Annotated in this window: 57 protein-coding genes (1 of these 57 only partly in view); 32 read left to right on the top strand and 25 right to left on the bottom strand. The window is 52.8% G+C overall.

Annotation, left to right across the window (positions count from 1 at the left end; translation table 11 throughout):
- Positions 1-22 carry the 5' end (the start) of an AGE family epimerase/isomerase gene (locus ABD931_RS19705; protein ID WP_345269618.1) on the bottom strand. The gene continues 1,805 nt to the left of window position 1, outside the view, so 22 of the gene's 1,827 nt are visible here — the first part of the coding sequence; its start codon is at positions 20-22; its stop codon lies off the left edge, out of view.
- A gap of 1,045 nt (positions 23-1,067) precedes the next feature.
- Here ABD931_RS19705 and ABD931_RS19700 point away from each other — a divergent pair.
- The 14 genes from ABD931_RS19700 to bioA all read left to right on the top strand — a co-directional run bounded on the left by ABD931_RS19700 (position 1,068) and on the right by bioA (position 15,138).
- The gene (locus ABD931_RS19700; protein ID WP_345269617.1) at positions 1,068-1,895 is read left to right on the top strand and encodes a type 1 glutamine amidotransferase domain-containing protein; all 828 of its coding nucleotides are present in this window, start codon (positions 1,068-1,070) and stop codon (positions 1,893-1,895) included.
- A gap of 19 nt (positions 1,896-1,914) precedes the next feature.
- Positions 1,915-3,663: a thiamine pyrophosphate-binding protein gene (locus ABD931_RS19695; protein ID WP_345269616.1), complete on the top strand. Its 1,749-nt coding sequence runs from the start codon at positions 1,915-1,917 to the stop codon at positions 3,661-3,663.
- A gap of 75 nt (positions 3,664-3,738) precedes the next feature.
- Entirely contained in the window at positions 3,739-5,268 is a 1,530-nt protein-coding gene (locus tag ABD931_RS19690) for a GMC family oxidoreductase (RefSeq protein WP_345269615.1), read from the top strand.
- A gap of 35 nt (positions 5,269-5,303) precedes the next feature.
- Positions 5,304-6,179, top strand: coding sequence for an ester cyclase (locus ABD931_RS19685; protein ID WP_345269614.1), 876 nt, complete (start codon positions 5,304-5,306; stop codon positions 6,177-6,179).
- 243 nt (positions 6,180-6,422) lie between these two features.
- Positions 6,423-7,196 carry a DUF2182 domain-containing protein gene (locus tag ABD931_RS19680; protein ID WP_345269613.1) on the top strand — a complete coding sequence of 258 codons (774 nt, stop codon included), beginning with the start codon at positions 6,423-6,425 and terminating at the stop codon, positions 7,194-7,196.
- Positions 7,197-7,238: 42 nt separating this feature from the next.
- The gene (locus ABD931_RS19675) at positions 7,239-7,865 is read left to right on the top strand and encodes a DUF1326 domain-containing protein (protein WP_345269612.1); all 627 of its coding nucleotides are present in this window, start codon (positions 7,239-7,241) and stop codon (positions 7,863-7,865) included.
- Between the two features lie 19 nt (positions 7,866-7,884).
- A complete protein-coding gene (locus ABD931_RS19670; RefSeq protein WP_345269611.1) occupies positions 7,885-8,667 on the top strand; it encodes a nuclear transport factor 2 family protein in 783 nt (260 codons plus the stop codon).
- 21 nt (positions 8,668-8,688) lie between these two features.
- The gene (locus tag ABD931_RS19665) at positions 8,689-10,362 is read left to right on the top strand and encodes a nuclear transport factor 2 family protein (RefSeq protein ID WP_345269610.1); all 1,674 of its coding nucleotides are present in this window, start codon (positions 8,689-8,691) and stop codon (positions 10,360-10,362) included.
- A 94-nt stretch (positions 10,363-10,456) separates the two neighbouring features.
- A complete protein-coding gene (locus ABD931_RS19660) occupies positions 10,457-10,849 on the top strand; it encodes a nuclear transport factor 2 family protein (RefSeq protein WP_345269609.1) in 393 nt (130 codons plus the stop codon).
- Positions 10,850-10,879: 30 nt separating this feature from the next.
- The gene (locus ABD931_RS19655; protein ID WP_345269608.1) at positions 10,880-11,323 is read left to right on the top strand and encodes a globin family protein; all 444 of its coding nucleotides are present in this window, start codon (positions 10,880-10,882) and stop codon (positions 11,321-11,323) included.
- 12 nt (positions 11,324-11,335) lie between these two features.
- A complete protein-coding gene (locus ABD931_RS19650; protein ID WP_345269607.1) occupies positions 11,336-11,935 on the top strand; it encodes a DJ-1/PfpI family protein in 600 nt (199 codons plus the stop codon).
- A gap of 137 nt (positions 11,936-12,072) precedes the next feature.
- Positions 12,073-13,251 (top strand): aminotransferase class I/II-fold pyridoxal phosphate-dependent enzyme, encoded by a 1,179-nt coding sequence (locus ABD931_RS19645; RefSeq protein WP_345269605.1) that lies wholly within the window; start codon positions 12,073-12,075, stop codon positions 13,249-13,251.
- The gene (gene bioD / locus ABD931_RS19640; protein WP_345269604.1) at positions 13,248-13,889 is read left to right on the top strand and encodes a dethiobiotin synthase; all 642 of its coding nucleotides are present in this window, start codon (positions 13,248-13,250) and stop codon (positions 13,887-13,889) included. Before ABD931_RS19645 ends, bioD begins: the two co-directional genes overlap by 4 nt.
- Complete coding sequence (gene bioA / locus ABD931_RS19635; protein ID WP_345269603.1) at positions 13,846-15,138, top strand: adenosylmethionine--8-amino-7-oxononanoate transaminase; 1,293 nt, start codon at positions 13,846-13,848, stop codon at positions 15,136-15,138. Before bioD ends, bioA begins: the two co-directional genes overlap by 44 nt.
- A gap of 52 nt (positions 15,139-15,190) precedes the next feature.
- On the opposite strand, the gene ABD931_RS19630 is transcribed toward bioA, so the two are convergent.
- Positions 15,191-15,859, bottom strand: a complete 669-nt coding sequence (locus ABD931_RS19630) for an AlbA family DNA-binding domain-containing protein (RefSeq protein ID WP_345269602.1) — start codon at positions 15,857-15,859, stop codon at positions 15,191-15,193.
- A gap of 193 nt (positions 15,860-16,052) precedes the next feature.
- Here ABD931_RS19630 and ABD931_RS19625 point away from each other — a divergent pair, with 193 nt between their 5' ends.
- Positions 16,053-16,526 carry a sterol desaturase family protein gene (locus ABD931_RS19625; RefSeq protein ID WP_345269601.1) on the top strand — a complete coding sequence of 158 codons (474 nt, stop codon included), beginning with the start codon at positions 16,053-16,055 and terminating at the stop codon, positions 16,524-16,526.
- A gap of 6 nt (positions 16,527-16,532) precedes the next feature.
- A complete protein-coding gene (locus ABD931_RS19620) occupies positions 16,533-18,212 on the top strand; it encodes a glycerol-3-phosphate dehydrogenase/oxidase (protein ID WP_345269600.1) in 1,680 nt (559 codons plus the stop codon).
- Positions 18,213-18,254: 42 nt separating this feature from the next.
- Here ABD931_RS19620 and ABD931_RS19615 read toward each other — a convergent pair whose 3' ends face one another.
- Positions 18,255-18,476, bottom strand: coding sequence for a DUF2795 domain-containing protein (locus tag ABD931_RS19615; RefSeq protein ID WP_009284883.1), 222 nt, complete (start codon positions 18,474-18,476; stop codon positions 18,255-18,257).
- Positions 18,477-18,745: 269 nt separating this feature from the next.
- Between ABD931_RS19615 and ABD931_RS19610 the strand changes: the two genes are divergently transcribed.
- Positions 18,746-19,495, top strand: a complete 750-nt coding sequence (locus tag ABD931_RS19610; protein ID WP_345269599.1) for a copper homeostasis protein CutC — start codon at positions 18,746-18,748, stop codon at positions 19,493-19,495.
- Between the two features lie 31 nt (positions 19,496-19,526).
- Here the strand turns inward: ABD931_RS19610 and ABD931_RS19605 are convergent, their stop codons facing one another.
- Entirely contained in the window at positions 19,527-21,122 is a 1,596-nt protein-coding gene (locus ABD931_RS19605) for a sodium/sugar symporter (protein WP_345269598.1), read from the bottom strand.
- A gap of 91 nt (positions 21,123-21,213) precedes the next feature.
- A complete protein-coding gene (gene purU / locus ABD931_RS19600) occupies positions 21,214-22,053 on the bottom strand; it encodes a formyltetrahydrofolate deformylase (RefSeq protein ID WP_345269597.1) in 840 nt (279 codons plus the stop codon).
- Between the two features lie 89 nt (positions 22,054-22,142).
- On the opposite strand from purU, the gene ABD931_RS19595 reads away from it, so the two are divergent.
- The 6 genes from ABD931_RS19595 (at position 22,143) to ABD931_RS19570 (ending at position 27,909) form a co-directional block, all read left to right on the top strand.
- Positions 22,143-23,111, top strand: a complete 969-nt coding sequence (locus ABD931_RS19595; RefSeq protein WP_345269596.1) for an isoaspartyl peptidase/L-asparaginase family protein — start codon at positions 22,143-22,145, stop codon at positions 23,109-23,111.
- A gap of 55 nt (positions 23,112-23,166) precedes the next feature.
- Positions 23,167-24,981: a glycosyltransferase gene (locus ABD931_RS19590; RefSeq protein WP_345269595.1), complete on the top strand. Its 1,815-nt coding sequence runs from the start codon at positions 23,167-23,169 to the stop codon at positions 24,979-24,981.
- A gap of 151 nt (positions 24,982-25,132) precedes the next feature.
- Entirely contained in the window at positions 25,133-25,639 is a 507-nt protein-coding gene (locus ABD931_RS19585) for a Panacea domain-containing protein (RefSeq protein ID WP_345269593.1), read from the top strand.
- On the top strand, positions 25,626-25,985 hold the full coding sequence (locus tag ABD931_RS19580; protein ID WP_345269592.1) for a hypothetical protein: 360 nt from the start codon (positions 25,626-25,628) through the stop codon (positions 25,983-25,985). The genes ABD931_RS19585 and ABD931_RS19580 overlap by 14 nt, the downstream gene beginning before the upstream one ends.
- Before the next feature lie 193 nt (positions 25,986-26,178).
- A complete protein-coding gene (locus tag ABD931_RS19575; RefSeq protein WP_345269591.1) occupies positions 26,179-27,291 on the top strand; it encodes a M48 family metallopeptidase in 1,113 nt (370 codons plus the stop codon).
- 33 nt (positions 27,292-27,324) lie between these two features.
- Entirely contained in the window at positions 27,325-27,909 is a 585-nt protein-coding gene (locus tag ABD931_RS19570; protein WP_345269590.1) for a hypothetical protein, read from the top strand.
- 101 nt (positions 27,910-28,010) lie between these two features.
- Here the strand turns inward: ABD931_RS19570 and ABD931_RS19565 are convergent, their stop codons facing one another.
- Complete coding sequence (locus ABD931_RS19565) at positions 28,011-28,391, bottom strand: MerC domain-containing protein (RefSeq protein WP_345269589.1); 381 nt, start codon at positions 28,389-28,391, stop codon at positions 28,011-28,013.
- Positions 28,392-28,600: 209 nt separating this feature from the next.
- Between ABD931_RS19565 and ABD931_RS19560 the strand changes: the two genes are divergently transcribed.
- Positions 28,601-29,173: a hypothetical protein gene (locus ABD931_RS19560; protein WP_345269588.1), complete on the top strand. Its 573-nt coding sequence runs from the start codon at positions 28,601-28,603 to the stop codon at positions 29,171-29,173.
- 59 nt (positions 29,174-29,232) lie between these two features.
- On the opposite strand, the gene ABD931_RS19555 is transcribed toward ABD931_RS19560, so the two are convergent.
- Positions 29,233-30,120 carry a geranylgeranylglycerol-phosphate geranylgeranyltransferase gene (locus ABD931_RS19555; RefSeq protein WP_345269586.1) on the bottom strand — a complete coding sequence of 296 codons (888 nt, stop codon included), beginning with the start codon at positions 30,118-30,120 and terminating at the stop codon, positions 29,233-29,235.
- A 155-nt stretch (positions 30,121-30,275) separates the two neighbouring features.
- On the opposite strand from ABD931_RS19555, the gene bshA reads away from it, so the two are divergent.
- The 4 genes from bshA to ABD931_RS19535 all read left to right on the top strand — a co-directional run bounded on the left by bshA (position 30,276) and on the right by ABD931_RS19535 (position 33,380).
- Positions 30,276-31,430: an N-acetyl-alpha-D-glucosaminyl L-malate synthase BshA gene (bshA, locus tag ABD931_RS19550; RefSeq protein WP_345269585.1), complete on the top strand. Its 1,155-nt coding sequence runs from the start codon at positions 30,276-30,278 to the stop codon at positions 31,428-31,430.
- A gap of 29 nt (positions 31,431-31,459) precedes the next feature.
- On the top strand, positions 31,460-31,831 hold the full coding sequence (locus ABD931_RS19545) for an NAD(P)/FAD-dependent oxidoreductase (protein ID WP_345269584.1): 372 nt from the start codon (positions 31,460-31,462) through the stop codon (positions 31,829-31,831).
- Positions 31,832-32,007: 176 nt separating this feature from the next.
- Entirely contained in the window at positions 32,008-32,658 is a 651-nt protein-coding gene (locus ABD931_RS19540) for a sterol desaturase family protein (protein WP_345269583.1), read from the top strand.
- Between the two features lie 236 nt (positions 32,659-32,894).
- Positions 32,895-33,380 (top strand): hypothetical protein, encoded by a 486-nt coding sequence (locus tag ABD931_RS19535; RefSeq protein WP_345269582.1) that lies wholly within the window; start codon positions 32,895-32,897, stop codon positions 33,378-33,380.
- Positions 33,381-33,415: 35 nt separating this feature from the next.
- Here ABD931_RS19535 and ABD931_RS19530 read toward each other — a convergent pair whose 3' ends face one another.
- From ABD931_RS19530 to hemA, 8 genes are all read right to left on the bottom strand, one after another.
- Positions 33,416-35,065 (bottom strand): hypothetical protein, encoded by a 1,650-nt coding sequence (locus tag ABD931_RS19530; RefSeq protein WP_345269581.1) that lies wholly within the window; start codon positions 35,063-35,065, stop codon positions 33,416-33,418.
- A 73-nt stretch (positions 35,066-35,138) separates the two neighbouring features.
- Entirely contained in the window at positions 35,139-35,690 is a 552-nt protein-coding gene (locus ABD931_RS19525; protein WP_345269777.1) for an NADH-quinone oxidoreductase subunit C, read from the bottom strand.
- Entirely contained in the window at positions 35,690-36,313 is a 624-nt protein-coding gene (locus ABD931_RS19520; protein ID WP_345269580.1) for an NADH-quinone oxidoreductase subunit B, read from the bottom strand. The genes ABD931_RS19525 and ABD931_RS19520 overlap by 1 nt, the downstream gene beginning before the upstream one ends.
- 8 nt (positions 36,314-36,321) lie before the next feature.
- Complete coding sequence (locus ABD931_RS19515) at positions 36,322-36,786, bottom strand: NADH-quinone oxidoreductase subunit A (RefSeq protein ID WP_345269579.1); 465 nt, start codon at positions 36,784-36,786, stop codon at positions 36,322-36,324.
- Between the two features lie 5 nt (positions 36,787-36,791).
- Positions 36,792-37,397 (bottom strand): porin family protein, encoded by a 606-nt coding sequence (locus ABD931_RS19510; protein WP_345269577.1) that lies wholly within the window; start codon positions 37,395-37,397, stop codon positions 36,792-36,794.
- Positions 37,398-37,526: 129 nt separating this feature from the next.
- Positions 37,527-38,081, bottom strand: a complete 555-nt coding sequence (locus ABD931_RS19505; protein WP_345269576.1) for a YqgE/AlgH family protein — start codon at positions 38,079-38,081, stop codon at positions 37,527-37,529.
- Positions 38,082-38,170: 89 nt separating this feature from the next.
- The gene (locus ABD931_RS19500; protein WP_345269575.1) at positions 38,171-38,791 is read right to left on the bottom strand and encodes a DUF4230 domain-containing protein; all 621 of its coding nucleotides are present in this window, start codon (positions 38,789-38,791) and stop codon (positions 38,171-38,173) included.
- Positions 38,792-38,906: 115 nt separating this feature from the next.
- Positions 38,907-40,190 (bottom strand): glutamyl-tRNA reductase, encoded by a 1,284-nt coding sequence (gene hemA, locus ABD931_RS19495; RefSeq protein ID WP_345269574.1) that lies wholly within the window; start codon positions 40,188-40,190, stop codon positions 38,907-38,909.
- A gap of 208 nt (positions 40,191-40,398) precedes the next feature.
- On the opposite strand from hemA, the gene ABD931_RS19490 reads away from it, so the two are divergent.
- Entirely contained in the window at positions 40,399-41,592 is a 1,194-nt protein-coding gene (locus ABD931_RS19490; RefSeq protein WP_345269573.1) for a sensor histidine kinase, read from the top strand.
- Positions 41,593-41,644: 52 nt separating this feature from the next.
- On the opposite strand, the gene ABD931_RS19485 is transcribed toward ABD931_RS19490, so the two are convergent.
- Positions 41,645-42,187 carry a hypothetical protein gene (locus tag ABD931_RS19485; protein WP_345269572.1) on the bottom strand — a complete coding sequence of 181 codons (543 nt, stop codon included), beginning with the start codon at positions 42,185-42,187 and terminating at the stop codon, positions 41,645-41,647.
- Positions 42,188-42,230: 43 nt separating this feature from the next.
- Here ABD931_RS19485 and ABD931_RS19480 point away from each other — a divergent pair, with 43 nt between their 5' ends.
- Positions 42,231-43,328 (top strand): LuxE/PaaK family acyltransferase, encoded by a 1,098-nt coding sequence (locus ABD931_RS19480; protein ID WP_370469336.1) that lies wholly within the window; start codon positions 42,231-42,233, stop codon positions 43,326-43,328.
- Here the strand turns inward: ABD931_RS19480 and ABD931_RS19475 are convergent.
- Positions 43,325-44,488 (bottom strand): sigma-54-dependent transcriptional regulator, encoded by a 1,164-nt coding sequence (locus ABD931_RS19475; protein ID WP_345269571.1) that lies wholly within the window; start codon positions 44,486-44,488, stop codon positions 43,325-43,327. The two genes, ABD931_RS19480 and ABD931_RS19475, sit on opposite strands and share 4 nt — an antisense overlap.
- Positions 44,489-44,840: 352 nt before the next feature.
- On the opposite strand from ABD931_RS19475, the gene ABD931_RS19470 reads away from it, so the two are divergent.
- Both ABD931_RS19470 and ABD931_RS19465 read left to right on the top strand, forming a co-directional pair.
- Positions 44,841-48,020, top strand: a complete 3,180-nt coding sequence (locus ABD931_RS19470) for a SusC/RagA family TonB-linked outer membrane protein (protein ID WP_345269570.1) — start codon at positions 44,841-44,843, stop codon at positions 48,018-48,020.
- Positions 48,021-48,044: 24 nt separating this feature from the next.
- Complete coding sequence (locus tag ABD931_RS19465) at positions 48,045-49,580, top strand: SusD/RagB family nutrient-binding outer membrane lipoprotein (RefSeq protein ID WP_345269569.1); 1,536 nt, start codon at positions 48,045-48,047, stop codon at positions 49,578-49,580.
- A gap of 77 nt (positions 49,581-49,657) precedes the next feature.
- Here ABD931_RS19465 and ABD931_RS19460 read toward each other — a convergent pair whose 3' ends face one another.
- From ABD931_RS19460 to ABD931_RS19425, 8 genes are all read right to left on the bottom strand, one after another.
- Positions 49,658-50,035, bottom strand: a complete 378-nt coding sequence (locus ABD931_RS19460) for a hypothetical protein (RefSeq protein WP_345269568.1) — start codon at positions 50,033-50,035, stop codon at positions 49,658-49,660.
- A gap of 28 nt (positions 50,036-50,063) precedes the next feature.
- Positions 50,064-50,378: a hypothetical protein gene (locus ABD931_RS19455; RefSeq protein WP_345269567.1), complete on the bottom strand. Its 315-nt coding sequence runs from the start codon at positions 50,376-50,378 to the stop codon at positions 50,064-50,066.
- Between the two features lie 116 nt (positions 50,379-50,494).
- Positions 50,495-51,097: an RNA polymerase sigma factor gene (locus ABD931_RS19450; RefSeq protein ID WP_345269566.1), complete on the bottom strand. Its 603-nt coding sequence runs from the start codon at positions 51,095-51,097 to the stop codon at positions 50,495-50,497.
- Between the two features lie 167 nt (positions 51,098-51,264).
- Positions 51,265-52,326 carry an L-histidine N(alpha)-methyltransferase gene (gene egtD, locus ABD931_RS19445; RefSeq protein ID WP_345269565.1) on the bottom strand — a complete coding sequence of 354 codons (1,062 nt, stop codon included), beginning with the start codon at positions 52,324-52,326 and terminating at the stop codon, positions 51,265-51,267.
- On the bottom strand, positions 52,290-53,477 hold the full coding sequence (gene egtB, locus ABD931_RS19440) for an ergothioneine biosynthesis protein EgtB (protein ID WP_345269564.1): 1,188 nt from the start codon (positions 53,475-53,477) through the stop codon (positions 52,290-52,292). Before egtB ends, egtD begins: the two co-directional genes overlap by 37 nt.
- A 5-nt stretch (positions 53,478-53,482) precedes the next feature.
- On the bottom strand, positions 53,483-53,755 hold the full coding sequence (locus ABD931_RS19435) for a UBP-type zinc finger domain-containing protein (RefSeq protein ID WP_345269563.1): 273 nt from the start codon (positions 53,753-53,755) through the stop codon (positions 53,483-53,485).
- Between the two features lie 18 nt (positions 53,756-53,773).
- The gene (locus tag ABD931_RS19430) at positions 53,774-55,435 is read right to left on the bottom strand and encodes an NAD(P)/FAD-dependent oxidoreductase (RefSeq protein ID WP_345269562.1); all 1,662 of its coding nucleotides are present in this window, start codon (positions 55,433-55,435) and stop codon (positions 53,774-53,776) included.
- A gap of 96 nt (positions 55,436-55,531) precedes the next feature.
- Positions 55,532-56,911 (bottom strand): ATP-binding protein, encoded by a 1,380-nt coding sequence (locus ABD931_RS19425; protein WP_345269561.1) that lies wholly within the window; start codon positions 56,909-56,911, stop codon positions 55,532-55,534.
- Between the last annotated feature and the right edge of the window lie 425 nt (positions 56,912-57,336).

The following is a 57,336-nucleotide window of genomic DNA, read 5'->3' as shown; positions in this document are numbered from 1 at the left end:
AAAAGGTGAAATCAACATTCATAAGAAAATAAATTGTTTTGTTTACATTGGTTGAAAGGTTTACTAAACACTATATGCACCACAGGCAGCGCTCAACTGCCCGAAGATGAGAAATCGGTAAAGAGTGCTGTCTTTACCGATGCCACCGTAATCAAAATCTATAAAGTGTTTTGCTGGAAGATACCTGTCTGGTCAGGAACCAGATAGGTTACGGTTGGTACTTACTCATACTGGTTTGTATAACTCTCGCCAGATAAGTAAGCTGTTGTAAGCATAAAGTAATCATCAGAGCCGGCGAAGTGCCCGTAAAGGTCTTCAGATCGACGTATTGATCAATTGGAGAAGGTTTGTTTCCGAGTCAACACTTGACCAAAGGGACACCGGAAAAACACTTCATTCATTGCAACTCTGTGGTCGGCAACAGGTTGGGCTGCTAAAAAATTTGGTTGATGCTGCATATCAGCAACTCAATGTGCTGCAAATGTGCTAATCCTGCGGAAATATACAAGCTTTATTTTCTGCTTTTTATTTGCCGGTGACAACACCGTATAACAGGCGTAAACATATAGAAAGCCCCCTTACAAGTCAAATAAAAAAATGTTTAAGAAAAAAGAGTTTGTAATCGGTCAGAATCCTGGTGTATGCAGGGCTGAAGGCGGAGTCCTGACCGGCATAGCCTGCCCATCAGGGATTACAGGCTCCCAGGGCCTAAGTAAGTAATTGTCGTTTAGAATTAGGTTACCGTTCACTCAAAAGGTTGGTTGCCGGGCCATGGTTAATGCTTACAATTGCAGCAGTTTTACCGGCTATTAGCCTATACCCAATGAGACTCAGGTATATGAAGCGCCGTTAATTTTTTAGCACGATTAATAAAAACATGAATTGGGTCTTGCGTTTGGTCATGTTCTTTGCAACATTTGGGGCAGCTTTCTTTCAGAAGCTTCCGCCGACGCTTCGGTTTAACTACCACGGTGCTGCTCGTAGTTAAATTCGGCTCTATCTTTAGGAAGTTTTCATCTTGTCATTTTACAGTAAAATCCTTTTACATTCACTAAATCTTCGACGCTATGTCAAAGAAAGTTTTAGCTATCTTATCTGAGTTTGGTTATTGGGGCATTGAACTGGTTGGGCCTCTCGAAAAGCTGGAAGAGGCCGGCTATACCGTAGAGTTTATGACCCCTAAAGGCAAAAAGGCCGAAGCCCTGCCGCCTAGTTATGACACTACCTACGTCGACCCTCCACTCGGTATGTGTGTAACAACGTCTGAAGCGGCCGAAAAAGTTAAGGCGTTTGAGGCTACCAACCGGCTCGAACAACGCCGGAACATGTCGGAAGAAATCCCGGAGCGACCTTATTTCTCAACGCCCGATTTCCTGAGAAAATTTGAACAGTATTTCAGCGATGTTAAGGTTGCTCAGGACAAACTGACCGAAGAATATGCTGCCCTGCTGCTGGTAGGTGGTAGCGGACCAATCATTGATATGGTGAACAACCAGCGGGTGCACGACATTATTCTGGCTTTTTACAAGAAGAATATGCCGATTGGGGCCATCTGCTACGGCGTGGCTCCGCTGATCTTTGCCCGCGACTTCAACGAGCGCAAGTCGATAATCCGCGGCAAGCACGTGACAGGCCACTGTATCGAGTATGATTACCACGATAACACCGGTTTTCTGCACACCGACCTGAACATGGGGCCTCCGCCATATACGCTGGAGTATATGCTTTCAGATGCCGTAGGCCCGGAAGGGCAGTATCATGGTAATTTCGGCAAGCAGACCTCTGTTATTGTTGATTATCCGTTTATCACCGCCCGCTCACTTCAGTGCGCATTTGAATTCGGTGAGCAGTTTGTTAATGTCCTCGATAACGGCCTGAAACGCTATGGCTGGTAATAATTAGATCCTGATCCTTATGCAAACGCTTATTCAGGGTAATGAGTCGACTCAACGGACCAATGGGCAGGTAACACGAACGGGGAACCATGCCATTATTGAGCAATTCCTGGCCGACGGCATGGATCATATGTTCGGAAACCCGGGCACGGTGGAACAGGGTTTCCTGGATGCCGTGGCCGATTTCCCGGCAATGAAGTACATCCTGACGCTGCAGGAAAGTGTCGCCGTTCTGATGGCCGACGGCTACGCCAGAGCCACGCAGAAGCCGACACTGGTGCAGTTGCATAGCTCGCCGGGTATTGGTAACGCCGTAGGGGCGTTGTACCAGGCCAAGCGCGGTCATGCACCTTTGGTGGTCATTGGATCGGATGCGGGCTTGCAGTACATGAACATGGACGCCCAGATGGCCAACGATCTGGTGTCTATGATGGCTCCGGTAACCAAATACTCGACTATGGTGCTGACGCCGAAGTCGTTACTGCGGACCCTGCGCCGGGCTATCAAGATAGCGGCTACTCCGCCTATGGGACCGGTATATGTCTGTTTGCCGATGGATGTGCTGGATGCGGTTAACGATGAGCCGGTTGTGCCGACAAGTTTGCCCTCTACACGGGTACTGCCGTCACCTGATCAGATCGAGGAAGCGGCCCGAATGCTGGCGGCTGCCGAAAAACCCATGATTTTCGCCGGCGACGGCGTGGCCTATTCCGGTGCCAACAGCGAACTGACCCGCGTGGCCGAATTGCTGGGTGCCGAAGTATACGGCGTGGATTTTGGCGATGTGTTCATGGACAATACCCATCCGCTCTACATGGGAACCACCGGCCATATGTTTGGCGAGTACAGCCATCCAATCACCAGCAAGGGTGATGTCAACCTGATTGCCGGTACCTATATGGTGCCGGAGGTATTCCCGCGTCTGGAAGATATTTACAAGCCCGGTGCCAAAGTAATTCACTTTGACCTGAACGCGTACGAAATTGCGAAGAATCACCATGTCGATCTTGGGGTGGTAAGTGATCCGAAGCTGTCGCTGCAGGCGCTGGCCGAGGCTCTGGCGCGTATCATGACCGACGCCCAGAAACAGGCCGGTGCCGATCGCCTTCGCCAGTTTACCGAAGCTCGGGAGAAGCAAAAAGCCGAAATAACCCCAACGACGCCGTCAGAATCCGGCCGGCTGAAGATGGGGCAGTTTGCAGAAGTGCTGGCAACGCATGTTCCGGACGATGTTGTCATTGTTGACGAAGCGCTGACCAACTCACCTGACGTTCAGAAACAGATACCTCCCAAAGCACCCGGCAGCTATTTCATAACCCGTGGCGGCTCACTCGGTATCGGTTTCCCCGGTGCGTTGGGCGCTAAACTGGCCCACCCAAACAAAACAGTTATTGGCTTCTCCGGCGACGGCGGCAGTATGTACACCATCCAGGCCTTGTGGTCGGCAGCCCGCCATAATACCGGCGCTAAGTTTGTGGTCTGTAACAACGGATCCTATAAACTGCTACAGCTCAACATTGATGTGTACTGGAAGGAGCGCAGCATAGAAGACCGGAAACATCCGCTCTCGTTCGATCTGTCGTATCCGCCTATCCGCTTCGACCTGCTGGCGCAGTCGATGGGGGTTAACGCCGTACGGGTAGAAAAAGCCGAAGACATTCAGCCGGCTATTGAACGTATGCTGGCCGATGATAAGCCGTTCCTGATCGACCTGGTGCTGGAGGGTGATTTTCATCCCGACTGGATCAAGTCAAACTGCTCGCAGTAACAAACGAGACGTAATACGCTGGAAACTATCTGGAAGGGCTCTGCCCTTAACCAACTGTAAACCTTTGGCCTTGCCATGAATGTTCCATCTACTTACCACTACGCGATCATCGGATCGGGGGCGTCTGGAAGTGTGCTCGCCAACCGGCTGAGCACTGACCCCGGTACAAGCGTGGTAGTGATTGAAGCAGGAGCCTGGTCTGAAGACCCCAATACACAGGACCCCGGCGGTTTTGTGAAATTATGGGGGTCTGATCTCGACTGGGCACTGCCCACAACTCCGCAGCCGGGCATGGCTGACCGCGAGCTTACCATCAACCAGGGTAAAGTGGTTGGTGGCAGTACCACGATCAATGCCATGATGTATGTTCGGGGAAATCCCGAAAATTTCAACGAGTGGAGCGCCCGGGGTGCTACCGGCTGGAGCTTCAGGGAAGTTCTGCCGTATTTCAAAAAGTCGGAAGACTATGCCGGCGGAGCATCCGACTATCACGGCACCGGCGGTGAGCTGAGTGTCTGCGACTGCCCCGACGAAGTGATGCGCTCCGAAGAATTTCTGAAGGGTGCCGTAGAGGCCGGTTACGACGGCCCTTACTGGGATTACAACGGCGAACGCCAGGAAAACGGCGCCGGGCTGCTGCAGTTTCATATCTCGCCCGACGGAAAGCGGGCTAGTGGCGCTACGGCCTTTATCTGCCCGGTGCTTACCCGCCCCAACCTGACCGTTATTTCCGAAGCGCAGGTCACCCGCGTAATCATCAGAGATGGCCGCGCAGTGGGAGTCGAGTTTGTTCGCAACGGGGCTACCGAGCAGATTATGGTTGAGAAAGAGGTCATTGTTAGCGCCGGTGCTTTGCAAAGCCCTAAAATCTTGATGCTGTCGGGTGTTGGTCCTGCCGATCACCTGACGAGCATGGGTATTCCGGTAGCCGCCGACCTGCCGGGCGTTGGTCAGAACCTGCAGGACCATATTCAGCTACCGGTTATTTTCCGGGCGAAGAGCGAACGCCCCATGACCACGCTGCTCACGGGGAACGTGCTGTTTGTAAAAACCGCAGAGGAGGCTACGGTGCCCGATCTGCAACTGAACTTTACACCCAGCATTCCGTCACCCTTGGCTCCGCTACTGCCCGACTTTGGTGGCAACGTCGCTATTTTTCTGCCGATTCTGGTGCAGCCGAAGAGTATCGGCAGTGTACAGCTCCGCTCTGCCGACCCGATGGATAAGCCGCTGATTAACCCGAATTATTTCGGGCATCCGGCCGACCTGGAGGTATTCCATAAAGCGCTGGAGATTATCCGGAAAATTGCAGATACGGAGGCTTTCTCCAGCCTGAACGGTGGCGAACTTGCCCCTGGCCCCGGCGATCCGGACGGCTTTATCCGGACGCAGAGTTCAACACTCTGGCACCCGGCCGGTACCTGTAAAATCGGCAGTGATACCGACCCAATGGCTGTGGTTGACCCGCAACTGCGCGTACGTGGTGTGCAGGGCCTGCGCGTAGCCGATGCCTCTGTGATGCCGACGGTAACCAGCGGCAATACAGTGGCGGCTAGTTTCATGATCGGTGAAAAAGCCGCTGATATGATTCTCAGTGACAATTAATCTCTTCCTGAATCGATTTTTAAACCTACACTACCATGACAAAAGGTAATCCGAACAAGGCTATTGCCCGGCGCTATTTTCATGAAATCATGACGCAGGCCAATAAAGATACGGCCTACGAACTTCTTACCCCTGATTTCATCTTTACCCTGCCCACTCACCCCGAACCGTTTAAAGGACCCGATGGGTTCATTGGTCTCGTAGAAATGCTGCACACTGCATTTCCAGACTTTTATATCGACCCGCAGGATATGGTTGCCAATGGCGACTGGGTAGCTACCCGCTGGAGAGGGGGCGGAACGCATACCGGTGGACCGCTGCTGACGGTGAAAGGCAATATCGAAGCCACCGGTAATTTCTTCGAAATTGATGGAATGACCTGGCATACCATTAAGGATGGTAAAATTACGGAGTCCATCGGGCATGAAGATACCCTCGGTCTGATGCTGCAATTGGGCGTTCTGCCATCAACCAACGGTCAGGATCCCAATGCGCAGTTAGCCGAAAACGAAGCCCTGGTACAGCGGTATTTCCAGGACATCATGAGCGAAGGCAAACTGGAGGTAATTGAAGAAATTCTGGACCCGCAGTTTGCTTTTATCATTCCAACCCAGCCTGCACCTATCAGCGGCTACGACAATTTCCGCGGCTTTGTACAATACCTGCGCAACGCATTCCCGGATATTAAGTTTACGGTCCTGCGGCAGATGGCTGAAGGCAACAAGGTAGCCAGCCGCTGGCAGATTGAAGGTACCCACAACGGTGAGTTTCTGGGTGCTGCGCCAACCGGCAACCACATCAAGGATTTCGGTATTGACATCTTCACCATTCAGCAAGGTAAGATCGTTTCGGTACACGTAAACGAAAATGACTTCGGGCTGATGCAGCAACTAGGTGTTATACCTGCCTGATTTTGACAAAGATTGCGTAATGTCTAGTATAGAGCCGGCTGGGCTTTTCTCGCAATAAGCCCAGCCGATTCCATACCGCTTTTTGTAGAGCGGTACTGGCCTCTGTTTTCTCAGGGGCGTCTCTCACGACCTTTTAACCTCGCTGAGTGTATGTTCATGATCAGTGAAGTGCCGGTTCAAACATCAATACGTTTAAACCGGACCTTTTTCTGCCTTCTTTTACTAATCACTTTATTAGCCTGGATGGCTACCTTATCTCCGCAGATGGGGATGGCCATGATGGTTGATATTAATTCTGTTTCAGTCAGTCAGGCTGTTTCCTATATCATAGCCTGGGGCATCATGATGGCCGCCATGATGCTGCCCAGCGCCCTGCCTATGATTATGCTATATGGCACTTTGCGCGTAAAGCAGCTACAGGTAGGGCAAAAGGGAGTACCGACGTATTTGTTTATGTTGGTTTATCTGTTTGTCTGGCTGCTGACCGGTCTTCCCATCTATCTCATCAACCTGGGGCTGGGGCTGCTGGAGCAGACGTATGCGTCATTTGATGCGGCTATGCCGTATGTCTTGGGCGTTTCGTTTGTCGGGGCCGGATTATTTCAGTTTTCGGAGCTGAAGCGTAGATGCCTTAAAGTCTGCCAAAGTCCCTTTACGTTTCTGATGGGGCACTGGTATACGGGGTATAAAGGAACCCTGCGCCTGTCGTTCGAACATGCTTTTTATTGCGTTGGATGTTGCTGGGCCTTAATGGGCATTATGGCCCTGATTGGCTCTATGTCACTGCGTTGGGTACTGCTGATTACCGTAGCAGTATTTATCGAGAAAATTCTGCCGCGTGGCGAATGGTATGCCAATTTGATAGGCGTTGTGCTGATTGTGCTGGGATTGGTTGTGGCTTTCCGCCCCGACCTGCTTGTGGCCATTCAGGGACCGCCTATGTATATGGGTGAAGCTCAAATCTCCGGCAGTGGTATACCCGTTTGTTCACCTGAATTTGTCAATACCCTAAAATGAAATTTTGATTTGAACATTTACTAACCCCCATCCAGTATTACTATGGAATCTGCTGTAAAGTGGCATATTAAAGGAGATTTTTTCGGTAACTGTAGCTGCGATTATTTGCGCTGCCCCTGTCCCATCAGTAACTTCACCGAAATACCCACCCAGGGCTTTTGTAAAATCTGTATTGTTTTTGACGTAGAAGAAGGCCATTTCGGCGATGTTTCGCTCGACGGTGTTGCTATTGCCCTGGTCGTTGATGTGCCGGGTGCTATGGCCGACGGCAACTGGGCGCTGGGCCTTATTGCCAATGAAAAAAATACGCCGGAGCAGCAGGGTGCCCTGGCAACCATTCTCGGCGGTCAGGCTGGTGGGCCGATGGAGCTGGCGGCCGGTTGGGTGACTAAGTTCCTGGGTATGGAGTCCCGCCCAATGACTATTGAGAAGACAGGTAAGACCTTTTCTATTCATGTACCAGGTATGGTTGACTACCTGGTGGAAGCGACCGAGGGACTAAACCCGGATGAGCCCATTTACATCGAAAACACGGTACACCCGGCTGCTCCCCGTTTTGCGCTGGGCCGTGGCAAGCGCAGCTACCTGCACGCCTTTGGTGTAGACTGGGAAGGCGTAGATGATCGGCAGAACGGGGTATTTACCAAATTTGACTGGTCGTCAAACTAATAACTGACACCTTGTACCCATGGGAGAAGATTATCTGAAGCTGGCCCATGATTTCCAGGCTAAGCAAATAAGCTTTCTGGTAAAAGGCGACGTTGACGGTTTGGTCGATGCCTGCTATACCGACGATGCCCGTCTGCACAGCTTTCAGTTTAGGGCACAGGGGCATGATGCTATCAAAGAGATTCTGCATCTGTACCTGCAGCGGCTCAGTACCATGGGTGCCCGTACGATTGATAAGTTTGAAGCCGGCAGGAACTTTATCTGGCTGGAGCTTACCATCGACAATCCCCAGGGTGATGCCGTAAAGGTGTATGAGGTGAAATTTCTGCGCGATGAAAAAATTTACCTTCAGCTCTATGGCTTGCGACAGGGTACGGTTTGGCAGGACGGTGATTTTGCCGGCTTTACGCCCCCTGATAATCAGGAAGCACGGGCATTTCACCAGTGGTATCTCGATTTTCATATCCGGGGGGATGCCGATGCGCTGGCGGATGACTTTTTTACCGACGATGCCCGCCTTGTTACGGCTCGTATCGACGTAACCGGGCGTGAGTCTATCCGCAGCATGTTCCGCGACCTGTTTGCCAAAGAATCGGGATTTACCCCCCTTTCGGTGGAGAATATTACCAGCGATGTCGATTATGTATGGTTTGAGGCTACGGTCATGAGCAATCTGGGACCCCGGAGTGTGTATGATGTCATGCTGTTGCAGGATGGTAAAGTATGCCTGCAACTGGTAGGGCAGCTCGCCGGTGTATTGCCGACCGAAGCTGCTTTTGGACAACAGGTAGGAGTAAAGTAATCACAGTAACCAAAATGACCAATGACTACTGCTAATGCACAGCAATACTGGGTGATGAATGGCCAGGTTCCGGAGCAACCGCTGACCATTTCTGAATTTCATGCTGATGATGATGTGCTGATTATTGCCCAGCCCGGTTTAACGAGAGACGACCTGCAATTCGCTCAGGAAGGGGCCGATGCCGTGATTCGGGTGTCAGGTTCGGTGGTCAACTCGTCCCAAGAGGTCGTTGATCTGGCCGTTCTGACGAACACCAGCGTATATGACCTGAATCCGGTACCCTTGCTGGAGCAATTCTACGCGGCTGTTGCCGGTGGGCGTATCGACGAAGCACTTACCTGCCTGGCCGATGATGTGGTATGGGAGGCTCCCGGCCCCACAGACATTTTACCCTGGGCAGGCGAGTGGAACGGCCCTGAACGTGTGGCCGAATTCTTCCGCCTTTACGATCAGAGCATTGAGAACCCGTATTGGAATCCGCAACAGTATGTAGCGCAGGGCAATACGGTAGCGGTGATTATCAGCGCCGGCGGAACGGCCCGGCAGAGTGGGGTTGCCTTCACCGGCGATATTGTACACTGGATAACAGTACGCGGGGGCAAAATCAGCCTGTTGCAGATTTACCTTGATACCTATCCCATTGTCGAAGCGGTTATGGGCGGCCGGCCGTTTACCGTGAATCCGGCCGAAAACGCCAGCTACTATGTGGCCAAACCCCTTGCTTCGGACCGTAAAACCGACAGTATTCTGTTCGACCCGGCGCTGCTGGAGACCCCTCCGCTGACGGTTAAGACCGTGATGGCCATGTATGCGGCCCTGCAGGGCCTGAATGTGCCTGAAGTGCGCAAAGTGTTTGCCGAGGATGTGGTGTGGGATATTTTTGGACCGGCAGACCTGCTGTCGTGGGCCAGCGAACGACGCGGACCCGATGCAGCCGCCGAATCGGCCAACCAGATTCTGGAGACCATGCACTTCGACCATTTCAAACCAACCCGGATGCTTTACCAGGGCAATACGGCGGCCATTGTTATCGACGAAGGCGGTACCTCTCTGGCAACGGGTGTGCCGTTCAAGACCAGCGTTGTTCATATTGTAGTTACCAACGAACAGGGTAAGGTCGTCCTGTTCCGAAACTACATTAATACGATCTGGATAGTAGAAGCTTTCCTGGGAGGCCGGCCGTTTACCGTACCGGCACTTCCCGCTACTGATTCGCAAAATCAAGTTCAAACCAATAAACAAGTAAATGTTATGCCCCTTACCGCAGAACAAAACAACGAGGTATGTGTCGAATTTTTCGATTCGGCCTGGAACAAAGGAGTTGTGCGTGAAGACCTGTTATCAGAAGATGCGGTCGACCATTCACAAGTAGGCGGAAAAACCAAGACAGAACCCGGTGCCGGTAGCTTTAAGCATATCGTCGGTATGTTCCGCAACGCTATGCCTGACATCCGCCTGACCATTCTGGATCAGATTTACACCGACGACAAGGTTGTACACCGCTGGATACTGAACGGAACCGACAGTGGTGGTGTAATGGGAATGCCGCCAAGTGGCAAAGCGCTTCAGTTTACCGGAACCACGGTAGTCCGGATGAAAGACGGCAAGATTGCCGAGCGCTGGGCTAACGTTGATGAACTAGGTCTGCTGCAGCAACTTGGGGTAGTGCCTCCTCCGCCGGGTGGTGGTGAGTAATTAAATGACCAGAATCTGTATGTCATGGGGTACAGCTAACAAAACGGCCTGTACCCCATGATTTTCCCCTCTGCTTCTATCAACTGTTTGCACTATGACCAACGTACCCGATACCAAACTGGGCCAGATGTACCGCGAGCACATCCAGCACATTTTAGACAAGAATATAGACGCTTTACTGGATCAGTACACCGATGATGCCCTACTGATCAGCAGCTTCTCAAAAAAACCCATTATCTACAAAGGGCGCGACCAGATTAACCAACACATGCAGGGTATTCTGGGCATCGACGGGCTGGAAACGGATATCGTATTCTGGGCCGAGACCGAAGACCCCGAAACGCTCATGATTACGGAGCAGATTACCATGAAAACCAAAGACGGCGACGCCAACATGCGCTTTGCCGATAGCTGGGTACTCCGCGACGGAAAAATTGCTATTCACTTTGCCGGTATGGTGCAGCACCCCGATGGGTCGCTGGCCTGACCAACATCAACTTTTACTCATCCCAAGACAATGATTGCTCAAGAGACACAGTTAACCGAAGAAGCTATCCAACGGTTTGTGGCCGACTGGTACCGTAAACTGGATGTTCACGCGCCGATGGTAGAGATATTGCCGCTGCTGGCTGATGCCGAACTGGAATGTGTTTTTCCGGAGGTAACGGTTTATGGCTATGCTGGCTTTGAAAGCTGGTACCAGCGCGTTATCCGTACTTTCTTCGATGAGGTGCATACGGTTACCAAAGCAGAGCCTACTATTCACGGCGATACAGCTACGGTCGATGTCGTGGTTCAGTGGGAAGCCAGCGTCTGGACGGCCCCTGAGGCTACCAGCAAACGCATCAATGCCGATGCGTATCAAACCTGGACCTTAAAAGCCGGACCGAATGGTTCGCCTATCCTCACCAAGTACGTGGTCGATGATTTTGTCCCCCGCGAAGGTTCTGCTACGCTGTAAGATCAATTGACTATGAAACTGAAAGGCAAAAAAATTGGTGTTCTGCTGGAAAGCGATTATTTCGAGAACGAGATATTCTATTACAAATACCGCTTTCCCGAAGAAGGTGCCGACCTGCACTTCCTGACCCGGCTTTGGGGACAGGAACGAATTACCTTCCACGGCCATGAGTACAAAGTTCCAATGGACTGCTGGGAAAGTTTCGAGAATATGAGCGATGAGGAACTGCGGAGTTACTCCGCCATTATTGTTCCGTCCGGAATGGTATCCGACCGGCTGCGCTATACCGAAGATGTAGAAAAAATTCCGCCGGCCACGGAGTTTTTGAAGCGGGTATTTGCCGAAAAGTCCATTTTGAAAGGGATCATCTGTCACGGTCTCTGGCTGGTGGCACCGGCTACGGAGCTGGTTAAGGGCCGGCCGCTGGTGTGCCATAACAACCTCATTGGCGATGCTAAAGCTTACGGGGCTATTTATACCAACGAAGATGTGGTGGTAGATGGTGACCTGGTAACCGGCCGGTCAGGTGGGCATGCTCACTTGTTTGCGAAGAAGATTATTGAAATTCTGTCTGAACAGGCCGAATCGGTAGCCACCCGGGAAGCGGCTTGATGATAGCCATTTAGCCCCCTGGGTCGCTATAGTTATGTACACAAAGGGATAGTTATCCACATTCGAATGTGGATAACTATCCCTTTGTGTTTCTCATCCGGAGCCGTGGTAGCCTAAAACCTAATATCCGTGTACCTTTGCAGCCGAATCATCTGAATACATTGGTGAAAAGGGCTATTGAAAGGCTGGAGCATAAAGTACACGCTCACCGGGCGGCCGGGTTGCTGCGTACACTTAAACAGACAGATAGTTTGCTCGACTTTTGCTCCAATGATTACCTCGGCTTTGCACGCTCTGCAAACCTGAAACGGACTATTCAGGCGGCTGATGAAGCTTTTTCAACTGCGTATACCGGGGCCACCGGTTCGCGCTTATTAGCGGGCAATACCCTGCTGGCTGAGGAGGTAGAAGTGGAGCTTGCCGCTTTTCATCAGGCCGAATCCGCCCGGATTTTCAATTCGGGGTACGATGCTAACCTGGGCTTGCTGGCCTGCATTGCCAGGCGGGAGGATACCCTGATTACCGACGAACTCATCCACGCCAGCATGATCGATGGTGCCCGGCTTAGCTACGCTGCCCGCTACCGCTTTCGCCATAACGATATTGAGGATTTGGTGCGTTTGCTGGCAAAAACGCAGGGACAGGCCTATGTAGCCGTTGAGTCGGTATACTCGATGGATGGCGATGTAGCCCCTCTGGTCGAACTGGCGGATGTATGCGACCAATACGGAGCCGCGCTGCTCGTCGACGAAGCGCACGCAACGGGTATTTACGGGCCCAATGGCGAGGGTTTGGTGGTCGCCCTGGGCCTGCAGGACCGCGTTTTGGCCCGCGTTCATACCTTTGGCAAGGCAATGGGTGTACACGGAGCTGCCATTGTCGGGCCGGCAATCCTGTCGGAATACCTCACTAACTTCGCCCGCTCTTTTATTTACACCACGGCCCTGCCTCCTCATAGCTACCTCAGTATTCGGGCTGCTTACGCGTATCTCAAGCAGCACCCACACGCGCAGCAACAACTGCACAACCGGGTTGCCTACTTCCGGCAAAAAGCTTCCGAATACCTGCCTGACGCTATCTGGACCGACAGCCGTAGCCCGATTCAATGCCTGATTGTACCCGGCAACGAGGCTGCCCGGCAGGTTGCCGAAGCCGCACAACTGGCTGGCTTTGACGTCCGGGCAATTCTGTCACCCACCGTTCCGGCCGGGCAGGAGCGCCTGCGCATCTGTATTCACACCTTTAACACGTATGAAGAAATTGACCGGTTACTGTCAGTTTTACAAACGGCATTAATCGGTATTCCCACCCTATGAAACAGCAAAAACAACACATTATTGTTGCCGGCATCAGCACTGAAATCGGCAAAACCGTAGTCTCGGCGGTGCTGGTTGAGGCTTTACAGGCTGATTACTGGAAACCGGTGCAGTCTGGCAGCCTGGAAGATTCCGACACGCGCACGGTTCAGCAACTCATCACCAATCCGGTATCGCGCTTTCACCCGGAAGCCTACCGGCTCACCCAGCCCCTGTCGCCCCACGCGGCCGCGGCCATCGACGGCGTAGTGGTTTCGCTGGACCAGATTACCTTACCCGACACCGACAACCACCTGATTATTGAACTGGCCGGTGGGCTCATGGTCCCATTGAACAACCACGACCTGAATATTGACCTGGTGCAGCGGTGGAATCTGCCCGTTGTGCTGGTGTCCCGTAACTACCTCGGGAGTATCAATCATACCCTGCTATCAGTAGAAGCCTGCCGGAACCGGCAAATTCCCGTGCTGGGCATCATCTTCAACGGACCAGCCACGCCGGCTTCTGAAGAGTTCATTCTCAACTACACAGGTCTGCCCTGCCTGGGCCGCATTGGTCAGGAGGAAACACTTACCAAAGACATCATTTCTCAGTATGCAAAACAGTTTATTGGCCTTGCAGACGCTGTCGGAGCGTGACCAGGCTGTTATCTGGCATCCATTCACGCAAATGCAGACCGCTCCGCTCCCGATATCCATCACCCGGGGTGAGGGCGCGGTGTTATACGACGAAGCCGGGAACCAGTACATCGATGCCATTTCGTCGTGGTGGGTCAACCTGCACGGCCACGCGCATCCGTATATAGCGGAGCGGGTATCCGCCCAACTCCGCACGCTGGAACACGTTATTTTTGCGGGCTTTACCCACCAGCCTGCCGTAGAACTGGCCGAGCGGCTGCTGCCCATTCTGCCCAACCATCAGGCTAAGGTTTTCTACTCCGACAACGGTTCTACGGCAGTAGAGGTGGCGCTGAAAATGGCTTTTCAGTACTGGCACAACATCGGGCAGCCGCGCACAAAGGTTATTGCGTTAGATGATGCCTACCACGGCGATACCTTCGGGGCGATGGCCGTAGGAGGCCGGAGCGCGTTCACGGCTCCGTTTACGCCTTTTCTATTTGAGGTAGACTATATACCGGCACCCGTTCCCGGCCGGGAGGAAGAGGCACTGGCAAAGCTGGAGGCACTGCTGGATGATAACGTGGCTGCCTTTATTTTTGAACCGCTGGTCCAGGGCGCGGGCGGTATGGTGATGTACCAGCCGGAAATCCTGAACAAATTGATGCAATTGGCCCGAAGCGCCGGCGCTTTACTCATCGCCGATGAGGTAATGACCGGTTTTGGCCGCACCGGCCGGTTGTTTGCTTCCCATCATCTGACTGAGCAGCCCGACCTGATGTGCCTGTCGAAAGGCCTCACCGGGGGTACAATGGCGCTGGGAGTAACCACCTGCGCACAGGCCATTTATGACGCTTTTCTGTCGGACGATAAGTTCAAGACGCTCTTTCACGGTCACTCCTTCACGGCCAATCCACTCGCCTGTACGGCCGCGCTGGCCAGCCTGGATTTGACGTTGTCGGATGAGACGCAGCGCAACATCCAGCGCATTGCCAGTCGGCATGAGCATTTTACACAGGTACTTCAGCGCTACGGCTGCGTCAGGAACATCCGTCAGCAGGGCACCATTCTGGCGTTTGATCTGGCTACCAGCGGGCAGACTTCTTATTTTAACAACATTCGGGATATAGCCTATAACTTTCTGCTGGAACGGAGCGTATTGATGCGGCCGCTGGGCAATGTACTCTATATACTGCCGCCCTATTGCATGACCGATGAGCAGCTGACATATGTCTATGCGCAAATAGAGGATTTATTGAAAACGTTATAATAAAGCAGGGCCGCTCATCATGAGCGGCCCTGCTATTTTTGCGTGTATACAATTAATATGCCGCCCGCGATGTATACCGGTCTGTCATTTCGTTCGGGTGAACCTGTAATACATTAGCCAGCACCAGTAGTACCAGCGTGCGCGACGCTATTTTGCGGGAAATACCAGCAACAGAAGCAAACAGGTCTACCGTAATGCTGTCGTGTTCGCCCAAATGCTGCATCAGTTTTTGCTCCTTTTCACCATAGCTGAACCGGATGTTGCGCGACGCTTTTTCGCCCTTCAGAATTTCCCGCACTTCCTTACTGGCCTGAATGGACTTATCATCGACCCGCACGTAGGCTTTTTTCAATTCCTGATTCGTAGGGTCGGGGATAACGTAGTGCGGGCGGTTTTCGCTGCGGGGCACATAAATCACCAGCACATCGCGGTCGCAGGCCAGTGTAACCCGGTCGATGGAGTAATCAATAGCCGGGTAGCAGTACTTCTCAATCGCCCGCGTCAGCAGATACTCGTCTTCGTCGGCGTATTTAAGGCCCTGAATCGTCTTATCGTCACCAATGCCGATCAGGAGTGTACCACCGTCTGTATTAGCGAAAGCGACCACCTCCCGTATAATGCGTTCGGGATGATTGGATTTCAATTTAAATTCGAGGTTGCTGCCCTCGCCCTGGCGTACCAGGTCCTTGAGCGCCCTATAGTCCATGTTTGACCTACCCACAGCTTGAGTATTGATCACGTTTAAATATACGGGTCTCCGGGTAATAAACAAACGTGGGATGAATCTATTTCTTTAACAAATTGTAAAATGTTATCTTTCGTACCCAAACCCGCTAACCTTTCTTTTGTCCAATCTGTTACTACACAGATAATATGTAGAAACAACTACCGTTTGTTACCTATATAACACAAAAATGCTGCTAAACGTTGCCCTGGTTATTGGTACATTTCTTTTCATGGAAGGGGTGGCCTGGTTTACCCACAAATACATTATGCACGGTTTTATGTGGCGCTGGCACCATTCGCACCATAATCACCACAAAGGTTTTCTGGAGGTAAATGACCTCTTTAGTGTATTGTTCAGTTTCGTGGCGGCCGGCTTGGTAATCGCCGGGATAGAAATTCCGTCGTTTTGGTTCCTGACCTGGATCGGCATCGGCGTTACGCTGTACGGCCTCTGTTACTTCATCTTTCACGATATAATTGTTCACCGGCGCATCAAAATCAAGTTTACCGCCCGTAATCCCTATTTGCAGCGGATTATCCGGGCGCACTATGTCCACCACCGGGTTCACGCCCGCGACGGGGCCGAAGCGTTCGGCTTTTTATACGCATCCAAAAAATACAACCGGGCCGACAAACGGACTCCGGCCGACCAATCCTCCTGATAGGTTATGAATCGTACGACCAGTCTGCACCGGTTACGTTCCGAAGACTTTGATATTTGCATAATTGGCGGAGGAGCAACCGGTGCCGGCTGTGCGCTCGATGCAGCTACGCGGGGGTTCCGTACTGCCCTTATTGAGCAGGACGATTTTGGGGCTGCTACCTCCGGCACCTCTACCAAGCTGGTGCATGGAGGGGTACGCTATCTGGAGCAGGCTTTCAAGAACTTCGACCACCGGCAACTGTCGCTCGTCCGGAAGGCACTACATGAGCGGAAAACCCTCTTGCAGATTGCCCCTCACCTGGTGCATCCGCTGGCATTGCTTACGCCCTGCTTTGATCTCTTCGAAGGGCTGTATTATACAATAGGGCTGAAACTGTATGATCTGTTGGCGGGAAGCCGAAGGCTGAGCCCCAGCCGGTGGCTGTCTAAAGAAGAAACGCTGAAGCGCTTTCCGGCCTTTGACCGGCAGCGGCTTCATAGCGCTGTCTTGTATTATGACGGGCAGTTTGATGATGTCCGATTGAATCTGGCCCTGGTACAGACGGCTGCTGCCCACGGGGCCGTCGTAGGCAACCACCTGCGGGCCGAACGGTTTGAGGTTGATGCCCAGGGACGGCTAAAATCCGTTGCGGTAAAAGACCGGCTGACGGGGGAAACGTTTGTCATTCGGGCGAAGGTGTTTGTCAACGCAACGGGTACCAATGCCGACACCCTTCGTAAGGCGGCACAGACAAGGCTGCGCCCCCGAATGCAGGCCAGCAAAGGAGCTCATGTGGTGTTGCCGGCCAATGCCATGCCACCGGCCGAAGCCGCCCTGCTGGTGCCGAAAACCAAAGATGGCCGGGTGCTGTTTGCCATTCCCTGGCGCAATCACTGGCTGATTGGGACCACCGATACGCCGGCCGACCCGCACGAAACGCCCTACCTTCAGCCCGACGAAGCCGAGTATCTGCTGGAGCATGTCAATAAGTTTTTGAAAGAACCGGTCTCTGCGGAGCAGGTAACAGGCGGCTTTGCCGGTCTGCGCCCGCTACTCCAGCCCGACCAGAACCCCGACCTGCCTAAAACCGAAACCCGCAATGTTATACGAGACCATGAGGTTGAAGTAGACCCGCAGTCGAAGCTGGTAAGTATCATGGGAGGCAAATGGACGACCTACCGGCTGATGGCTGAGGAAACGATTGATACCTGCGGGGCGATTCTCGGACAGTCGTTGCCCTGCCGGTCCGAAACGACCAGTCTGACCGGCAGCGAGGGATTTACCGAAGCATTTCGGGTTGCTTTTCGCCGAAACCATCCGGCTTTGTCGGCTGAGGTTGCCACCCATTTAATCAATACCTATGGGGTAAAGGCCGAAGTCATAGCTGTACTGTGCGCTGATGAGCCGGAACTGGCTGAGCCATTAACTGCTAGGCATCCGTTCATAGGTGCCGAGGTGGTATATGCCGTACGGGAAGAAATGGCCCAGACGCTTGCTGATATTCTCCTGCGCCGGATCCGGCTCGGCCTGGTCGACTGGCTGGCTACGCTGGAGGTCTTACCGGGCGTGGCAAGCCTGATGGCTCGCGAGCTGGGCTGGACTTCGGCGGAGAAACAGCAGGAGGAAGGGCGCTTCAAAGCTTATATGGAAGCGGTAATTGGGCAGGCTGGCCTATCGGCACCAACGGCCATAAATAAAGCGTAGCCCAGGGGCCACGCTTCTGCTTATACACTACAATTTTGTTGGTTAGTACTCGTCTTCGTTGAAGAAAAAATCATCTTTGGTTGGGTAATCGGGCCAGATTTCTTCAATGCTTTCATACGGCTGGCCATCATCTTCCAGCTCCTGTAGGTTTTCAACTACTTCGAGCGGAGCGCCTGACCGAATGGAATAATCAATTAATTCATCTTTAGTAGCTGGCCAGGGGGCGTCTTCCAGGTACGATGCAAGTTCAAGTGTCCAGTACATATTTTTTGCTGTTTTTTATAACTAATTCAGTATTTGAGGGTGCAAAAGTAAAAAAAATTGAATCTCCAAAGCTTTCTGCCGGTAATCTTTTAAACTGATGCAGGCTGAAAGTTAATGCCATTAACCAAACGGCTGTTCATTTGTTTGACTTGCTAATAATAGATTTATTTTTCGAACGACAAAAGCAGCACTGTCCAATTTATTTTTCATATATAGCTGCGGCCGCTCTGTAAATACCGGGTAGCCGGTATGGCTTCTCTCCTTTCTATATGCTTGTTGAAATCTGTACGTATTCCCTGGAATCCTGCCTGACGGCCCAGCGGGCGGGGGCCCACCGCGTCGAACTCTGTAGCAGCGTGAGCGAAGGCGGCCTTACACCAAGTGCGGGCCTGATTCAGCAGGCCCGCCGGCACCTGCACATTAGCCTGTATGTTATGGTACGCCCCCGTGGGGGGGATTTCCTGTATTCCGAAACGGAAATGGCCGTGATGCAGGCCGATATCGCGCTAAGTAAAACACTGGGTGCCGATGGCATTGTGCTGGGACTGCTCCGGGCCGACGGTACGGTTGACGAAGACCGCACCCGGCAGCTGGTTGAGTTAGCCAGCCCGCTGCCTGTCACCTTTCATCGGGCTTTTGATATGACACCTGACCCGCTGGAGGCACTGGAGGCCGTTATCCGCACCGGAGCTACTACCCTCTTAACTTCGGGTCAGCAACCATCGGTTGAGCTGGGCATAGAGCTATTGGGTCAGTTGGCAGATCGGGCAAACGACCGGATTGCTATCATGGCTGGAGCCGGCGTAAGTCGGAGCAATGCACCGCAGTTGGCCAGGGCCGGGGTACAGGCTATTCATTTAAGCGGAAAAATTAGCCAGGCCAGTCCAATGCTATTTCGCCGGGCTGGCTTGAGTATGGCGTCGGCTACGCTGGGTGAGTACGAGCGCATTGAGTCGGATGAGACGATAATCCGGGCGGTGATAGACTCGGTAAAACAACAAAGCCTTACCGACCGGTAAGGCTTTGCCGGGTTGTGCCGGAGTAAGCAAATTACCAAAAGTACGCGTACAGGAATGTCAGCACGACCACAATAACGCCCGCCCCAAAGGCGAAGCTGCGCGTGGTACGGAACATAGAGGCATCTATATTCAGTCCTTTGGCACTAGGCTGGGCCAGACTTACGGCTACCATTAGCCCTATGCAAATCAGGAACACAATTCCCATCCGGTCGAGGAACGGAATGCCGGGTGCGACGAAGTGTAGGGTTACGGCCAGCAGAAAACCCCCGACAATGGCAATCAGGGCCGCTGTTGAGTTTGTCTTCTTCCAGAAGAAACCCATGACAAATGCGGCAAAAACGCCCGGCGAAACCAGGCCTGTCATTTCCTGAATAAACTGAAAACCGCCTTTCTTATCGATGCCCAGATACGGTGAGATAACGATTGCAATAACCATGGCAACTACGACCGCAATCCGGCCAATTCGGACCTGATGCCGCTCACTAGCCTCGGGGACAATAAACTTTTTGTAGATGTCGAGCGTGAAGATGGTAGAAATACTATTGGCTTTACCCGCCAGTGAGGCAACTACCGCAGCCGTGAGTGCAGCAAACGAGAGACCTTTCAGCCCCGTGGGCAGCAGGTTTAGCAGAACTGGATACGCATTATCCTGGTTTAGCTCACCACCGGTCATCATCTCCTGCTGAAACAGACCCTGCTGGTATAGGGTGTAGGCGGCAATACCGGGCAGAATCACAATAATCGGCATCAGCAGTTTTAAGAAAGCTGCAAAGAGAATTCCTTCCCGGGCGGTTTTCAGATCGGCACCCAGCGCCCGTTGGGTAATGTATTGGTTGCAACCCCAGTAATTCAGGTTTACAATCCACATACCACCGATCAGGACCGATAAACCAGGTAAGGACATATAATAGGGTTGATCCTTCGTGAAAATCATGTCGAAATGATCGGGTACGTTCTCCAGCATCAACCCAAACCCATTTGTTACGCCGGCTGTACCAAATTTGTTGGATACCAGATCCAGCGCCAGGTAGGTAGTGGCTAATCCGCCAAGTATCAGAAAGAAGACCTGAATGACATCGGTATAGCCGATAACCTTCATCCCACCAATGGTAATGATGATTGCAAACACAGCCAGCCCAATCATACAAAAGGTGAAATTTAAACCGGACACGGTGCTGATGGCCAGCGCACCCAGGTACAGAATAGATGTCAAGTTGACCACGATGTACAGAAACAGCCAGAATACAGCCATAATGGTACTCACGGTATTGTTATACCGCTTGGTCAGAAACTGAGGCATCGTGAAGATATGGTTCTTCAGATAGATAGGCATAAAAAAGACACCGACCACAATCAGCGTCGCGGCTGCCATCCACTCATAAGTCGCAATGGCCAGGCCCATCGAAAACCCGTTTCCGGAAGCACCGATGAACTGCTCGGCTGAAATGTTCGATGCAATAAGTGACGCCCCGATAGCCCACCACGTAAGGGAGCCCTCGGCCAGAAAGAAATCAGTTGAGGACGCTTCCTTGGCTTTCTTCCGATGATAAATCCAGTAACCATAAACGGCTACAATAATGAAGTAAACAAAAAAAACAGTGTAGTCGAGGGTTTGAAGTTTTTGCATGATAGCTGCAACGGAGGTAAACGGAGGGTTAACTGAACTGAAATATACTATTTTCTGGTTAATTGGTGCCTAAATTATCGCATAGGCCAAACTACAGCACAACAGACCGGTTTTCGTGGATAAAAACACGGTCGTTGAAGACGAGTTTCAAGGCCTGCGACAGCACGATTTTTTCAACGTCTTTCCCTTCCGTTGCCATATCGGCGGCTGTGTGGCGGTGGTCTACCTCCTTTACGTTTTGTGCAATAATGGGTCCTTCGTCGAGGTCGTTGTTCACAAAGTGGGCCGTGGCACCGATGATTTTTACGCCCCGCTCATAGGCCTGCCGGTAGGGGCTGGCCCCGATAAACGCCGGCAGAAAGGAGTGATGGATGTTGATAATCCGGTTGGGATAGTGCTGCACAAAGCCGGCCGTTAGCACGCGCATGTATTTGGCCAGCACCAGGTATTCGGGGTCGTAAATGCGCAGGGTGCGCAAAATGGCTTCTTCGTGTTCTTCGCGGCTCCGGTGTTCGTGGGAGATGTAATGAAACGGGATACCGAACTTGCTCACCAGCGGTTGTAGCACATTGTAATTGCTGATAACGGCCAGGATGTCGGCGTCCAGTTCATTAAAAGCGTAACGGATCAGGAGTTCGGCAAGGCAGTGATGTTCTTTGGTTACAAACACTACAATATTCTTTTTTTTCTTCGGGTTGATACGGAACGTAATGCCCGGCGGCAGGGTCGTTTGCAGTTCGTTCAGCAGGACATCGGTATTAAAATTACCTTCAAATTCGGTCCGCATAAAGAACTGCCGGGAGGGACTTACGTATTCGTTGTTGCGAATGATATTGAGCCCGTGGCGAAACAGGACTCCGGTTACGTGGTAAATTAGGCCCTTGTTATCGGGTCCGTCCATCAGCAAAATATGTTTACTCGTATCAGCCATTACTCGCGAGCGTCGGATGCAATAAATCGGGTAAAAGTAGTAAAAGCAATTGGTTATTTTCTTTTCTTTAAGCCGTAACCCACAGAACTATGCTCAATCGCCGACGCTTCATCTCGTTAAGTGCGCTGGCTGGCTGGATACCCTCTGCTCTTCAGTCGGCACCTACATCTAATGAAAATCCTGAATCGGCTCCCGGCTACCCGCTTGTTATCTCTACCTGGCGGCAACTTAAAGCCAATGAAGCGGCCATTGCGGTGCTGAAAAAAGGAGGCTCCGCCTTAGACGCTGTAGAAGCAGGTGTTCGTATTCCGGAAGCTGACACCAATGATACCAGCGTTGGTTACGGCGGCTTACCTGACCGCGACGGCCGCGTGACGCTCGATGCCTGTATCATGGATGAGAAGGGCAATGCCGGGTCGGTCACCTTCCTGGAGCATATTATGCACCCAATCTCGGTAGCGAGGGCGGTGATGGAGAAGACCCCGCATGTAATGCTCAGTGGGGAGGGGGCCTTGCAGTTTGCCCTGGCACAGGGATTCAAAAAAGAAAACCTTTTAACTCCTCACGCCCAGAAAAAGTGGCAGGAGTGGCTGAAAACGGCGCAGTATAAACCCATTATCAATATCGAGCGGCACGATACCATTGGTATGCTGGCGATTGACAGTAGGGGTAACCTCTCCGGAGCCTGTACCACCAGCGGACTGGCCTTTAAAATGCACGGCCGGGTCGGCGACTCGCCCATTATCGGAGCCGGTTTGTTCGTCGATAACGAAATCGGGGCGGCCGTGGCAACGGGGCTGGGCGAAGCCGTGATGAAAACCTGCGGGGCCTTTCTGGTGGTAGAGCTGATGCGGCAGGGACGTACACCCCAGGAGGCCTGTCTGGAAGCAGCCCGGCGTATCACCGGCAAACAGAACTATAAAGATTTTCAGGTTGGGTATCTGGCCATCAACAAAAAAGGCGAGCATGGCGCGTATAGTATCCAACCTGATTTTAATTATACCTTGTACCAAAACGAGCGCAACCGAGTAATAGAATCAGCTTCTTTTGTAAAGTAGCCTTTGTATCTTAGCGCTGATTACGTCTGGTTACGTTCAAAACAGCCCCATAATTTTGGAATCAGTATTCTCTACATCGAAGCGTAAATTATTGCTTGAGTTAGCCTGGGAGGTTTGCAATCAGGTCGGCGGCATCTATACGGTTATCCGTTCAAAAGTACCGGCTATGGTTGAAAAATGGGGCGATGACTACATTTGTCTTGGTCCTTATTTCCCTCAGCGGGCGGCCGCCGAATATGAACCCATTACCGAACCGGATGAGACGGAGATTGGCCAGACTGTCAGAAAAATGCGGCAGATGGGCTACGCCGTCGAGTACGGCTACTGGCTGATAACCGGCCGGCCCAGGATTGTGCTGTTCCATTTGGAGAGCGTTACCCCGCAGCTCAACCAGATCAAGCATGATCTCTGGGAGCGGCACCAACTCTCAACGCTGGGGGTCGAAGACCTCGTCAACCAGGTGATTGCTTTTGGTGAAGCGGCTCGCGTATTTATTAAGCTACTGGCCGATGACCACGCCCGCCGGGTCGATCTGGTAGCGCATTTTCACGAATGGATGGCCAGTACCGGGTTGCCCGACCTGCGCCGGGAGAATGTAAAAGTTGCGACGGTTTTCACCACCCACGCCACTATGCTGGGGCGCTACCTGGCTCAGAACGAAGAAGGATTTTATGGCAAGCTGCCGTTCTTCGACTGGCTGCGCGAAGCCCGGCATTACAATATCGAAACGCAGGCAACCATTGAACGACTGGCTGCCCAGCAGGCGCATGTGTTTACGACCGTCAGCGATGTGACGGCCCGTGAATGTGAGGTGTTCCTGGGCCGAAACCCCGACCTGGTATTACCCAATGGCCTGAACATCATGCGGTTCACGGCCGTGCATGAGTTTCAAAACCTGCACGTTAAATACAAGGCCAAAATTCACGAGTTTGTGATGGGGCACTTCTTCCAGACCTATTCATTCGATCTGGAGAAAACACTTTACTTCTTTACCTCCGGCCGGTTTGAGTTTAGCAATAAAGGATACGACCTGACGCTCGAGGCCCTGGCTCGGTTGAACTGGCGGATGCGCGAAGCTAATATGGATACCACCGTGGTGATGTTTATGGTGACCAAACAGCCGTACCACTCCATCAACCCCGAGGTGCTTCATTCCCGTGCCCTGCTGGAAGAAATTCAGGAAACCTGCGAGGCTATTGAGCAGCAGGTAGGCGAACGACTGTTTCAGGCCGCAGCGTCCAATTCAGACATTACCATGCCGGACCTGAACAGTTTTGTGGACGAGTACTGGCGGCTCCGGCTCCGGCGGACCATTCAAAGCTGGAAGACCAAACAACTGCCCCGCTTTGTGACGCACGACCTGGTGCAGGAAGATGCCATGACCCACTTTATCCGGCAGGCTAAACTGGTGAACAATGAGTTTGACCGGGTGAAGATTGTGTACCACCCCGATTTTATCGCGTCTACCAATCCGCTGTTCGGTCTCGATTACGGTCAGTTTGTGCGGGGCTGCCACCTGGGCGTTTTCCCGAGCTACTACGAGCCCTGGGGCTATACACCCCTGGAGTGCGTCGTGCGCGGAATTCCAACCGTCACCAGCGATCAGTCCGGCTTCGGCGATTTTATCATGCAAATTATGCGGGATTACGAAAACCGGGGTATCTACGTGGTCAATCGCCGGACCCAGTCGTTCAACGAAGCCGCCGACCAGCTCGCTAATATCCTCTTCCGATTCGTGCGGATGTCGCAGCGCGACCGTATTGCCCAGCGAAACCGGGTAGAGAGCATTGCCGAGGTGTTTGACTGGACCAACCTCCGCTCATACTACGATACCGCCCACGATCTGGCGCTGAAACGACGAAAGCCGTAACCGAAAGCCCCTGAAAAAATGTGCCGGAAGCTGATTTCCGGCATTTTTAGTTTCGGGCGCCTGCGCCGGCGGAGTCTATGGTTTTGGAACAGAGATAATTGTATCTTTGATTATTGATTTTTCAGTAAACAACACGACCAGAAGGTCACTCATGACTATGTACCCGGCTCTGGTTATCGCCAGTCAGTTTATTAACAAAGGCATTGCCCAAGGAAAGCCCGTGACCCCGATGAAGTTGCAGAAACTCATCTACTTTGCGCACGGGCTGCACCTGGCCCGCTACGAAAAGCCCCTCATCAAAGAGCAGGTGGAAGCCTGGACCTACGGACCCGTTATCCGTGATATTTACTACCGATTTAAAAACTGGGGGAACAACCCCATTACTAGAGCAGTAAAAATGGGTTTCTGGGAAGACGATAGTTTTGTAGACGAGGGCGATGTCATCGACAGACAGGCGCAGAACACCATTAATATGGCCTGGGACATTACCAAAGATTTTAACGCCATCCAACTCTCCAACTGGACGCATACCGAAGGCTCGCCCTGGTACCAGGCCGTTAGCCGTACCGAAAGCGGAATTGCCGAGTATGAGCCAATAGATAACAACCTCATCAAAGACTATTTCACCGAAATCATCAGAACCCATGTCGGAGAGTGAGGAGAAAGCCAAAGAAGTATTTAAGCGACTCATCGAATCCTCCTCCGCCGACCCCCGCAGCAGCAGCCTTTCGCAGGGTGAGTTTAACCAGTACGATCAGGAAGAGCGGAAAGCCCGGCTGGATAGTTTTGTGCAGGATATTCGCGAGCGCAAGAAATTTGCGCAGTGGATTTTCTGGATGGTTGTGGGTTGGCTGGTGGTGATTCTGGGCATTATCATTGCCGAAGGGATCGGCTGGCTCAACATACCCGAAGCGGTTACCATTGCGCTCATCGGCTCTACAACGGTCAATGTGACCGCCTTTTTTGTGATTGTGACGAAGTACCTCTTTCCCGGAAAATCATAGCCGGTTCGGCAGTTCCCAGGCCGGTAACTGCCGGTGTCGGTTTCAATCGCCAGTGTGGCATGGCCGATCTTTAGGTGTTGTAGTTGATGGCGTATTTCTCCCGTCAATCCCGTTGACGACTCTCCATGACACCGTGCGTAGTTGGTTACCAATTATAACGTAAATTTCGGTCGCAATGATTAGTCACTGACGAATGTCTGTACAGGCTACCTTTTTTGATGGAACGTTACCGGAGGCACACCCGGCGGAGATTTACCTGGATGATGAGGTAATCCGGATTACATATGCCAGTGCCGACGGGTTTCCGCACACGGATACGTGGTTGGTTAAGAAAACGCGCCTTGCCGACTGGCATCCCGCCGGCAAGACGCGGTTGCAATACGGATCTTTCCCGCACCAGTACCTCGATTTTGCTACCGCCGACTACCAGGCAGCGGTACTGCCTCGCTACGCCGGGCGCCCGCTAACCCAGGTGAGTAAACGCCTGTGGGTGCAGGAGCGGGGATTTCTAACCGTTTTACTAATTACAGCGTTGCTGATTGCGCTGGCATGGGGACTGTATGTCTATGGCTTACCGGCACTGGCCGACCGGGCTGTCGAACTGATACCACCGGCGCAGGAACAGAAATTGGGCGAGGTGCTGTATAAGCAGGTGATCAGTGAGGAGCGCCTGCCAGTTGACCCGGCCCGGACACAGTGGGTTAATGCATACTGGCAGGCGGTAGGGCTGCCCACCCGTTTTCCGGGCCAAATAACCGTTGTAAAGCACAACGAGATCAATGCCTTTGCCATTCCCGGCGGGCATATCGTTGTGTACGATAGCCTGCTGAACCGGATGAGCCGCCATGAGCAACTGGCTGCTTTGCTGGCCCATGAAACAGCGCATATCGAATACCGCCACTCGCTCCAGCAACTCACCCGGTCGGTAGCTTCGTATGCCGTACTATCCTTGCTGTTCGGCGATGTAACCGGCCTGATGGCAGTGCTGATCGACAATGCCCATTCGCTGACGTCTCTATCATTCTCCCGCGACAAAGAAGACCAGGCCGATGCTTTTGCGGTGGAGGCCCTGGCCCGGCAGGGTATTGATCCGCAGGGCGTGGTCTGGATGCTGCATGTGTTACCTAAAGAGGGCAAGTTGGGGCCCTCCGCTTTGTCGACCCACCCCGAAACAACTGAGCGCCTAGCCGCAGCCACAAAACGGATACAACACGTGAGGATAATGGCCGCAGGAGCCGGTCAGCAACGCCGTTTGGCTGAACTGTGGCAGCAAATTGCCGGCCAAACTAACAAAGCCCATCACTAGCGGGCGTATACGATGGCGTTTTTACAAAAAACTATGCTGGTCTGGCTACTGCTGAGCATTGCACCAACGCTACAGGCTCAGCGGCTGGGAGAGGGGTGGGGGTATCTGATTCCGCTTCCGGCTCAGCGGGCAACGGTCGGTTTATACCAGGCGAAAATTACAACCCTTACCGGAAATCGTATCGTAGGTATATTGTATGACGCAAACGAGTCGCAACTCCTCGTTACCAGGGATAACCCTAACAAAGAAAAAGCTATCCGGGTGAGCGTTATTGACCTGAAAGCTGTCAGGCGGGTTAGTCTGTACCCGCAAACCGGCTGGTTTGCCGGTCCGCTGGAAGGGGCGGTCATTGGGGGGGTCGGCGTTGGCTACCTGACGTATCAATCATTGCAAAAGTCGCCCCCCCGGAGTCCGGCCGTGTTTGGGCTACATCTGGCGTTGGGTATAAGTGGTGGGGCCAGTTTAGGGGCACTTATAGGCTCTTACATTCAGGCACTAACGGCTCGGCCGATCCTGCGCCTGAGGGTTCAGAACGGGAGGCCTGATGAACAGGTCGGACAACTCAGGCCGTACTCCTACCGGTATCAGGTCGGTGTCATGGAGCGCATACCAGAGTAGTTAGCGAATTTCTACCGGGCGTATAGTACCAGACTGGCTGCAAGGCTAAGGGTTAGCGCCAGGGATCTGCTGGTCAAATCATAGATCCGAAGCGTAGGCGGCTAGTGAGCGTGAGCCGTGCGGCTGTACCGGATGTTGTACAGGTGCGAGAAAACCAGACCAGCCGAGGCTGCGTAAGCCACATACTCAAAAACCGGATTGACTTCTTCCAGCAGCAGCGACACCGCAAACAGCCCCAGGAAGAACCACAGACTAGCTTTGATCAGGGCCGACGTATTATGCCGCGTTGCGTGATAAACAGCAGCTATGTTGATGCCGATAAACAGATAATCCAGGCTCAGATACCCAACCCGAACCGTCTCGTTCGCTACCAGCGCAGAGGTCATCAGCAGGATGGGTGTGGTCAGGCAATGCAGTATACATAATACCGAACCGGTTATACCAACAACATCGGCTTTTCTGGAAAAATTAGTAAGCTTCATACCCCTACTGGTTTCGGTACCGGCGATGAGCAGCCTCATCGGATAACCTTAGTACATCAATCAGATTTCGCTTGCAAAGATAAATCACTGCTTTAGACACAAACCAATATTTTTGCAATAATGTTGCATATTTTTTGCAACATCGTTGCAGATAGATAATTTTGCGGCTGGTATGTATCCAGTACTGTTCAATATTAACCTGTAAGCGAATGAGAACACGAACAAAAGCATGGGTTGGTCTGCTGTTAATCGGCGGTTTCGGCTTATTTCTCACCAGTTGTGATAAAGCGAAAGATCCGGAGCCGGCCGACGAAAATGAACTTATTACAACCGTTAGTCTGACATTTACTGAACAGGGAGGGGGCAGCCCGCAAACATTCACCTTTCGCGATCCGGATGGCGACGGCGGTCAGGCTCCTACCCGGTTCGATAACATCAGCCTGAAAGCCAATACCACCTACACACTCACCATTGCCCTGCTGGATGAAAGTAAGTCGCCGGCCAAAAACCTAACGACCGAAGTTCAGGAAAAGAGAGACGAACACTTATTTGTATACACGGCTACTCCGGCAACCCTGCTAACGTATACCTACGGTGATCGGGATAGCCGAAACTTTCCGGTTGGCCTTACCGGTACCGCCCGGACGGGTGCCGTCGGAACCGGTAAGCTGAACGTGCGGCTGCGGCACCAGCCTCCCGTTAATGGCGTTGCCGTCAAGAACGGTACGGTTGCCCCCGGCAGTGACGATGTCAACATTAATTTTAACCTGACGGTGAACTAACGGGGTAGCATATAGCACGGAGCATAGGTACTTTACACAGACTCTATGCTCCGTGTCTTTTATATCACCCACACCATGCTGACTACGCCCATCAGCATAATGAGTTTGCACAGGCTGCTGAGGTAATTAAAATCGCGTTTGGTGTCGGCCCGGACCAGGCGGAATACCAGCCAGCCGATGGGGATAAGCAGAATCATAAAAATCCACGCCAGCCGGAGGTTATCGAGTGAGTTGGCGATGAGAAACAGCGTAGCAATAAACAACGCAATGATCCCGTACAGCAGGTACTTGGTCCGGCGGATGCCCCAGACAATAGGCAGGGTTCGGCAGCCGAAGCGGGCATCCCCTTTTACGTCCTCCATGTCTTTGATGATCTCCCGTACCAGCGAAATACAAAACGAAAAGGCCGCATAAATGAGCAGTAAATCGGTATTACGACGGTAGTATACAGCCAGAATGATCAGCGAGAGCGCTGTCAGAAAAGAAACAATCAGGTTGCCTACAAATGGCTGTCGTTTGAAATAGACGGAATAAAACCACAGCAGCGTAACCGACAGCACATCAACGGCAAAGACCCAGCGGCTCAGGTACAGGCCAATCAGACAGCCAATTACATTGAGTACCTGGTGAGCACCCATAGCCACCCGGCGTTTCAGATAGCGGCCAATAATTACCCGCTCCGGCTTGTTGACAATGTCTATTTTGATGTCAAAATAATCGTTAATAACGTAACCGGCAGCCGCGATGCAAACCGTCGACAGCGACAGCAGAAACAAGGCTGGGTCAAGTAGGAGCTGAGGCCATTGCGTGGCCGGTGAGCCGGCTTCGGGACCCACCAGACATACCCGCGCCAGGTACTGCGTACCCACCACGATCAGCAGGTTCTGTACCCGGATGAGCCGTAAAAATCCCAGAAAAAAGGCTGATAGAGGAAGTTTTCGTACCATAGCTGCCAGTGCCGGAATGGTTGTTCCAAAGATACAAGATTTTCGGGCGGAGGGCCATTTTTCCGGCGTAACAAATACTTTACGGTCCACCGGGAGAACTTTCATGTATTTTTTTGTTATGAATTCAGCCGCTCCTGCTAAAGCGGCTCGTATCTATGAGAATTGGCATTGTTTGCTACCCAACTTTTGGGGGGAGTGGTGTGGTTGCTACCGAGTTAGGAAAGGCACTATCTAAAAATGGCCACCAGATTCATTTCATTACCTACCAGCAGCCGCCCCGGCTCGATTTTTTCAACGAAAATGTCTTTTACCACGAAGTAAATATACCGTCTTATCCTTTGTTTCAGTATCCGCCGTATGAGTCGGCACTGGCCAGCGAAATGGTGAATGTGGTGCTGAATGAAAATGTCGATCTGCTGCATGTACACTACGCCATTCCGCACGCGTCGGCGGCTTATATGGCCAAAATGATTCTGCGCGCGCAGGGCCGCACGGTGCCGGTAGTTACTACCCTGCATGGTACAGATATTACGCTGGTGGGTAAAGATGCCTCGTATGAGCCGGTGGTGACGTTCAGCATCAACGAGTCAGATGGCGTTACGGCGGTTTCAGAAGACCTTCGGCGCGACACCTACCGGCATTTTGCCATTAAGCGGGATATTGAGGTGATTCCTAATTTCATTGACCTGTCCCGGTTCCAGCGGCAGCAGAAAGAGCATTTCAAAAAAGCAATCTGCCCCAACGGCGAGAAGCTGATTGTGCATACCTCCAACTTCCGGCGGGTCAAACGTATCGACGATGCCGTTATGACTTTTTATAAGATTCAACAGCATATGCCGGCCAAGATGCTGCTGGTGGGTGACGGTCCCGAGCGGGCACGCATTGAGAAGCTTTGCCGTGATCTGGGCATTTACGAAGACGTGCGGTTTCTGGGTAAGCTCGATGCGGTAGAAGAAGTCTTGTCGGTGGCAGATCTGTTTCTGATGCCGTCTGAAAACGAGAGCTTTGGTCTGGCCGGTCTGGAGGCACTCGCCTGCGAGGTGCCTCTGATTACGTCTGACGCGGGCGGCCTGCCGGAACTGAACGTTCATGGGGTAACGGGTTTCCTGAGTCCCGTTGGCGATGTGAACGATATGGTTAAAAACGCCCTCTTTGTGCTGGATGACGAGCATCTGCCGGCTTTCAAAAAGAATGCCCTGGAGCGGGCCAAAGAATTTGAATTGTCGAAAATACTGCCGCTCTACGAAAACTATTACGAGCGGGTTGTGCAAGAGACAAACGCCAAAGCACAGGACGCGTTGGTATCCTGAACATATATGCCATTGACGATGTAGCCCTGATGCCTGAAGACGCCTGGCCGAACGGGCATCCCCAAACGGCCCAACCCGCCATTCAGCAGGGCAAGCATCTGGCTGAGAACCTCATCAGGCTGGTGAAAGGAGAGCCGCTGGAAACCTTTCGCTTCCGCGATTTGGGCACGATGGCTACTGTGGATCGGGGGCTGGCCGTGGTCGATTTGCCTAAGGCTAAGTTTCAGGGGTATTTTGCCTGGCTGACCTGGTTGTTTGTGCAACTGGTTAACATTATCGGTGTAAAGAATCGTTTGCTGATTCTGATAAACCGGATGTGGGGATACTTCAGCTACGATCAGTCTTTGCGGCTGATAATTAAGCCCAAGTTGCCATTGGCAAATCTGGAAGCGGCCCGGTAGAAAATAGAAGACCAGCTGGTAGCCGGTAAAACGTAACAAGTTGGTTCATCCACAGGTTTATATCCATTTGAACTGTAGTTCATTTGTATGTTTCATATACTAATCGCCGGCTGTAAACATCTGAATGTATTTTAAAATCCACTATTTTCGCACCAATCACCGAACGATTCAACAGTATGCAAGGAGAAGCTGAAAAAGTGAAGTCGGCCCAGGGCAAGCCTGGTCATGCAAAGCCGAAGAATAGCGGTACCCGCCCGTTGTTTGACAATCCGGTTCTGGAGGCACTTTCCCGTACGCACATTGCGGTACCTATATCCATGTGGATGGTATCGGCCGTGGTGCTGATGTGGTATGCATTTACGTATACCGAGCTGTCGCCTTATATCATTACCGCCTTATTTGTTACGGGGCTGTTTGTTTTTAGCCTGTTTGAGTACGTGCTCCATCGCTACCTGTATCACCTGAATCCAACTACTCCCCGACGGGCTAAGATTCAGTACACGTTTCATGGCGTTCACCATGAGTACCCCAAAGACAAAAGCCGGCTGGCATTACCGCCTGCGTTGGGAGTGATCATCTGGGTGGTGTTTTTCGCGCTTTTTACCACGCTGATGGGCGAAGCTGCCTACGCTTTTTATCCGGGTTTTCTGGTAGGATATTCCGGGTATCTGCTTGTGCACTATATAGTTCATGCCTACGCGCCCCCCAAGAATTTCTTTAAATGGCTATGGATTAACCACAGTGTACACCATTACAAAGACCACCACCGGAACTATGGCGTATCGTCGCCAATCTGGGACTATGTCTTTGGTACGTATATGAAGTAGCAGCCGGCCATTGCCGTTCCTGTAGCCGCCGGTGCGGATACCTCTCGGGGGGTGTCTGCGCCGGCGGCTTTTTTTCGATTGACCTATCTATTTTGCCAGTTCATAGACTGTTTCCGGCACTCGGGGGGCTCCCTGGTTGAGAAGAGCCGGATTGTGAGCCAGTTTTGAGGTAACAAATGGCGGTCGGCAGAAATGCCGTTTCGCTTTTATTCACAAACAACCACAACAAATACACGATGAAACGCTTTCCGTACCTGCTAACCTGGTTCCTCGGCCTGGGTTTTCTCTTCGGCATGCCCGCTTTCAGAACCACTACGGTGGCCCCTTCTTTTGTTAGCAAAGCCTGGAAAATTCAATCGATAAAACTCGATAATCCCGTTGATTTTAATGGGGATGGCCGGCCTGATACCGAGCTTGCTTCCTTTCTGGACGCCTGCACCAGAGACGATGCCCTGATTTTTGAAGCCAATAGTAACCTGATTACCGACAAAGGTACGCTCCACTGCCGGGAGGATGAACCCGCCAAAGAACTGACGGGCCACTGGATTTATGATTTAGATACCCACGTAATCAGCGTGGTTGACCTCAAGCGTATCGACGATACCGTTCAGTGGAAGGTGCTGGAGAGCACGTCTGATACGTTGATCATCCGGTTCGATGTACTGCCCGTCGACGGTCGTACGGCGCTGAAAGCCACCATGACGCTGAAAGCGGCCCGCTAACGCACATTTTTCTGTTTGCCCGTATATAATACCAGCTATAGCAGCTTTTTTAACTGGGGCACCAGTTTGTCAAATTCCTGGGGCGCAATGGCGCTGCGTTTTTGCAACTTTCCGGCCCGGTCAAACACCGAGATATAACTGTTGCCGAGCTGTGAAATACCTTCGTTCCACTGTTCGGCTGATAGGTAGAGGTGGTCGCCTTTCAGGTTGTTTTTAACTATGTATTCCTGCCATACAGTGGGGTCGACATCGGGGGCGGCAATGTATAGCAGCGCCAGTTCTCGCGGGCTAAACGCATCTCGCAGGCGCTGGGCGGCCAGGGCGGTTTGCCGGCTTTCTTCCGCCATAGGTGACCACACCAGCGCATACACGATCCGGCCGGCATTGTTCTTTAGCAGTGTGCCCAGAAGCTGGGAGCCCGAGGCAGTCCGGTTACGGGTAGCAAAAATACCCGAAGCAATCTCGTTCAGACCGCTCAGGGAATCGCCGGTAGCGAGCCGGCCGGCGGCTTCCTGCATCAGCAGGCTATCTTTGGTCTCCCGGTTATACACATCGGTCAGTGAGGTGCCGATATAAGGGTCTTTGATCTGGGAACGAATATGCCGGTAAAGTAACTGGGCGTTGGTCAGGGGCAGGGTAGGTAAGGCACTTACTAGTGTGTAGCCCCGCAGGTAATCGAGCGAGGGCGTATCATAGCGGGTTTGTCCCTGGCCAAGCAGAACTTCATAATTGATCAGACGCTGAAACAGATCGGCATTTTGCTCCATCAGTCCTTTTACAAACCGCAGATCCGACTGCCTGATGACCCCGGCCGCCTGAATGGCCCGTAGCCGCTGCCGATCCGTTTCCGACAGATTCTTTCCGTAGCGTTCAACCATGTCAACCAGCGTCGGTACGGGTAAACTACGGTTGGTTTGACCCGCCGAAAGCAGCGACATACCCTGAACAGTATACTGGCTGAAGCGTTCCATAGCCGTAGCGCGGGCAACGGTCAGCAGCCGGTCGTCGGCCGGACGGAGGGTATCGTTCAGCGCAGCCGGTAAGTCGGTGCCTTCGGCCATGGCCTGCTCGTATTGAAACCGGGCTGCATCGTAGCGGGCAATTGCGGTAATCCAGCGGCTCAGCAGCGGTAAAACGGTCTGACTGGCTGCAAAGGCCCGAAATGTTTCGGTAAACGTATCAACCAGGTAACGGTATGCACTGGCCGCCGTCCGGCCAGTTGTCTGACGCGCTAATCGTTCACCATCGGGCTTCTTCCGGTTTTTGGCTTCATAGGCCCGGTAGCGGGCATATTGCTGATTCACCTGGGCGTTTACGCCCCCAAAGCGAAACGGCGCTTCCGCTACATACAATGAGTCGGCATTTAAGTCGATGCTCAGCGTACCGGGTGCCGCCAGAAAACCGGTGGTGATGTTGCTAAAGTTAAAACTTAACTCTTCCAGGGGGTAAATCAGGGGTACTTTGACCTGAAAACGGCCTTCGGCATCTAACGGAGCCGGATGGGCTATTTCCTGACTGGCCTGAAGAATGTTGGTCCGGGTAATCAGCACCTGGGGCGACCGGCGGTATAGCTGCGGAGTCAGATTGCGGATGCGGCCGGTTACCGTCACCGAATCCGTCTGGGCCAGGAGAGCCGGTGAAAGCAACAGGAGCGTGTTTAGCAAAGCGCAGCGAAGAAGGCGCATGGGTGTATCGGATTAAAAGATACCGGCGAATATAGAGACTAAACCTAAACTTCGCTGCTTTGGTTGGTTTTTGCTACTTCGGCAGTTCGTGGCCGACGCCCGGCGGATCGAGTGGTTGCTGGGTGCGGATGCCGTGGTAACGCTCCGGGTCTTTGTAATCCCGGCGGAGGGGGTGGCCTTCCCAGTCGGTGGGCATCAGAATGCGCCGGAGGTCGGGGTGGCCGGTAAACCGGATACCTATCAGGTCAAAAGCCTCGCGCTCGTGCCAGTCGGCCGTGCGCCAGATGTGGCTGACACTCGGTATGGTTGGCAGTGGCTCCTCGTCCGTATTACGCTCCACCACAACCTTTATCATCAGGTTATGGCCGTAGGGAATAGAGGTGAGGTTATACACAACTTCCATGGTGCCGACCGGCGCTCCGGCGGCTGCCGGACCATTGTCAATGGCGGAAATACAGGCTAAGAGGTCGAAGAACAGCCGTTCATCCTGCTTCAAAAACCGGCAGATATCGGCAATATGTTCGGCTGATACCACCAGGTAGGGCTGGGGATTTTGGGTATTGGCCGACAGCACAGAACCCGAAAATTGCTTGTCCAGTAGCGTCCTTATATCATCAAAAGTCATCATTCACCAAATGGAGTCGCATTCGGGTTACTACGCGTATCTACGATGGCGGTTTGCATGTCAGCGGCTTCAGAACTGGAGTGGAACTCCGGACTGGAAGCATCCGAATCCTTCTGCGCTTCCAGCAGAGCCTTACCTGTCAGGGGCTTCTCCCGCCGGATTTTCTCCTGAAGCTTGATAAAGCCATCAATCAGGGCTTCCGGACGGGGTGGGCAACCCGGAACGTATACGTCTACCGGTATGATTTTATCAACGCCCTTTACCACATGATAACCGTGCTGCCAGTAAGGACCACCGCAGTTGGCACAGGAGCCCATTGAGATTACGTAACGCGGCTCGGGCATTTGTTCGTACAGCCGCCGGATGCGATCGGCCATCTTGTAGGTTACCGTTCCGGAGACAATCATGATGTCGGACTGCCGGGGTGAGGGTCGCGGAAAAATACCGAACCGCTCGAGGTCGTAATTGGCTGCAAACGTCTGCATCATCTCAATGGCGCAGCAGGCCAGCCCGAAGCTCATCGGCCAGAGCGACGACTCCCGCGACCAGTTCAGCAACTCCTCTGAACTGAGCAGCATAAAGCCCGCATCACCGGTTTTCTGTTGATTTGTCGGGGAATTCATCTTTGCTGTTATCTATATTTCTCATTCACCCGGTCATACAAACTCGTTGGTACAGGCGTCTGGATCTCCGGAATTTTAGGTTGGGGTCTTACCCAGTCGAGATACCCTTTGGCCCAGGCGTATGCCAGCCCAAGCGTCAGCAGCAGCACAAACAGAACGGCTTCTGTCAGGGCAAACCAGCCCCATAGGCCGTTGGTTTCGTTGATAAGTGTAGCCTGCCCAAACACGGTTGCCCACGGAAACAGAAACACCAGCTCTACCTCGAACAGCACAAAAATAATGGCGATCACGTAGAACCGGATGTTGAACTGCACACTTGCGTTACCCACCGGCTCTTCGCCCGATTCGTAGGTGCTTAGCTTCTCCATGTTTGGTCGGTTAGGCCTAAGGAGCCGGCTGACAAACATAATCAGCACAAAAAAAATCAGCGCAGCAATAATGAACAGCAGAATAACGCCGAAGTCGGAGAGCATGGCGGCTACTTTTTCATCCGGTAAAGGTTGTACACAATCGCCACTTGCAGTGCCCGGTTGCGGTAGGTCGCCAGCGGATTACCCGACACGTCGTTCAGCCCGTGAATATACCGGACCTGTAAGCTGAATTTTTCCAGCATATCCAGAAAGTCGTAATGGGCGCCCACCACAATACCCAGGTCGTTGCGGCTACCGGGGCCGTTGGTATCCGGAGTATTTAAGGCGTAACTAAACTCAGGACCCGCCTGCAGAATAATACCCGGCGTAGGAATCCAGCCAACCAGCAGCGGCACACTCATGTAGTTGTAGTTGTTCCGGATGGTTTCCCGCGTTGTACTGCCAATGCGGGTGACCTGAAACGTACCGCCTTTTACGGCATACAGTACCTCCGGTTGCAGCACAAACCGGTTTAGCCGCAACTGATATATGGCCCCAAACTGAAAATCAATCTTATTCTTGGGAATATTCGGGGTAATGCCCGACACCGATGTTCGCGTAAGCGCCGGCCCCACTTTGATACCAAAATGGCCGGGAGCGTAATCACTCTGCGCCTGCGTCAGCAGGGGGAGGGCACACAGGAACAGAACATAAACCAGTCGATTTCTACACATACATAAAGAAAAGAAGGCAGCGCTAACCACCTTCCTGCTAATCAGAAATAAGCCTAAACGTTACGGCACCGGCTGACCTGGTTGCCGGGCCGGGACAAAATTGGCAAAAAGTGTAATGCTACCCAAATCTTAATTCAGCCGGGGGTCGACCGGGTAGTTGGAGATAGCTTTATACTCCCCGCCCATCCGCTTCAAAATGCCCCGCCAGAACTGATCGGCCGGGGTATCAAACAAAAAATCAGCATCCGTTTGGGCAACAAACCAGGCTTTTTCAGATAACTCGCCGTCCAGTTGTCCACCGCTCCAGCCGGAATAGCCCACAAAAAAACGAATATCACTTTCCGTCAGGGTTCCCAGGTTCACGGCTTGCTTTACCTGCTCAAAATCGCCACTCCAGTATAGACCATCCTGTACCCGAATCGAATTATCGATCAGGTCGGGACGGCGGTGGACATAGTGTAACGTATTTTGCTGAACCGGGCCACCCACATGGAGGGGCAATTCGGCGTAAACATCTTCCAGTACATCGCTCAGGGTCAGGTTGGTAATTTGATTGAGCACCAGCCCGAAGGAGCTTTCGGGGCTGTGTTCGCAAATCAGTACGACACTGCGCTCAAAATTAGGATCGCCGAGGTAAGGTTCAGCGATGAGTAAACTGCCTTTCGTAATCGTCTGAGTATTCATATTAGCCCGGTTGAAATGGGTATATTAGGCATAGTACGCAAAACGTAAGGTTCCGGTTTAGCCCTGAGTCAAAAACTTACCCAAAGACACTACTGCAGGGTGTGGGCCGGCCCTGCCGGTGGTTGATACCGGATCACTACTTTTTTGCCGGCTACCTGCTCCAGCAGTGGCTGGAGCATCTTATCGGCGTTTTGCCGCGTTTGCTCCAGAATACCGCTGCTCAGCGCCGATTGCCGGATTTGCCGCTCGGCTCGCTGGTAGGCCGCATCAACAAGCTGCGTTTCGTCCAGAAAGGCGAACCGGGTGGTATACACCCGTGAGCGGTCATGGTTTATTTTCCAGGTACACAGTTCCGGCTGGGGCAGCCATACCACCAGGCTGTCTCCGGCCGGCCGAATATCGGATGCCTTTACCTGTCTCAGGTCTACACAACCCACAGCTTCTCCTTCTACAATCAGAATCGCCTGCGCATTGGGAAGCCAGTCTTTTATCTGTTCGTGTTCTACAATGTCTTTAAAGGTATACTTCACCAGTTCCAGTTTGCCCAGTTCGGTCACCTCTTTTAATACAATGCGCTGTACCGTTTTGTCTTCACGGGTAAACCGGCCCAACCAGCCCTGTTGCCGAACCTGCTCCCAAAGGGTTATAAGACCAACTACCAGCAGCAAAACCAGAAACAGGCGGAGTAAAGCGTTTGTTAAGCGAATCATGCAGACGGCAGCTGTTTAGGTATATAACGAAAAGCCTAACCTATTTTTCATACCTGTCTTAAAACAAAAATCCCGAACCGGCAGGCTCGGGATTTGCGTAGCATTTATCATAGGCTTAGTAAGTCCGGTTGGGGTCGTAGGCCGGCTGTTGCTCCAGATTAAACAGGTCGTTTAGGACGTCGATCAGCGTTTCGGCTTCCCCTCGCTTGCAGGCGGCTTTCAGTTGCAGCACCGGCAGCTTAATCACCTTCTGCATGATACCCCTCGTAATTTTATCAATCTTCTCGGTTTCGTCGGCCGACAGATGTTTCATGTGCCGGGCAATCTCCTCTTTCCGGATCTGCTCCAGCGCATTCTTCAGCTTATTGATGGTCGGCGATACCACCATCTCCTTCGACCAGTCGCCAAAATCTACGACCGACTGTGAGATAATGGCTTCGACCTGCGGAATAGCGGCCATCCGGCGGTTCAATGCTTCATCGGCGCGGTTCCGGATGTGGTCGATGTTGTATACCAGTACGCCCGGAATCTGCTCCACTGCTGTATCGACGCTACGGGGTACCGACAAGTCAATGAAGTATTTATACGTAAGCACGTTTAGGTCGTGCAGCAAAGCAGGGGTAATCAGCGGCTCATCGCGCAGCACAGAGCAGATAATTACATCGGCTTTCCGAATTTCGTCGGTCAGGCTATCAAAATCAGCCACGGAAAAACCATGTTTATTCGCCAGGGCTTCGGCCTTAGACCGGGTGCGGTTAATCAGCGTAATACGCGACAGATCGCGGTCGGCTAAGTTTTTACAAACGTCAGTCCCAATCTCTCCCAGACCAACAACCAGCACGGCCGGGTTGGCGTTATGACCAACCAGTTCGTCGATGAGTTCAACGGCGGCATACGACGATGACGCGGCTCCATCGCGGAAAGAGGTTTCCTGCGCTACGCGCTTGTTGGTAAAGAAAACGGTGTGCATCAGCCGGTGCAAAAAGGGCCCAGCCAGATCCAGGTCTGCCGACCACTGGTAGGCCTGCTTCACCTGGTTGGGAATCTGCATATCGCCTACCACCTGTGAGTGCAAACCAACACACACCTCAAACAGGTGGCGGACTGCCTCCTCGTGCACGGCGAAAAACTGAAAATAGGGCAGGTAGCTGTCGGTATCGGTCAGGCCCTTTTCGATTAATAACAGCCGGGTAACCTCCGTATTGAGGTCCTGAGCGGAGGTATAGTAAATCTCCGTCCGGTTGCAGGTCGATATAATCAAAAGGTCCGTAAGGCCGAAAAAGTCGCGCAGCCGGTGCATGAGCCTTTTGGCTTCTTCTTCGTTAAGTGCAATTAGCTCCCGAATAGACAGCGGTGCTGTTTTGTGGGAAAGGCTAATTGATTTAAAGCTGTCGAACATACCTACGAATCACAAGTAATCACAAAATTAATGCACAAATTCCGGATGAAAAACAAGATTATGCAGTATATTACTATTTAGAATAGATTTAAACAACAATTTAGTATCCGGTTTCCGTCCTATTTTCTGTAAATGAACAATATTTTCGGGACAGACGTTCGATAGTGAGTACTTCGTTAGTATACATACCGGCCGAGTTTCCGACAATATGCTGAAATCATTTGATATCTATAGCCAAAATAATATTTTAAAGATAATTGTTGCGCTTAACCTGCTCTTGGTTGGTACAGGATCTTTGCTGTATACCAACCGGCTGATTACCAAATTGGAGGAGCGGGAGCAGCGGTACGTACAATTGTACGGCAAGGCGATGGAATACGTGCAGAAAACCGATTATAATGAGGATGTAACGTTTGTGGTGCAGGAAATCATTTCGGTGAACAGCAATAGTAATGTGCCGGTTATTTACGTGAACGAAAACCTGGAGCCGATTTACCAGAATAACATTGATATTCCGGCTAAACTGTCGGGCGAAGAGAAGCGGCTGTTTCTGAAGCAGAAGGTGGTGGAGATGCGGCAGGAGCACCTCCCTATTGTGGTTGAAGTGGGCGAAGGCGAGCGGGGCCTCATCTATTACAGCAACTCCATGCTGCTGAAGCAGCTCAAATATTTTCCGTACATCCTGCTGGTTATTTTGACGGCGCTGGGGGTGCTGGCGTATCTGGCGTTCAGTTCGGCCCGGCGGGCTGAGCAGAACCGCGTGTGGGTGGGGCTGGCCAAAGAGACAGCCCACCAGTTGGGTACCCCAATTTCGTCCTTGATGGCCTGGATCGAATACATGCGCTCTGACCCGGATCAGTACGACGCCGGCATTACCGATGAGATGGAGAAGGACATCCAGCGGCTGACGACCATTACAGGCCGGTTCTCCAGCATCGGCTCGGTGCCCACGCTGAAGGAAGAAAATCTGACGGAGGTCATCTGCCAGTTTGCCGGCTATCTGGAAAAGCGCATTTCGACCAAAGTGCGCATGAGTGTAAACAGCCAGGTATCGGCCAGTCAGATGGTACGCATTAACCGGCTGCTGTTTGAGTGGGTAATCGAGAACATCTGCAAGAATGCCGTCGACGCCATGAGTGGAGTAGGGGAATTGCGGCTCAACGTGCTGCCGCTGCCGAATCAGGAGGTAGCCATCGACATCAGCGATACCGGAAAGGGTATTCCCAAGTCGGGCCTGCAAAAGGTATTTACACCGGGGTATAGCACCAAAAAACGAGGGTGGGGTCTGGGGCTAACGCTAGCCAAACGCATTGTCGAAGAGTACCACAACGGCCGGTTGTTTGTCAAACACTCGGAGCCGGGCAAAGGCACTACCTTCCGGATTGTGCTGCATCAGGCCTGAAAAAAGCCCTCCCGTTTACACAAGAGGGCTGTTCTGACCAGATGTCGGTTTATTATCGTCCGCTGAGGGGCACCTGTATGGTGTCGGTTTCGGCATAGTTGCTGACCCGCATGCCCCGGTCCCGAATGCGAATGCGGAATTTGACCGGTACCATTCTGAAGTCGCGCTGATACGCAAAAATCTGGCTGAAATCCAGGGTGCCTTCTATAGCTCCGCGCTGACCCTCGCGGGTTAGGCGGGGAAAAAATAGCTTGTTGTTAACTGCCAGCGGCAACACTTCATATCTGCCGTTTACTAACTGAAAAGTGGTGATTTCGTAATTGCCCCAGGTCTCGTTCCTAAAAGTCCGATTAATGCGGGCGGTATCGCGGACATCTTCGCCCAGGTCACCGGCACCATCCTGAAAGCCGATGGTGACAATGACGGAATCCCGCCGGGCCTGGCCTACCCCCCCACCGGCGGCCAGTGTAAATTTTGAAACCTGTTTGAACGATATTTCCGGTGTGTCGCTGTAGTTGGGTTCGTTGAAACAGGCCGAAACCAGCAGGGCCAGTCCCAGGAGAAATACACTATGTTGAATTACTTGCCGTTGCATGGTGTTGTATTCGTAAAGTAGGAACAAATTATCAATTTTTTGCTTGCAAACGTCTGTTCATTTTCCTGCCGAAGCAAAAAACCTTCGTTGGTCTTTACGCCAGCGGGTGCTTAACCAATTACAGGCAGATACCTCTGCCACCGATTTTGAGTCCCTGGCTCTGGCTGTTTTCCGCTACCAGGCTGCTTATAACCCTATTTACCGGTCTTTTATCAGCCATTTATCTGTCCGGCCAGATGCGGTGTCGGCCCTGCACCAGATTCCGTTTTTGCCGATCAGCTTTTTCAAAAGTCAGGCGGTACGTACCGGCAATATACCGGCAGCGCACACCTTTATCAGCAGTGGTACCACGGGCAGTCTGACCAGCCGGCATTATCTGGCTGATCCGGATCTGTATGAGCAGGTTAGCCGGCGCATCTTTGAACAGGTCTACGGGCCGCTCGATCGCTGCCACATCCTGGCGTTGCTGCCGTCGTATCTTGAACGAAATAACTCGTCACTTGTGTATATGGTTCAGCGATTTATGGAGCGTACGGGTTCCCGCCAGTCAAACTTTTACCTCAACGACCTGGATGCCCTGACAGAACGGCTGCGCTACCTGACCGAGCATCCCGACGGCCGTAAGGTGTTGCTGATTGGGGTTACGTTTGGTCTGCTCGACTGGGCCGAGTCGGATCGGGACCTTAGCTTTGCCGGCCGGCACCCCAACCTGGTCGTGATGGAAACCGGAGGAATGAAAGGTCGGCGGCAGGAGCTACTGCGCGAAGAGGTACACGAGATTCTGCTGCAGCGACTGGGCCTGAAAGTCATTCATTCAGAGTACGGTATGACAGAACTGCTGTCGCAGGCGTATTCGCCCGGTGCCGGCATTTTCCATAACCCGGCTACGTTGCGCGTGTTGCTACGCGATATAAACGACCCGTTTCACCTCTATGCACCGGGTGCCGGCGGCCGTCGTACGGGAGGGATCAATGTGGTAGATCTGGCGAATCTGGACTCCTGCGCGTTTATCGAAACGCAGGATCTTGGGCAGTATGCCGGCCCGGAAAACAAGACACCCAACCACTCCGTATCAGGCTTCCGGGTGGTTGGGCGGTTTGATAATTCAGATGTAAGGGGGTGTAATCTGATGGTCGTTTAAAGGCCTAAATTTGTGTAAAATAAGACGTCATCCAGGGTTATTTTATCGCCACACATAATCATCAGTCGCTCAATTACATTGTGCAGTTCGCGCACGTTGCCGGTCCAGGGCAGCTTTTTGAGTTGATCAACGGCCACTTTCTCCATCCGGATCGTTGGCGTGCCATACGCAACGGCCAAGTCACTCAAAAACTTATTGACCAGCAGCGGAATATCGTCCCGTCGTTCGGCCAGGGAAGGCACCGACAGCACAATTACACTCAACCGGTGGTACAGATCCTCGCGGAAATTGCCGTTCTGAATTTCTTTCCGTAGGTCCTTGTTGGTAGCCGCAATTACCCGTACGTTGATTTTGATGTCTTTGTCGCCCCCAACCCGCGTTATCTTGCTCTCTTGTAGGGCACGCAGCACTTTGGCCTGTGCCGATAAGCTCATATCACCAATTTCGTCGAGGAACAGCGTGCCTCCGTTGGCTTGTTCGAATTTGCCGATGCGCCGACCGGTAGCGCCGGTAAACGCTCCTTTTTCGTGGCCGAACAGCTCGCTTTCGATCAGTTCGCCCGGTATGGCGGCACAGTTTACTTCGATCAGCGGCATAGCGCTTCGACTACTCTGCTCGTGAACCTGCTTCGCTACCAACTCCTTACCGGACCCGTTCGGGCCGGTAATCAGGATTCGGGCTTCCGTTACCGCTACCCGCGAAATTGCATCCCGTAACCGGACTATCAACGGAGACTGCCCGATGATTTCACTATTATTTAAAGGCTTGGTTTTTATAAGCCGGGTCTGCTGTATGGATTTAGACCGGTCGAGGGCATTACGCACGGCCCCCAGGAGCCGGTTCAGATCGGGGGGTTTGGTTACAAAATCGAAGGCACCACGCTTGGTAGCCTCTACGGCGTTTTCTACATTGCCAAAAGCCGAAATCATGACAAACTGCGTTTCTTTCCCGGCTTCGCCTACTTTTAGCAGCAGGTCGAGGCCGTTCAGTTTAGGCATTTTAACATCGCAGAGTGCCACATCGTAACTGGATTTCATAATCATGTCCAGTCCTTCCTCCCCATCTTTGGCCTCGTCTACCTCGTACCCCTCATACTCCAGAATGTCGCGTAATGCACACCGGATGCTCTTTTCGTCATCAACGATAATAAGTTTGGCCATACTGTTTGTGGTATAGTCTTCATAGAGACAAAGGAAAAGCGGAAAATTGGTGGAAGTTAGCAGATTCCGGTGAATTCCCGCTGGCCTTTGCCTAATGTTATTAGTATACTATGTTCGTAAGAGAGTCTCTCTAGATCTTTAGACGTGTAAACCGGGCAGTTGTTTCTAATGTTGATCAGATTTTTTTATTCTACTATTCTGATGTGGTATATTAAGGGGATAAAGTTGAAGTTATGCCTAAAAATAATCAAAATAAGCCTTGATTAGTCCTAAAGAATAAGTAATATTGGTTCCGAATGCCTTGAGCGTATTTCTGTTTTTATTTAATTCCTTTATAAACCTACAACCTATTATGCGTAATTCTACCCTTATTAGCTTCGTGCTAACGCTTCTGCTTGGCTTTACGCTGCTGGCGGGGGCCCAGGCACAGGAACGACGGATCACCGGAAGAATTCTATCCGGAAAAGATCAGCAACCCATTCCAGGGGCTAACATCGTGGTCAAAAGCACTCAACTGGGCACTACATCTGACGCCAACGGAAATTTTTCCCTGAATGTGGCTCCTAATGCTACGCTAGTGATCAGCTCAATTGGTTTTGCCACCCGCGAGCTGCCTGTTGGCAACCTGATCCAATTTAATATTACCCTGGAAGAAGGCTCCCAGAGCATCGATGAGGTTGTAGTAACCGCCCTGGGTATTCGGAAAGAAGCCAAAAAACTTGGCTATGCTACGGCCAATGTCAACCCGGAGCAGATTACTACCAACCGGACGGTCAACTTTGTGAATGCCCTACAGGGCAAAATTGCCGGGGTAAACATCTCCAGCCTGGGTACAGGTGCGGCCGGTACCAGCAAGATCCGGATTCGGGGCCAGTCGTCGTTCTCCGGTCAGAATAACCCGCTCATTGTTGTCAATGGCGTACCTATTGATAATACCAACTTTGGCCAGAACAACGGAAATGCCGGCAGCGATAACTCCGTCGGGAACCGCGACCGCAACTACTCCGACGGTGGTGATGGTCTGTCGTCGATCAACCCGGATGATATTGAAGGGATGACCGTGCTGAAAGGCGGCACGGCCGCAGCGCTCTACGGTTCACGGGCCAAAGACGGCGTAATTATGATCACCACCAAAACCAGAGGAGCCGGTCAGGGTATTGGCGTGGTGTACAATACGAACTTCACTGTGGACCAGCCGCTGGACTTCACCGACTTCCAGTACGAATACGGGCAGGGTGAGTACGGCGTACGGCCTACGGCTGCCAACCCAACCTCGGGTGTCTGGAGTTTCGGTGAGCGGTTCCAGCCGGGGATGACGCAGGTGCTCTTCGGCGGGGTAACCGTACCGTACGAGCCGGTGCGTAACCGCATTACTAAATTCTACCGCACCGGTTCGACCTGGACCAATTCCGTAGCCGTATCGTCGGGCAGTGACAGGGGTGGGTTCAATCTGTCGGTGTCCAATACCGATAACAAAGGCATTGTCCGTAACAACACCTTCAACCGGAAAACCATAAACCTGGGTTTCAGCTACAATATTTCGCCGAAACTGAATGTGTCGGGTACAATGAACTACTCCAACGAGTATAACCGCAACCCGCCCCAGATTGCCCAGCAGGACAACAGCACGCCGACCGTAATCTATACGCTGGCGAACTCCATGCCGCTGGATGTGCTGGAAGCAAATCAGATCAACCCGGCCACCGGTAATGAATTTATCTATTCACGTTTTCAGAACCGCACCAACCCGTATTTCGTGCTGAGCCAGAAGTTTGAGAACATCCGGCGCGACCGCCTGTTTGGTAACCTGACGGCCCGCTACAACTTTACCGACTGGCTGTATTTGCAGGGCCGGGTTGGGCAGGATTTCTGGGCGCGGGATCAGGATTATAACTTCCCGACGGGGCAGGCCTCGCTGGCAGCGGCCCCGGCCGGTTTTGTCAACGGTGCTTACGTGCAGGACGCCCGGCGATTCCGCGAGCTGAATACCGACTTCCTGATTGGTGCAAACCGAACCTTTGGTAAGTTTGGCATCGACCTGACCCTGGGCGGCAACCAACTGTATCGTCGGAGCGACCTGAACAGCGTGCAAGCCACCGATTTTATTGTTCGGGGCCTCTATACCCCGCAGAACGGCCGGGTAAAGGATCCCTTCTACAGCCTGAGCGAGCGGAAAGTAAATTCACTATACGGAGCCGCCGAGTTTTCGTTTAACGATTATCTGTTCATAGGCGTAACCGCACGGAACGACTGGTTCTCAACCTTATCGCCCGCTAACCGGAGTATCCTGTACCCATCGGTGACGGGTAGCTTTGTGTTCTCACAGGCCTTTGATGCCCTACCGGCCTGGCTGAACTTTGGAAAACTGCGGGCCGCCTATGCCGAAGTTGGTAGCGACGGTGACGTAGGTCCTTACTCCAACAACCTGTTCTACAACGTGGGCGCGAACCTCTTCCCCAACCCGGCCGGCCAGGGCCAGCCCGTGGGTTCGATTTCGTCCGGTACCGTTCCAAATGCGAACCTGAAACCCAGCCGGACGGCCGAAACCGAAGTAGGTCTGGAGTTGCGGATGTTTAACCGGCGGGTAGGGCTCGACCTGGCCTTGTATAACAAGATTACCAGCGACCAGATTGTGGCCGCGCAGACATCGGATGCGTCAGGGTATACCAATACACTGATCAACAGCGGCCAGAGCCGGAACCGGGGTATTGAGTTATTGCTGAACCTGACCCCGATTCAACTGACAAACTTCCAGTGGGACGTTACGCTGAATGGCTCTTATAATGAGACAAAACTGTTACGGTTGCTAACCGACACGCCGGGTGAACAAATCAAAGTGGGTGATGGTATTTACGTGGGTGAACTTCGCCACGTGGTGGGCATGCCGCTGGCTCAGCTATACACCTTCGGTTATGCCCGTGATGCCCAGGGCCGCATTATTCACGACGGCAGTGGACTACCAAACCGGACACCCGCACCCATTTCGTTTGGGTCGGCTCTGCCTAAATACGTTGGCGGTATAACCAATTCATTTACGTACCGGGGTGTCAGCCTGTCGGTCCTGATCGACTTCAAGCTGGGAGGTAAGATGATTTCGGGTACCAACCTGAACGTGTTCCGCCACGGTTTGCATAAAGAAAGCCTGATCGGACGGGGTGAAGCAGACAACAAAATGGTGGGTGTGGGTGTCAACGAAAAAGGCGAGACTAACGGCGTTCGGGCATTTGTACAGGACTACTACTCGGTTGGCCGCTCCAGAAGCCTGGGTGAGCAGGTGATTTACGACGCCGGCTACTGGAAACTCCGTCAGATTACACTCAGCTACGATTTCACCCGGTTCCTGCCCCGCAACTTCTTCATCAAAGGAGCTCGGTTAAGCGCGGTGTCCAACAACGTAGCCATCCTGAAGAAGTGGGTACCCAATATTGATCCGGAGCAGTTTGGTTTCAGCTCGGATAACCTCGTAGGTCTGGAGTCGACGGGTCTGCCGACTACCCGCAGCACCGGTATCAACCTGAACATCCGATTCTAATTGTCAAAAAGCATTCATCCATTTATGAAAAAAATAACTTTAACTCTCGGTCTGTTTGCGTTGCTCAGTTGCCTGAGCAGTTGCGACAAAGGGTTTGACGAACTGAATATCAACCCGACCGCAGCCACTGCACTTAATCCGGTCTTTACCTTCAACAATGCGTTGATAACGACTACATTTCCGGGGTCAACGCTGGTTTTTGAAGGCGCTATTGTGCAGCAAATCTTTTCGCCCAACTCCGGTGTATTGGCGGGCGGAAACTTCAACGTAGACAACCGCGGACCCAGCGGGCCCAACGCGGGTCTGTGGCAGCGCTATTATCGGACCGTGATCCGGCACCTGGTCGACGTGATGGCAAAAACCAAGGATGATCAGACCCGTGTCAATCTGTATAATATGGCCCGGATCTGGAAAGCCTATACATTTATGGTGCTGACGGATACCTACGGCGATATTCCCTACCGCGAAGCCGGACTGGGCTATTTAAGCAATAACATTACGCCCAAGTACGACACCCAGCAGAGTATCTACGAAGATTTAATTAAAGAATTGACCGAAGCAGGTACCGCTCTGGATGCAACCAAACCCACCGAAGCCGGCGAAGTTTTATACGGAGGCAGTATCGACAAGTGGAAGCGGCTGGCTAATTCGCTGCTGCTGAGAGCCGGTATGCGGCTGGTGAAAGTGAACCCGGCCCTGGCGGAGGCCACGGTAAAGAAAGCTGCATCGGCACCGGGTGGCCTGATGCGGAACAATGCCGATAATGCCGTTATTCGGAGCAATGCCAATTTCCAGAATCCGGTGGGGGGCACTCTAAACTCGACCGAAGCCGCCAACTATTACCTCACGGCCAACTTTGTTAATTACCTGAAGTCAACCTCCGATCCGCGACTGGCCTCTATTGCGGCCCGTTACGTCGGTGCCAAGAGTGGTGCGGAGCAAACCGCTGCCCGTCTTAATCGCGACCCGGCTGTGCAGATTGGCATGCCGCTTGGCTTCGACAACGGCACCATTCCGGCCCGCGCTACGGCCGACAATCTGGCGAGTTTTTACGACTACTCGCAGTTGGATCGGACCCGGATGGGCCGGCTCGACGCTCCGGTTTATTTTGTGACATACGCTCAGACCCAACTCCTACTGGCCGAAGCGGCTCAGCGGGGCTGGATTACCGGTAGCGCGGCCGAATATTATACGGAAGGCGTACGGGCGCATATGCAGCAATTGGCTGAGTACGAAAGTGCCGCCGTACCCGCTGCCGCTATCACCGAGTACTTACAGAAAAACCCGTATGATCCGGCACGGGGTCTGGAGCAGATTAACACGCAGTACTGGATAGCCTCGTTCCTGAACTTTCCGGAATCGTTTGCCAATTTCCGGCGCAGCGGCTTCCCAAAGCTAACCCCGAATCCGTACCCTGGTAAAGAGATAAAGGGTAACTTTATTAACCGCCTGACGTATCCGGATTCTGAAATTTCCGTGAACCAGGCGAATGTACGAGAAGCCATCACGCGGCAGGGACCCGATAACCTCGACAGCCGGGTGTGGTGGGATAAGCAGTAGGGCGTTTGAGGTTTGAGGTTTGAAGTTAAAACAGAGCTTGGTATGTCTGCTTCGCTTTAACGTCAAACCTCAAACCATTAAATTGCCGTCGTTTTCGGTTCATCCGTTTCCGGTTGAGCCTGGCGACCGTAGTGGCCGCGGCCGCAGCGGTCGGCCCATTGCTGTCGCATTTGTTCGCGCTGCTCGGGTGTCATCTTCTCCATACGCTCGGCCATGCGCTGCCGCCAGTAACCGTTTCGCATAGCACCTCCCCAGCCCCCTCGGCCAAAGCCGCCGAACAGAATACGGGATAGCACCAGCAGCCCTAAGGCCTGCCAGAAGGTGATGGCCGATACACCCAGAATGGCGGGTAACAAAGTATTCCACAACCCCATGACGGCAAAGCCGGCTAGGGTGACAAAAAGCAGGGCGAAGGCGAAGAACCGCAGGCTCCGTCGTATCCAGAATCGTCTCATTTTTGTTGTTTGTTACGTTGTAGTGTCACTATTGACGGTAAACGGCCGTCGTGTCCGTATTGTGCTTTGTCGGTGGCGTTTGGTGATGCCGGTGGAAGTACGATTGTTTGTTGTATCCGTCATAGCCGCGCCAGCCATATCCACGGTATCCGCCAAAGCCGCCAAACAGCAGCCGTGTCAGAAACAACAAGCCAAGCGCCTGTAAGAACCGCAGCCGTGGGCCATTAAACAGTTGCGGCACCAGCCCGTTCCAGAGCCGCATCAGCACATACGTTACCAGCAAAACCAGGGCAATGCCCAAGGCTATAAAGCCTGCTCCTTTTAAAATCCACATTGTTTCCATATTGGTTGAGTGGTTGATTGGTTAATTAGTTCATTGGTTGAGTGGTTGGTTAGTTGAGGAGCATCGGCTTCACTAATTCATCAGTAAATCAATGAACCAGTTAACCGTTTAACTATTTAGCCAATCAACCCCTCCTCATACAAATCCCGTAGCTGCTCCCGGAGGTGTACTACGGCATAGTGCTTGCGTGACAGCAGGGTATTGACCGGCACACCCAGATCGGCCGCAATCGCCTTAAACGACTCTCCCTCCAGCTCGTGACGGACAAAGATTTCCCGCTGATCGGCCGGCAATTCGGCCAAGGCGTCGGCCAGAGCGTCCAGAAACGTTTCGCGCCACAGTTCCTCTTCCGGTCCGCCCGAGGCTAAGGCCAGCCAATCGGTCAGCAGCAGGCTTTCGTCGGGTTCATCCGTCGATGTCGGAAGGGGCTGATCGAGCGATAGCGTTTTGGGTCGCCGGTACCAGTCGTTGATCTTGTTGCGGGCCACGGCAAACAGCCAGGACGCTACTCGTTCAATGGGTTTGGTCAGGCGGTAGGCTTCCGTCAGTTCAAAAAAAACGTCCTGCAGGACGTCTTCCGCTGCGTCGGGGTCCGGCATCCGCCGACGGATGAAATCCCGCAGCCGGCTTCGCTCCCGACGCACCACATCGCCGATCTGCTGATCCTGCTCTTCGGGCGTATAGACTTGAGCGTGTATGTTGGTTGCTGCGGTAGTCATCTGATTTAGAGGCAGGAATAGCCTGCCTCTCAGAGGTATAGTCGCAGAGAGAAAGAAAATATTTTACAGAAAGTGCCGGGAATGACAGAGAAAAGGATGAAGGGTAGAAAAAAGGAGATAAGGAGAAGGTAGGAGGGAATGAAAAGTCAAAATGGAAGCGTAGTCTGTTACTTCTCAAAAACGACATCCACAAAATACCCTTTGCAGTCGGTAAACCAGCCGGTTACCGCAAAGCCGGTAGCTTTTGCCAGTTGCTCAATGTCGGTGCGGGTAAACTTGCGGGATATTTCGGTGTGGATGACTTCGCCGTAGCGGAAGGGAACTTCCATATCCAGCGCCGGGATAACCACCGTCTGGTCTTTCTGGCTGACGAGGTAGCTGCGGGCTTCGCCATTTTCGGGATTGTACATCTCGTAGTGGTCGAAGGCCGACAAGTCGAAGTTGGCGTCGAGGTCGTGGTTGATGCGCCGGAGCAGATTCAGGTTAAAGGCTTTGGTGAGTCCCTGCCGGTCGTTGTAGGCCGCGTGGATGATGGCCGGGTGTTTTTGCAGATCAAAACCGGTCAGCACCTGATCGCCGGGTCGTAGGCGGCTGTAAATCTGGCTGTAGAAATCGTTGGTCTCTTGCCGGGAGAAGTTGCCAATGTTTGAGCCTAAGAACAAAACAACCAGCCGGGGGTGATTTTTACTGGCATCGGACCCGGCCGAAAGCTGATCAAGCGCGTTGAAGTAATCGTCGTGTTGCGGCTCAACCCGCAGATCAGGCCACTGCCGCCGAATGTCGGCTGTTAAACCATCCAGGGCTGATTGAGAAATATCGATAGGGACGTAGGTGAAGTTTGCTTCTTTCTCCTGAAAATAACTCAGCAGGATTTTGGTTTTCAGGCCATCACCAGCCCCAAGTTCTACCAGATCGAACGGCCGGTTATCGGCAGCAAACAACTGTAGCAGGTCATCTTTGCTGGTGTCGAGGATTTCATACTCCGAGCGGGTCAGATAATACTCCGGCGTATGCATGATCTCCTGAAACAGCCGGCTACCCTCGGCATCGTAAAAGAACCGCGACGACAGCCGCTTTGGTGTTTTCACCAGTCCGGTGCGAACCTCCTCTGCCAAAGCCTCCCGCGCATCGGTCTGCTCCTGCACCGCACTGTCTGCCGACTGAGTACTGATTGCGGAGGACCGTCTACTGTTTACCGAAGCACCAGCCGGATTCCTTTGTACTGCCATTGTTTATCAGGTTGGAAAAAGTTGCGGTACGTCGGGCGGGCGTGTCCTTCCGGCGTAGCCACCGAAGCTCCGCGCAGCACCATCTGTCCGCTCATGAATTTACCATTGTATTCGCCTACGGCTCCTTCAGCCGTTGTAAAGCCGGGATACGGCAGGTATGCCGAGTTGGTCCACTCCCAGCGCAAACCCCAGTGTAAGGAACCTGCGGCAGCCTCCCATTCAAATTCAGTGGGTAAGCGCAGGCCACGCCAGCGGGCGTACGCGTCGGCTTCGTACTGGCTGACGTGGCAGACCGGCAGGTCGGTATCAACGGGCTTCAGCCCGTCAAATGTATAGTAATGCCATTGACCATCAACTTTATGCCAGTACAGCGGGGCCTGTTTCTGCTGCGCATTCACCCACGTCCAGCCGTCAGACAGCCAGTATTTAAAATTAGTATAGCCACCGGCCTCCATAAATGCCAGGTACTCGCCGTTGGTAACCAACTGCCCGGCCAGCGTAGTCTCGTTGAGGTACACCTTATGGGCCCCCAGTTCATTATCGAAACAAAAGCTGGAAGAATCTGAATACCGAAAACCAATAGTATACACTCCTTCCGCCAGCGTGACAGGCTGCCCCGGCCGATCCGGCATTCGTTCATCAATTGGCATATCAACGGCTGGGAACAGAGGATTGTGGCCCAGAATGTATTTGATGTCGGTGATGAGCAGCTCCTGATGCTGCTGCTCGTGGTTCAACCCTAAATCGATCAGGGCCTGCAAGTCGGGGGTCAGTTCCACCTGCTCAAAGAAGCGGTTCAGATGTTCATCTACATACGCCCGGTAGCGGTACACCTCGGCCACGGTCGGGCGGGTCATATTGCCCCTGTCGGCCCGAAAGACCCGCCGGCCAACCGTTTCGTAGTAGCTGTTGAAAACAAAGCTGAAATCGTCGTGAAAGATCCGGTAGTCAGGCAGGTAAGGCACCAGCACAAACGTTTCCCAAAACCAGGTTGTATGACCCAGGTGCCATTTGGGCGGGCTCACGTCGATGATGGGCTGAACCACATAATCTTCCGTTTCCAACCCCCGGCAAATGGTTTCGGAGTGGGCCCGAACCCGTCGGTACCGATCCGCTAAAACAACGACAACTGGTCTTTTTTCAAGTATCATACAGCTTAATAAGGCACTACCTGCTCATCGACAAAGCACCAGAGCCAGCGTTCGCCCGGCTCTGCCGATGCGATAACCGGATGGCCGGTAGCCAGAAAATGCCGCGTAGCATGCTGGTTGGGCGACGAATCGCAGCAGAGCGTTACTCCGCAGGTCTGGCAGGTACGCAGGTGCAACCAGCGGTCTCCCGTCTTGATGCATTCTTCGCAAACATGAGCGTCTGAAAGCCTGACGTCTGTCAAGGCCCTCAGGTGGTCACATCCATTTCGCTTTAACATGATGTAGAGGGGTAAGGTTTATGTCTCAGCCAGGTATTTATGCACAAAGCTCACCGCCATAGCCCCTTCGCCCACGGCGGAAGCTACGCGGTTCATGGCTCCTGCCCGCACATCGCCGGCCGCAAAAATACCGGCGCTACAGGTCTCCAGCGAGAACGGCTCCCGTTCTTTTTTCCAGGTACGTTTAAACGAATCGTATTTGGTCAGGCTGCGCCCGGTCTCGATAAAGCCCTTTCCGTCCTTGATAATATCCATCTGAATCCAGTCGGTAAACGGCTTAGCCCCAATGAAGATAAACAAAGCGGCCGCCGGAACGGTACGCTGCTCTTTGGTATTCATATCCTCCAGGACCAGGCACTCCAGTTTGGTATCGCCCTTCGCTTCTACGATTTCGGTACAGGGCAGAATTTTGATGTTGGGCGTCTGCTCAATCTGATCGATGAGGTACTGCGACATAGACTCCGAAAGGTCGGGCCGTCGAATCACGATGAATACCTCCGATGCGGAGCGGGACAGGTACATGGCCCCCTGACCGGCCGAGTTGCCGCCCCCGACAATAAACACCGGCTGGCCTTTAAAGGCATAAGCTTCGGTAGTGGCCGCGCCATAGTATACCCCGGCCCCGGTAAACTGGTCGAGGCCGGGCTTATCGAGTTTGTGGTAAGAGACGCCGGTACTTAGCAGAATGCTTTTGGCAATGACCTCGCTGTTGTCCGACATTTTGATGTGTTTGTACTGCCCGGCCGATTTGATTTCGACCACCTCCTGCGGGGCCAGAAACTCCACGCCGAAGCGCTGCGCCTGCGTAATGGCCCGCCGGGCCAGCTCTGATCCGCTCAGCCCCGACGGAAAGCCCAGGTAGTTTTCGATGCGCGAACTGGTACCGGCCTGCCCACCCGGTGCGCGTTTGTCGATCAGAATGGTGCGCAAGCCCTCCGAACCGCCGTACACGGCAGCGGCCAGGCCGGCCGGCCCTGCCCCGATAATAGCCAAATCATAGATCCCCTCGGAGGCTTTAGGCTTCAGGCCCAGTTTTTCGCCCAGATCCTGAATAGTGGGGCGAACCAGTACCGTTCCATCCTCCAGCACCACGGCGGGCAGGTCTTTTCGCTCAATGCCGTGCAGGTCCAGTAGTTCCTGCGCCTGCAAATGAGTCTCAATGTCGAGCCACTGGTAAGGGAAGAGGTTGGCCGCCAGGAAATCCTTCAAGTCGTGCGACTGGGGCGAAAACTGGTAGCCGATCAGGCGCAACCCCTCAAAGCCGGGGCGGTGGTGCGCCTGCCAGTCATCAAGCAGTTCGTTTAGCACGGGATAGAGCTTTTCTTCCGGTGGGTCCCAGGGCTTGCTGATGTAATAATCGAGCTGTACCTCATTGATAGCCCGCACGGCCGCATCAATATCGGAATACGCCGTCAGCAGCGCCCGTTTGGCATTGGGATAGATCTGTCGGGCCTGGTTCAAAAAGTCCACGCCCGACATAGAGGGCATTCGCTGATCGGAGAGGAAGAGGGCTACCTCCTCGTTTTTCTTTTTGAGTTCGGCCAGTGATGCCAGTGCTTCCTGCGTAGAGGTGGTGGCCAGAATCCGGTACTGTTTCCGGTACTGCTGCCGCAGATCACGCTGGATCGCCTGTAGCACCTGCTGGTCATCGTCGATAGAGAAGATTATAGGGAGCTTCATTTGAGTTTGAGGTTTGAAGTTTGAGGTTTGAAGTTAAAAAAACGAGATGCTCTGTAGGTCTACTACAACTTCACACCGCAAACCTCAAACTTCAGACTAAGAAATAGGTATACAAACACAGAATTCGGTGCAGCCGGGCTGAGAGTTGACTTTGATGCTACCGTTGTGGTGGCGAACAATGCCCTGCACAATATCGAGGCCCAGGCCGGTGCCCTGCCCTACGCCTTTGGTCGTAAAGAAGGGGTCAAATATTTTATCTTTTATCTCGGGCGGAATGCCGGGGCCGTTATCGGCCACGCGGGTGACCACAAATTCCCGGTCTTTTTCGCTGCTGATTTCCAAGCGGCCGCCGTCGGCCATGGCGTCAATGGCGTTATCGATGAGGTTGGTCCATACCTGGTTCAGTTCACCGGGCCAGCCATTAATCTCCGGCAGGTCATTGGGTAGCTTCACCTCCACCTCAATATGCTTCGATTTGAGCTTGTGGTTCAGCAGGGCCAGGGTGCTGTGGATACCTTCGGCCAGCCGGACGGGTTCCTTACCCGAACCCCGGTCCATGTGGGAGTATGATTTAATGGCTCCTACCAGCCCTGATATACGCTGCGAGGCTTCGGCAATTTCGATGACCAGCTTTTCGGTAACCAGGTTACTGACAATCCAGCCCAGAACGGCGGGCAGGCTTTCTTCGTTGATGGCACCAGCCAGATCATCCAGGTCACTGGCTTCGAAGCTGAACTCGGCCAGCGGTTCGGCCAGCTCAAACGCATCGGGTATGTTGTGGTCGTCGAGCCAGTCTACCAGTTCATCCTCCCGGCTGCTGCGTTCCAGCATCGACAGGGGGGCGGGTTTCTGACCCAGATGCCGGAACATAACCTCGTTTATGGTTTCGCTTTCTGCTTCTGACAGGTGAACGGCCAGCACGGCCTTAAAGCGTTCCGGCGTGGCTTTCATCTGATGCTGCAGCGCATCGGCACTCCGTATTACAGCCGCCACGGGGTTGTTGAGTTCGTGAGCCAGACCGGCCGACAGCCGTCCCAGCGAGGCCAGTTTTTCGTTCTGCTGGGTCTGGCGGGTAAAGTCCCGGACCCGGGTTGTCATCTGGTGTACCAGAGCCTCAGTGAGTTCGTAGCATTCTTTCACCATAGCGCGCAGGTTACTGCGGTGCAGGGCCAGCCAGCGGACATTACCGATGGCGCACCAGCGGCTGATGGCATTTTTCAGGCGTGAAAACGGCAGGACACCCGTCACGGTGGTCGGTTCAAAAATGAGTTCATCACCGGCGTTGCCCATGGCACTGTCGACCCGGATTTTTCCTTCAAGGATCAGCAGCATGTGGTCGGCGGGGTCGCCCGGCATCCGGATAACGGCATTGTCGGCAAACGTTTGTTCTTCAGAGTGGTCAATAACCCACTGGAGTTGCTCATCCGGTACGGCGGCAAATGCCGGAAACTGGCGGAGCGCGGCTAGCATGTCCATAGAAAAAAAGTAGTGGATTGACTGTATGGCTAAAGTGCCGAACAAGATAATATTTTATCGGCAATCCTGATAAGTATGCCAGTTTAAACGGGTCGATTCTCTATTAAAAGGCATAAGCTAAAACGGTACTGCCTGCCTGTTTAACACAAGCGCATCTATAGGTTCGATCTGACCGGAGCAACCAATGGATCTGACCTGAATTACGGTTTTGGTAGATTGCTGATTACCGGTAAAACCATAGCGGACCTAAAACCGGCAGTCCATTTGCGGGCGATTACAATAAAGCCGGTAGCGCTTTTGTCTTAGCCCCCTAAATAGCTGGACATAGATTCTACAAAGTATCACTTTTAACTTTGTAGCAATCATGAGCAAAAAACGAAAAACCTGGACCGCCGACGAGAAGCTGGCTATCCTTCAGGAAGCTG

Source organism: Nibrella viscosa (assembly GCF_039541875.1).
GTDB classification, from domain to species: domain Bacteria; phylum Bacteroidota; class Bacteroidia; order Cytophagales; family Spirosomataceae; genus Nibrella; species Nibrella viscosa.
The sequence above is the reverse complement of the archived record's forward strand: the minus strand, read 5'-3'. Positions and strand labels throughout refer to the sequence as shown.

Coding starts and splice junctions, on each gene's coding strand:
- ABD931_RS19700 (WP_345269617.1), top strand. CDS start 1,068: ATGTCAAAGAAAGTTTTAGCTATCTTATCTGAGTTTGGTTATTGGGGC.
- ABD931_RS19510 (WP_345269577.1), bottom strand. CDS start 37,397: ATGTGTAGAAATCGACTGGTTTATGTTCTGTTCCTGTGTGCCCTCCCC.
- ABD931_RS19470 (WP_345269570.1), top strand. CDS start 44,841: ATGCGTAATTCTACCCTTATTAGCTTCGTGCTAACGCTTCTGCTTGGC.
- ABD931_RS19515 (WP_345269579.1), bottom strand. CDS start 36,786: ATGCTCTCCGACTTCGGCGTTATTCTGCTGTTCATTATTGCTGCGCTG.
- ABD931_RS19620 (WP_345269600.1), top strand. CDS start 16,533: ATGAATCGTACGACCAGTCTGCACCGGTTACGTTCCGAAGACTTTGAT.
- ABD931_RS19540 (WP_345269583.1), top strand. CDS start 32,008: ATGCAAGGAGAAGCTGAAAAAGTGAAGTCGGCCCAGGGCAAGCCTGGT.
- ABD931_RS19625 (WP_345269601.1), top strand. CDS start 16,053: ATGCTGCTAAACGTTGCCCTGGTTATTGGTACATTTCTTTTCATGGAA.
- ABD931_RS19530 (WP_345269581.1), bottom strand. CDS start 35,065: ATGCGCCTTCTTCGCTGCGCTTTGCTAAACACGCTCCTGTTGCTTTCA.
- ABD931_RS19535 (WP_345269582.1), top strand. CDS start 32,895: ATGAAACGCTTTCCGTACCTGCTAACCTGGTTCCTCGGCCTGGGTTTT.
- ABD931_RS19675 (WP_345269612.1), top strand. CDS start 7,239: ATGGAATCTGCTGTAAAGTGGCATATTAAAGGAGATTTTTTCGGTAAC.
- ABD931_RS19570 (WP_345269590.1), top strand. CDS start 27,325: ATGCTGGTCTGGCTACTGCTGAGCATTGCACCAACGCTACAGGCTCAG.
- ABD931_RS19685 (WP_345269614.1), top strand. CDS start 5,304: ATGACAAAAGGTAATCCGAACAAGGCTATTGCCCGGCGCTATTTTCAT.
- ABD931_RS19490 (WP_345269573.1), top strand. CDS start 40,399: ATGCTGAAATCATTTGATATCTATAGCCAAAATAATATTTTAAAGATA.
- ABD931_RS19565 (WP_345269589.1), bottom strand. CDS start 28,391: ATGAAGCTTACTAATTTTTCCAGAAAAGCCGATGTTGTTGGTATAACC.
- ABD931_RS19655 (WP_345269608.1), top strand. CDS start 10,880: ATGATTGCTCAAGAGACACAGTTAACCGAAGAAGCTATCCAACGGTTT.
- ABD931_RS19670 (WP_345269611.1), top strand. CDS start 7,885: ATGGGAGAAGATTATCTGAAGCTGGCCCATGATTTCCAGGCTAAGCAA.
- ABD931_RS19435 (WP_345269563.1), bottom strand. CDS start 53,755: ATGTTAAAGCGAAATGGATGTGACCACCTGAGGGCCTTGACAGACGTC.
- ABD931_RS19500 (WP_345269575.1), bottom strand. CDS start 38,791: ATGATTCGCTTAACAAACGCTTTACTCCGCCTGTTTCTGGTTTTGCTG.
- hemA (WP_345269574.1), bottom strand. CDS start 40,190: ATGTTCGACAGCTTTAAATCAATTAGCCTTTCCCACAAAACAGCACCG.
- ABD931_RS19695 (WP_345269616.1), top strand. CDS start 1,915: ATGCAAACGCTTATTCAGGGTAATGAGTCGACTCAACGGACCAATGGG.
- bioD (WP_345269604.1), top strand. CDS start 13,248: ATGAAACAGCAAAAACAACACATTATTGTTGCCGGCATCAGCACTGAA.
- egtD (WP_345269565.1), bottom strand. CDS start 52,326: ATGGCAGTACAAAGGAATCCGGCTGGTGCTTCGGTAAACAGTAGACGG.
- ABD931_RS19610 (WP_345269599.1), top strand. CDS start 18,746: ATGCTTGTTGAAATCTGTACGTATTCCCTGGAATCCTGCCTGACGGCC.
- ABD931_RS19585 (WP_345269593.1), top strand. CDS start 25,133: ATGACTATGTACCCGGCTCTGGTTATCGCCAGTCAGTTTATTAACAAA.
- ABD931_RS19505 (WP_345269576.1), bottom strand. CDS start 38,081: ATGAATACTCAGACGATTACGAAAGGCAGTTTACTCATCGCTGAACCT.
- ABD931_RS19475 (WP_345269571.1), bottom strand. CDS start 44,488: ATGGCCAAACTTATTATCGTTGATGACGAAAAGAGCATCCGGTGTGCA.
- ABD931_RS19690 (WP_345269615.1), top strand. CDS start 3,739: ATGAATGTTCCATCTACTTACCACTACGCGATCATCGGATCGGGGGCG.
- purU (WP_345269597.1), bottom strand. CDS start 22,053: ATGGCTGATACGAGTAAACATATTTTGCTGATGGACGGACCCGATAAC.
- egtB (WP_345269564.1), bottom strand. CDS start 53,477: ATGATACTTGAAAAAAGACCAGTTGTCGTTGTTTTAGCGGATCGGTAC.
- ABD931_RS19615 (WP_009284883.1), bottom strand. CDS start 18,476: ATGTACTGGACACTTGAACTTGCATCGTACCTGGAAGACGCCCCCTGG.
- ABD931_RS19520 (WP_345269580.1), bottom strand. CDS start 36,313: ATGAATTCCCCGACAAATCAACAGAAAACCGGTGATGCGGGCTTTATG.
- ABD931_RS19525 (WP_345269777.1), bottom strand. CDS start 35,690: ATGACTTTTGATGATATAAGGACGCTACTGGACAAGCAATTTTCGGGT.
- ABD931_RS19580 (WP_345269592.1), top strand. CDS start 25,626: ATGTCGGAGAGTGAGGAGAAAGCCAAAGAAGTATTTAAGCGACTCATC.
- bshA (WP_345269585.1), top strand. CDS start 30,276: ATGAGAATTGGCATTGTTTGCTACCCAACTTTTGGGGGGAGTGGTGTG.
- ABD931_RS19660 (WP_345269609.1), top strand. CDS start 10,457: ATGACCAACGTACCCGATACCAAACTGGGCCAGATGTACCGCGAGCAC.
- ABD931_RS19650 (WP_345269607.1), top strand. CDS start 11,336: ATGAAACTGAAAGGCAAAAAAATTGGTGTTCTGCTGGAAAGCGATTAT.
- ABD931_RS19560 (WP_345269588.1), top strand. CDS start 28,601: ATGAGAACACGAACAAAAGCATGGGTTGGTCTGCTGTTAATCGGCGGT.
- ABD931_RS19575 (WP_345269591.1), top strand. CDS start 26,179: ATGTCTGTACAGGCTACCTTTTTTGATGGAACGTTACCGGAGGCACAC.
- ABD931_RS19450 (WP_345269566.1), bottom strand. CDS start 51,097: ATGACTACCGCAGCAACCAACATACACGCTCAAGTCTATACGCCCGAA.
- ABD931_RS19455 (WP_345269567.1), bottom strand. CDS start 50,378: ATGGAAACAATGTGGATTTTAAAAGGAGCAGGCTTTATAGCCTTGGGC.
- ABD931_RS19460 (WP_345269568.1), bottom strand. CDS start 50,035: ATGAGACGATTCTGGATACGACGGAGCCTGCGGTTCTTCGCCTTCGCC.
- ABD931_RS19430 (WP_345269562.1), bottom strand. CDS start 55,435: ATGAAGCTCCCTATAATCTTCTCTATCGACGATGACCAGCAGGTGCTA.
- ABD931_RS19595 (WP_345269596.1), top strand. CDS start 22,143: ATGCTCAATCGCCGACGCTTCATCTCGTTAAGTGCGCTGGCTGGCTGG.
- bioA (WP_345269603.1), top strand. CDS start 13,846: ATGCAAAACAGTTTATTGGCCTTGCAGACGCTGTCGGAGCGTGACCAG.
- ABD931_RS19680 (WP_345269613.1), top strand. CDS start 6,423: ATGGCTACCTTATCTCCGCAGATGGGGATGGCCATGATGGTTGATATT.
- ABD931_RS19665 (WP_345269610.1), top strand. CDS start 8,689: ATGACTACTGCTAATGCACAGCAATACTGGGTGATGAATGGCCAGGTT.
- ABD931_RS19605 (WP_345269598.1), bottom strand. CDS start 21,122: ATGCAAAAACTTCAAACCCTCGACTACACTGTTTTTTTTGTTTACTTC.
- ABD931_RS19485 (WP_345269572.1), bottom strand. CDS start 42,187: ATGCAACGGCAAGTAATTCAACATAGTGTATTTCTCCTGGGACTGGCC.
- ABD931_RS19555 (WP_345269586.1), bottom strand. CDS start 30,120: ATGGTACGAAAACTTCCTCTATCAGCCTTTTTTCTGGGATTTTTACGG.
- ABD931_RS19465 (WP_345269569.1), top strand. CDS start 48,045: ATGAAAAAAATAACTTTAACTCTCGGTCTGTTTGCGTTGCTCAGTTGC.
- ABD931_RS19545 (WP_345269584.1), top strand. CDS start 31,460: ATGCCTGAAGACGCCTGGCCGAACGGGCATCCCCAAACGGCCCAACCC.
- ABD931_RS19425 (WP_345269561.1), bottom strand. CDS start 56,911: ATGGACATGCTAGCCGCGCTCCGCCAGTTTCCGGCATTTGCCGCCGTA.